The sequence below is a fragment of the Exiguobacterium sp. SH0S7 genome (genome assembly GCF_004337195.1).
GTDB classification, from domain to species: Bacteria; Bacillota; Bacilli; order Exiguobacteriales; family Exiguobacteriaceae; genus Exiguobacterium; species Exiguobacterium aurantiacum_A.
Window position 1 is genome coordinate 1 of the sequence record NZ_SJVA01000016.1, and the last position, 43,832, is coordinate 43,832.

The 43,832-nt window shown below is 52.0% G+C and carries 43 protein-coding genes, 2 tRNA genes and 2 rRNA genes; 1 reads left to right on the plus strand and 46 read right to left on the minus strand.

The features are described 5' to 3' along the window. From EVJ22_RS14035 to metG, 36 genes are all read right to left on the minus strand, one after another. Positions 1-87 (minus strand): 16S ribosomal RNA (locus tag EVJ22_RS14035); the annotation flags it as partial. A 321-nt stretch (positions 88-408) separates the two neighbouring features. Continuing rightward, positions 409-1,899, minus strand: coding sequence for a lysine--tRNA ligase (gene lysS / locus EVJ22_RS14040; protein ID WP_070329362.1), 1,491 nt, complete (start codon positions 1,897-1,899; stop codon positions 409-411). Between the two features lie 148 nt (positions 1,900-2,047). Further along, positions 2,048-3,043 (minus strand): tRNA dihydrouridine synthase DusB, encoded by a 996-nt coding sequence (gene dusB, locus EVJ22_RS14045; protein WP_016509635.1) that lies wholly within the window; start codon positions 3,041-3,043, stop codon positions 2,048-2,050. A gap of 22 nt (positions 3,044-3,065) precedes the next feature. Continuing rightward, complete coding sequence (gene folK, locus EVJ22_RS14050) at positions 3,066-3,569, minus strand: 2-amino-4-hydroxy-6-hydroxymethyldihydropteridine diphosphokinase (protein ID WP_070329364.1); 504 nt, start codon at positions 3,567-3,569, stop codon at positions 3,066-3,068. After that, positions 3,566-3,931 (minus strand): dihydroneopterin aldolase, encoded by a 366-nt coding sequence (folB, locus tag EVJ22_RS14055; RefSeq protein WP_070329365.1) that lies wholly within the window; start codon positions 3,929-3,931, stop codon positions 3,566-3,568. Before folB ends, folK begins: the two co-directional genes overlap by 4 nt. Next, positions 3,924-4,709 carry a dihydropteroate synthase gene (gene folP / locus EVJ22_RS14060; protein ID WP_071398647.1) on the minus strand — a complete coding sequence of 262 codons (786 nt, stop codon included), beginning with the start codon at positions 4,707-4,709 and terminating at the stop codon, positions 3,924-3,926. The genes folB and folP overlap by 8 nt, the downstream gene beginning before the upstream one ends. After that, positions 4,706-5,539 carry an aminotransferase class IV gene (locus EVJ22_RS14065; RefSeq protein ID WP_071398646.1) on the minus strand — a complete coding sequence of 278 codons (834 nt, stop codon included), beginning with the start codon at positions 5,537-5,539 and terminating at the stop codon, positions 4,706-4,708. The genes folP and EVJ22_RS14065 overlap by 4 nt, the downstream gene beginning before the upstream one ends. Next, entirely contained in the window at positions 5,523-6,107 is a 585-nt protein-coding gene (pabA, locus tag EVJ22_RS14070) for an aminodeoxychorismate/anthranilate synthase component II (protein ID WP_071398645.1), read from the minus strand. The genes EVJ22_RS14065 and pabA overlap by 17 nt, the downstream gene beginning before the upstream one ends. Beyond that, complete coding sequence (locus tag EVJ22_RS14075) at positions 6,104-7,459, minus strand: anthranilate synthase component I family protein (protein ID WP_071398650.1); 1,356 nt, start codon at positions 7,457-7,459, stop codon at positions 6,104-6,106. Before EVJ22_RS14075 ends, pabA begins: the two co-directional genes overlap by 4 nt. A 117-nt stretch (positions 7,460-7,576) precedes the next feature. After that, complete coding sequence (cysK, locus tag EVJ22_RS14080; protein ID WP_071398644.1) at positions 7,577-8,530, minus strand: cysteine synthase A; 954 nt, start codon at positions 8,528-8,530, stop codon at positions 7,577-7,579. A gap of 86 nt (positions 8,531-8,616) precedes the next feature. Further along, complete coding sequence (hslO, locus tag EVJ22_RS14085; RefSeq protein ID WP_071398643.1) at positions 8,617-9,543, minus strand: Hsp33 family molecular chaperone HslO; 927 nt, start codon at positions 9,541-9,543, stop codon at positions 8,617-8,619. A gap of 21 nt (positions 9,544-9,564) precedes the next feature. Continuing rightward, positions 9,565-10,329 (minus strand): type III pantothenate kinase, encoded by a 765-nt coding sequence (locus tag EVJ22_RS14090; protein ID WP_070329371.1) that lies wholly within the window; start codon positions 10,327-10,329, stop codon positions 9,565-9,567. Positions 10,330-10,423: 94 nt separating this feature from the next. After that, the gene (gene ftsH, locus EVJ22_RS14095) at positions 10,424-12,451 is read right to left on the minus strand and encodes an ATP-dependent zinc metalloprotease FtsH (RefSeq protein ID WP_071398642.1); all 2,028 of its coding nucleotides are present in this window, start codon (positions 12,449-12,451) and stop codon (positions 10,424-10,426) included. Between the two features lie 106 nt (positions 12,452-12,557). Beyond that, positions 12,558-13,103: a hypoxanthine phosphoribosyltransferase gene (gene hpt, locus EVJ22_RS14100; RefSeq protein ID WP_016509617.1), complete on the minus strand. Its 546-nt coding sequence runs from the start codon at positions 13,101-13,103 to the stop codon at positions 12,558-12,560. Positions 13,104-13,138: 35 nt separating this feature from the next. Continuing rightward, positions 13,139-14,374 (minus strand): tRNA lysidine(34) synthetase TilS, encoded by a 1,236-nt coding sequence (tilS, locus tag EVJ22_RS14105; protein ID WP_233589728.1) that lies wholly within the window; start codon positions 14,372-14,374, stop codon positions 13,139-13,141. Between the two features lie 69 nt (positions 14,375-14,443). Beyond that, positions 14,444-14,515 (minus strand) — tRNA-Glu (locus EVJ22_RS14110). A 9-nt stretch (positions 14,516-14,524) separates the two neighbouring features. Further along, a tRNA-Met gene (locus EVJ22_RS14115) sits at positions 14,525-14,601 on the minus strand. Positions 14,602-14,744: 143 nt separating this feature from the next. Further along, on the minus strand, positions 14,745-17,147 hold the full coding sequence (locus tag EVJ22_RS14120; RefSeq protein ID WP_233589729.1) for a YhgE/Pip domain-containing protein: 2,403 nt from the start codon (positions 17,145-17,147) through the stop codon (positions 14,745-14,747). Positions 17,148-17,346: 199 nt separating this feature from the next. Further along, positions 17,347-17,901: a S1 domain-containing RNA-binding protein gene (locus EVJ22_RS14125; RefSeq protein WP_070329375.1), complete on the minus strand. Its 555-nt coding sequence runs from the start codon at positions 17,899-17,901 to the stop codon at positions 17,347-17,349. Between the two features lie 75 nt (positions 17,902-17,976). Then, positions 17,977-18,351 (minus strand): FtsB family cell division protein, encoded by a 375-nt coding sequence (locus tag EVJ22_RS14130; protein ID WP_071398636.1) that lies wholly within the window; start codon positions 18,349-18,351, stop codon positions 17,977-17,979. A gap of 45 nt (positions 18,352-18,396) precedes the next feature. Then, positions 18,397-18,669, minus strand: a complete 273-nt coding sequence (locus tag EVJ22_RS14135) for an RNA-binding S4 domain-containing protein (protein WP_070329377.1) — start codon at positions 18,667-18,669, stop codon at positions 18,397-18,399. After that, positions 18,666-20,081 (minus strand): bifunctional methyltransferase/pyrophosphohydrolase YabN, encoded by a 1,416-nt coding sequence (gene yabN, locus EVJ22_RS14140; protein ID WP_131444162.1) that lies wholly within the window; start codon positions 20,079-20,081, stop codon positions 18,666-18,668. Before yabN ends, EVJ22_RS14135 begins: the two co-directional genes overlap by 4 nt. Before the next feature lies 1 nt (position 20,082). Beyond that, positions 20,083-21,630, minus strand: coding sequence for a polysaccharide biosynthesis protein (locus EVJ22_RS14145; RefSeq protein WP_131444163.1), 1,548 nt, complete (start codon positions 21,628-21,630; stop codon positions 20,083-20,085). After that, positions 21,614-25,141, minus strand: coding sequence for a transcription-repair coupling factor (gene mfd, locus EVJ22_RS14150; protein WP_071398633.1), 3,528 nt, complete (start codon positions 25,139-25,141; stop codon positions 21,614-21,616). Before mfd ends, EVJ22_RS14145 begins: the two co-directional genes overlap by 17 nt. 45 nt (positions 25,142-25,186) lie before the next feature. Beyond that, positions 25,187-25,744, minus strand: a complete 558-nt coding sequence (gene pth / locus EVJ22_RS14155) for an aminoacyl-tRNA hydrolase (protein ID WP_070329381.1) — start codon at positions 25,742-25,744, stop codon at positions 25,187-25,189. A gap of 55 nt (positions 25,745-25,799) precedes the next feature. Further along, positions 25,800-26,756, minus strand: a complete 957-nt coding sequence (locus EVJ22_RS14160; protein ID WP_016509622.1) for a ribose-phosphate diphosphokinase — start codon at positions 26,754-26,756, stop codon at positions 25,800-25,802. A gap of 45 nt (positions 26,757-26,801) precedes the next feature. Further along, positions 26,802-28,157, minus strand: a complete 1,356-nt coding sequence (glmU, locus tag EVJ22_RS14165) for a bifunctional UDP-N-acetylglucosamine diphosphorylase/glucosamine-1-phosphate N-acetyltransferase GlmU (RefSeq protein WP_071398632.1) — start codon at positions 28,155-28,157, stop codon at positions 26,802-26,804. A 182-nt stretch (positions 28,158-28,339) separates the two neighbouring features. Continuing rightward, positions 28,340-28,639, minus strand: a complete 300-nt coding sequence (spoVG, locus tag EVJ22_RS14170; RefSeq protein ID WP_071398631.1) for a septation regulator SpoVG — start codon at positions 28,637-28,639, stop codon at positions 28,340-28,342. A 137-nt stretch (positions 28,640-28,776) separates the two neighbouring features. Further along, entirely contained in the window at positions 28,777-29,601 is an 825-nt protein-coding gene (gene purR / locus EVJ22_RS14175; RefSeq protein WP_071398630.1) for a pur operon repressor, read from the minus strand. A gap of 73 nt (positions 29,602-29,674) precedes the next feature. Then, positions 29,675-30,538, minus strand: coding sequence for a 4-(cytidine 5'-diphospho)-2-C-methyl-D-erythritol kinase (gene ispE, locus EVJ22_RS14180; protein ID WP_071398629.1), 864 nt, complete (start codon positions 30,536-30,538; stop codon positions 29,675-29,677). Between the two features lie 101 nt (positions 30,539-30,639). Continuing rightward, a complete protein-coding gene (locus EVJ22_RS14185) occupies positions 30,640-30,876 on the minus strand; it encodes a Veg family protein (protein ID WP_070329386.1) in 237 nt (78 codons plus the stop codon). 83 nt (positions 30,877-30,959) lie between these two features. Continuing rightward, positions 30,960-31,838, minus strand: coding sequence for a 16S rRNA (adenine(1518)-N(6)/adenine(1519)-N(6))-dimethyltransferase RsmA (rsmA, locus tag EVJ22_RS14190; protein ID WP_071398628.1), 879 nt, complete (start codon positions 31,836-31,838; stop codon positions 30,960-30,962). Next, a complete protein-coding gene (gene rnmV / locus EVJ22_RS14195; RefSeq protein ID WP_016510695.1) occupies positions 31,835-32,395 on the minus strand; it encodes a ribonuclease M5 in 561 nt (186 codons plus the stop codon). The genes rsmA and rnmV overlap by 4 nt, the downstream gene beginning before the upstream one ends. Next, positions 32,388-33,695, minus strand: coding sequence for a 3D domain-containing protein (locus tag EVJ22_RS14200; protein ID WP_131444164.1), 1,308 nt, complete (start codon positions 33,693-33,695; stop codon positions 32,388-32,390). The genes rnmV and EVJ22_RS14200 overlap by 8 nt, the downstream gene beginning before the upstream one ends. Next, positions 33,692-34,459, minus strand: coding sequence for a TatD family hydrolase (locus tag EVJ22_RS14205; protein ID WP_131444165.1), 768 nt, complete (start codon positions 34,457-34,459; stop codon positions 33,692-33,694). Before EVJ22_RS14205 ends, EVJ22_RS14200 begins: the two co-directional genes overlap by 4 nt. Before the next feature lie 53 nt (positions 34,460-34,512). Continuing rightward, positions 34,513-36,471 (minus strand): methionine--tRNA ligase, encoded by a 1,959-nt coding sequence (gene metG, locus EVJ22_RS14210; protein WP_071398625.1) that lies wholly within the window; start codon positions 36,469-36,471, stop codon positions 34,513-34,515. Between the two features lie 330 nt (positions 36,472-36,801). Here metG and EVJ22_RS14215 point away from each other — a divergent pair, with 330 nt between their 5' ends. Continuing rightward, positions 36,802-37,095 carry a transition state genes transcriptional regulator AbrB gene (locus EVJ22_RS14215; RefSeq protein ID WP_070329391.1) on the plus strand — a complete coding sequence of 98 codons (294 nt, stop codon included), beginning with the start codon at positions 36,802-36,804 and terminating at the stop codon, positions 37,093-37,095. A 16-nt stretch (positions 37,096-37,111) separates the two neighbouring features. Here EVJ22_RS14215 and rsmI read toward each other — a convergent pair whose 3' ends face one another. The 10 genes from rsmI to rrf form a co-directional block, all read right to left on the minus strand. After that, positions 37,112-37,981, minus strand: coding sequence for a 16S rRNA (cytidine(1402)-2'-O)-methyltransferase (gene rsmI / locus EVJ22_RS14220; RefSeq protein WP_070329392.1), 870 nt, complete (start codon positions 37,979-37,981; stop codon positions 37,112-37,114). After that, the gene (locus EVJ22_RS14225) at positions 37,953-38,231 is read right to left on the minus strand and encodes a GIY-YIG nuclease family protein (RefSeq protein WP_016510809.1); all 279 of its coding nucleotides are present in this window, start codon (positions 38,229-38,231) and stop codon (positions 37,953-37,955) included. The genes rsmI and EVJ22_RS14225 overlap by 29 nt, the downstream gene beginning before the upstream one ends. Continuing rightward, complete coding sequence (locus EVJ22_RS14230) at positions 38,224-38,958, minus strand: tRNA1(Val) (adenine(37)-N6)-methyltransferase (RefSeq protein ID WP_071398624.1); 735 nt, start codon at positions 38,956-38,958, stop codon at positions 38,224-38,226. Before EVJ22_RS14230 ends, EVJ22_RS14225 begins: the two co-directional genes overlap by 8 nt. A gap of 65 nt (positions 38,959-39,023) precedes the next feature. Further along, the gene (gene yabA / locus EVJ22_RS14235) at positions 39,024-39,359 is read right to left on the minus strand and encodes a DNA replication initiation control protein YabA (RefSeq protein ID WP_016510808.1); all 336 of its coding nucleotides are present in this window, start codon (positions 39,357-39,359) and stop codon (positions 39,024-39,026) included. A 23-nt stretch (positions 39,360-39,382) separates the two neighbouring features. Next, complete coding sequence (locus EVJ22_RS14240; protein ID WP_070329394.1) at positions 39,383-40,213, minus strand: PSP1 domain-containing protein; 831 nt, start codon at positions 40,211-40,213, stop codon at positions 39,383-39,385. A gap of 6 nt (positions 40,214-40,219) precedes the next feature. Continuing rightward, the gene (locus tag EVJ22_RS14245) at positions 40,220-41,224 is read right to left on the minus strand and encodes a DNA polymerase III subunit delta' (protein ID WP_233589730.1); all 1,005 of its coding nucleotides are present in this window, start codon (positions 41,222-41,224) and stop codon (positions 40,220-40,222) included. Positions 41,225-41,229: 5 nt separating this feature from the next. Beyond that, positions 41,230-41,559, minus strand: coding sequence for a cyclic-di-AMP receptor (locus EVJ22_RS14250; protein ID WP_070329395.1), 330 nt, complete (start codon positions 41,557-41,559; stop codon positions 41,230-41,232). Next, positions 41,556-42,197, minus strand: coding sequence for a dTMP kinase (gene tmk / locus EVJ22_RS14255; protein ID WP_131444166.1), 642 nt, complete (start codon positions 42,195-42,197; stop codon positions 41,556-41,558). Before tmk ends, EVJ22_RS14250 begins: the two co-directional genes overlap by 4 nt. A 2-nt stretch (positions 42,198-42,199) precedes the next feature. After that, complete coding sequence (locus tag EVJ22_RS14260) at positions 42,200-43,654, minus strand: aminotransferase class I/II-fold pyridoxal phosphate-dependent enzyme (RefSeq protein ID WP_233589731.1); 1,455 nt, start codon at positions 43,652-43,654, stop codon at positions 42,200-42,202. A gap of 51 nt (positions 43,655-43,705) precedes the next feature. Next, positions 43,706-43,821: ribosomal RNA gene (gene rrf / locus EVJ22_RS14265) — 5S ribosomal RNA — on the minus strand. Positions 43,822-43,832 lie beyond the last annotated feature (11 nt).

Below are 43,832 nucleotides of genomic sequence, written 5' to 3' on the forward strand. Positions count from 1 at the left end.
GGGTTCCGCCGATTTCCTGCGCTCGACTTGCATGTATTAGGCACGCCGCCAGCGTTCGTCCTGAGCCAGGATCAAACTCTCCAAAGAATTTGATATAGCTCTTGAAAATGACGAAGCTTGCGCTTCAATCAAAACTTGTAAAACTTTTTTTGCCTCATCGTTCAGTTTTCAAAGTTCGTCTGTCGCTCTTAACGACTCTTACAATATTACAAGTCATCGACACAGTTGTCAACCACTTTTTTAATTCTTTTCCGCTGCCATCAGCGGCAACGTTTATTACTTTAACCCATCCTCAAATAGAATGCAATAGTTTCGGCAAAAGTTTTTCTGGAAAAGTTTCCTGCCACGTTATAGCTTGGCTGTAGAAACCAAAAACCTCTCACCGCAATGGTGAGAGGTCGTAACTTGTTACTGTTGGTGACGCATTGTCGGGAAGAGCAATACGTCGCGAATCGATGGTGCGTCTGTGAGCAACATGACAAGACGGTCAATCCCGATTCCGAGACCACCTGTTGGCGGCATCCCGTACTCGAGCGCTTCTAGGAAGTCGTTATCAAGTTCATGGGCCTCATCGTTCCCAGCTTCTTTTTCAAGTAGTTGGGCTTCGAAGCGCTCACGTTGATCGATTGGATCGTTCAACTCTGTGAACGCGTTCGCGTGTTCACGACGAACGATGAACAGCTCGAAGCGATCTGTGAAGCGCGGGTCTTGATCGTTCTTCTTCGCAAGCGGCGACACTTCGACCGGATGTCCCGTGACGAACGTAGGTTGAAGCAACGTCTCTTCGATTTTTTGTTCGAAGAACTCGTTGACGATATGACCGAACGTCATATGGTCTTGGACTTCTACTCCGTGCTCTTTCGCAAGTTCACGCGCCTGTTCATCAGACATCTGCTGCCAGAAGTCGACACCCATCTCTTCTTTAACCAAGTCAACCATATGGGCCCGCTTCCAACCGACACCAAGATGGATCGTATCTTCTCCATACTTCACGTCTGTCGTACCGAGTACTTCTTTAGCAACGTGCGCAACGAGTTCTTCTGTCAAATCCATGATGTCGTTGTAATCAGCGTACGCTTCATAGAGCTCGATCATTGTGAACTCTGGGTTGTGTCGTGTCGAGATCCCTTCGTTACGGAAGACACGGCCAATCTCATAAACACGCTCAAGGCCACCGACGATGAGGCGCTTCAAGTGAAGCTCGATCGCGATGCGCATATAAAGTTCCATATCGAGGGCGTTATGGTGCGTCAAGAACGGACGGGCAGCTGCTCCGCCTGCAATCGTATGGAGCATCGGTGTCTCAACTTCTAAGTAACCGCGATGGTTCAAGAAGTTACGGATCTCTGAAATGATTCGGCTACGCAAAATGAATGTTTGGCGCGAATCATTGTTCGTGATCAAATCGAGATAACGTTGACGATAACGTTGTTCGACATCTTTTAAGCCATGATATTTGTCTGGAAGCGGACGGAGCGCTTTCGTCAAAAGTTCAAACGTCTCGACGTGAATCGATAACTCGCCAACATTCGTTTTGAACAGCTTACCTTTCACGCCGACAATATCACCGAGGTCAGACGATTTGAACAAATCAAACGCCTCATCCCCTACGTCATTTTTGCGGACATAAATTTGAACCTGTCCCGTGACGTCTTGGATGTGGGCGAAGAAGACCTTCCCTTTTCCACGTTTCGTCATAATCCGTCCCGCGAGCGTGACTTCTACGTCTTGCTCAGCGAGCGCCTCTTTCTCAATCGCTTCATATTGCTCATGTAATTCACCGGCATGGGCTGAGCGTTCGAACCGATGTCCGAACGGGTCGAGCCCTTGCGCGCGCATCTCAGTCATCTTTTCAAATCGAACCTGCATTTGGTCGTTCATTTCCAACTCGTGACTCACTACTCCATTCACTCCTCTATACATATTGGGTTTGGTCCTAACAAAAAGCTGTCGACCTCACGGCCAACAGCACAGCCTAAGCTGTTCGCTCTTTGCGTATCACTTTTTCGCCAAACAAGCTTACCATAAATCACTTTTTTACACTAGTTCACACTTCTTGTGGCGCGTTCTCGATCTGTCCGACGAAATCGTAGAGCACACTCCCGACGGCATCCCGTGATTCCAACTCGAAGACTTGCTTACGGACCGGCCCGTTCCCTTTGAGACCTTTCAAGTACCAGGCCACGTGTTGACGCATTTCACGAACCGCCGCCACCTCGCCTTTCAAGTCGATCAAACGATCGAGATGTAGCATGCAAATGTCAATTTTCTCGCGTGCCTCCGGCTCGGCCGGAAGTTCACCCGTCTCGAGGTACTGCACCGTCTGATAGAGCATCCATGGATTTCCGAGGGCAGCCCGCCCGATCATGACCGCATCGACACCGTAATGGTCGAGGGCATGCTTCGCTTGTTGCGGCGTCGTAATATCACCGTTCCCGATGATCGGGATGCCCGCAATTTTCTTCGCCTCACCAATAAGCTCCCAGTTGGCTGTTCCTTCATACAATTGGGACCGCGTCCGTCCGTGAATCGCGATCGCCGCCGCGCCACCGGATTCGGCCGCTCTGACGTTATCTAGAAGGTAGATGTGCTGACTGTCCCAGCCGGTGCGCATCTTGACGGTCACCGGTTTGTCCACCGCCTTCGATACGGCGTTCACCATCTCATAAACCTTATCCGGATCGAGGAGCCACTTGGCACCCGCTTCACATTTCGTGACTTTCGGGACCGGGCACCCCATGTTGATGTCAATGATATCGGCGTTCGTGTTTTGATCCACGTATTGCGCCGCTTTCACGAGCGTGTCTTTCGAACCGCCAAAAATTTGCAGGCTGAGCGGCTTTTCGCGCTCATCGACGTACAACATGCGCAGCGTTCTCGCGTTTTCAAATAAAATCCCTTTGTCGCTGACCATCTCCGCACAAACGAGTCCGGCACCGAATTCCTTCGCAATCAAACGAAATGCCGGGTTCGTCACTCCGGCCATCGGGGCGAGGACCGCCCGATTTTTTATATCAACGTTACCAATTTTGAACCCTGACATTGCTTCACTTCCTTCAATAGCGTTAAACAGAACCGACTAATGACGTTAACGACTGTAGACGTACGACGTCGCGCCGCTCCGATTCCGGCAAGGCGTCGCATAATTGTCGTACCGTCTTCCCATTCACCTCGAGCGTCGGAGCAATCTCCGCGAGCGGGGCGAGGACAAAAGCACGTTCATGCATTCGCGGATGCGGAACAGTTAAGTGCTTCGATTGTATATATTCGCCGTTATAGAGCAAGATGTCAAGGTCGATCGTACGCGGCCCGTTCTTAAACAGACGCTCTCTCCCAAGACCGCGCTCAACCTGTTGGAGACGAACGAGCGCATCGTCCGCCCCGAGCGATGTCTCGACTTCGACGACCATGTTATAAAACGATGGTTGATCTGTATAGCCGACCGGTGCCGTCTCGTATACATTCGATTGCTTCGTCACATGAAGACCGGCCGCCTCCATCTCTTGAAGGGCACCGAACAAATAACGCTCCCGTTCACCGATATTCGAACCAAGCGCCACATACATCATCCGTTACGCCTCCGCGTCATCTCAATCGCGACTGAATCATAATGACCCGGAATCGGCGGGTCCGGTTTGATGACCTTGACCGTCACACTTTGAATCTTGTCACTGTGGGCGAGCACGGCCGTCGTGATCCGTTCACCGAGTGCTTCGAGTAAGTTGACCGCTTCGCCTGTGACGATGTCTTCTGTCAGTTGATAGAGTCCGGCATAGCTGACGCCGTCCTCCAAATTATCGGACTGGCCGGCAGGGGCCAGGTCTAACTCACACATCAAATCAATATTAAATCGCTGACCGAGCCGGTTCTCTTCTTCAAATACACCGTGGTAACCGTAAAAACGCATCCCGTTCACAAACATCTTATCCAACTTGTCCGCCTCCTAACATCGCATCCATCATCCGTGACGCCCGTTTGTTCTCTAACACATCATGCACCCTTACCCAGGCGCATCCTTTCGCGATTCCGAGACATGTCGTCGCGACCGTCCCTTCGACCCGCTCCTCGGTCGGTAAATCAAGTGTCTGGCCGATGAACGATTTTCGCGATGTCCCGAGCAGAACGGGGAACCCGAGATTCGTGATGACGTCGAGCCGATTCATGAGCTCTAAGTTTTGGTTGTAGTCCTTGGCGAAGCCGATGCCGGGGTCTAACCAAATCTGGTCATCACGAACACCGGCGGCACGGGCGATCGCGATTGATTCTTGTATGTCGCCGACGACTTCTTCGATGAAGTGTCCATAGTTTCGGTTGTCTCGATTATGCATCAAAATGATCGGGACGTTAAACTCTTTGGCCACTTCTGCCATCGATTGATCGTCCCACTTCGACCCCCACACATCATTGATCATGTCAGCGCCTGCTTCAAGTGCCGCTCGCGCAACGATAGGTTTGTACGTATCGATCGAGATCAGGACGTCAAGCTCCTCTTTCAGGCGGCGAATGACTGGGACGACGCGGGCGATCTCTTGATCCGCCGTGACGAACTGTGCGCCCGGCCTTGTCGACTCGCCTCCGACGTCGATCGCATCGGCCCCGTCCTGAACGAGCCGTTTAGCGTGTTCGAGCGCTTGCTCGACTGCGTTATAACGTCCACCGTCTGAAAATGAATCTGGCGTCACGTTTAAAATGCCCATAATTTTTGTCATGCTGTTCCCTCGCTTTCAATCGCTCGTCGTAACTCGGACCAACACGCTTTAAATCGAGCCCCCTGCTTGCCTGGATACGTCCGGTCGGCATAAGCGGTGACCGGTGCGATTTGTTGCACCGAGTTCGTGAGCCAAATTTCGGACGCTTGCTCGAGTTCTTTAAACGTCACATCACGCTCGAGCACGTCAAACGTCTCCATCAGCCAGTGCCGGGTCACGCCGGCAAGCGCCCCGGTCTCAAGCGGCGTCGTCCATAGCCGCCCATCCTGTTCCACCCAAAAGATGTTTGAGACGAGTCCCTCGACGACACGTCCCGCCTCGTCCGCGAACAAACCTTCCGCTTCCCGGTCGACCAAGGCCCGTTTTCCAAGGATGTTGTTCATATAGTGATGCGACTTCAAACGGAACGCCGCTTCCGGTCGACTTCTCGGAAACGGGATTGCCTCGAGCCGTTTCTCGGTCGGTTCGAACGTGTCCGGTAACGGTTTGACGAGCAGCGTCACGTTCGGACGTGAGTAACGCCCGTCGTGCAGACCGAGCGGAGCGACACCGGCGGAGACGTTCAGTCGGATATATAAGTTCGGCGCCTCGTTTTGACGCACGACGTCTTGAATCGCCTGCACGATCTCCTGCTTCGTATAAGGTAGATCGATCCAAAGAGCGTCCATGCTTTTCTCAAGCCTGCACCAATGGAGGTCGAACAAGAACGGGACCCCGTCAAACGTCCGGAACGTCTCGAACAATCCCATCCCGTACAAAAAACCGTGGTCCTGAACCGGCACCGTCACTTCTGAACTGCCGCGCAGTTCGCCGTTATGCCAAAGCCACATGACGATACGCCTCGATAAAATTTTTAATCATGTCTTTCCCATGTTCCGTCAAGATGGCTTCAGGATGAAATTGGACGCCCTCGATCGGCAATTCTTTATGGCGTAGCGCCATGATCTCTCCCGTGCTCGTCTCAGCCGTCACTTCTAAACAGGACGGCAATGAAGCTCGCTCGACGGCAAGCGAATGATAACGCGTCACGATCGTCTGCTGTGGGATGTCTTTAAATAACGTCTTGCCGTCATGTTCGATCGGTGACGTCTTCCCGTGCATGAGGCGGTCCGCATGGACGACTTTCCCGCCGAACGCCTGACCGATCGCTTGGTGACCGAGACACACCCCGAAAATCGGGATCTTCCCAGCAAACGTCCGAATCGCGTCGACGCTGATTCCCGCTTCGTTCGGCGTCCGCGGACCTGGCGAGATGACGAGATAACTCGGACCCATCTGTTTAATTTCTTCGATCGTAACGTCGTCATTACGACGCACGATCAAGTCCTCTCCGAGCTCACCAAAGTATTGAACCAAGTTGTACGTGAATGAGTCGTAGTTATCGATGAGTAAAATCATACCGTCGCCTCCGTCATTTCTTTCGCGGCCCATAGCGCCTTCGCTTTCGACAACGATTCTTCATATTCAGCGACCGGGTCGGAGTCGATGACGATCCCCGCCCCGGCCTGGACGTGGGCCATCCCGCCTTTGACGACCATCGTCCGGATCGTGATGTTAAAGACGAGGTCGTCGTCCCAACTGATCCAGCCGAACGAACCCGTGTAAATCCCACGTCGAACCGGTTCAAGTTCCTCGATGATTTCCATCGTCCGAATTTTCGGGGCACCGGTAATCGTTCCGCCCGGGAACATCGCCCCGAGCGCCTCTGACCCGGACACACCGTCTCGCATCGTGCCCCGCACGTTCGAAACGATGTGCTGGACGTGTGAGTACTTCTCGATGACCATCAATTCGTCGACGTGCACCGTCCCATAAGCGGCCACTTTCCCGAGGTCGTTCCGCTCCAAATCAACGAGCATGACGTGCTCGGCCCGCTCTTTCTCGTTATCGAGCAACGTCCGCGCTAGTTCCATATCTTCTGCCTCGTCCCGTCCGCGCGGCCGTGTCCCGGCGATTGGGCGTGTCGAGATCGACGTCCCATGTTTCTCAATCAACAGTTCTGGCGAAGCCGACACCATCGTCAAAAAATCGTCGACGAAGTACCCCATGTATGGTGAAGGATTCATTTGGCGCAACGTGTCATAGACGTGGCGCGGGTCCGCGAGCAGCGCTTCCGATTGGCGGACGCTCAGATTCACTTGGAACACGTCGCCTTCGACGATGTAGTCTTGAATTTTCTGCACAGCTTCGACGAATTCATCTTGCGATAGAGAACGCGCTCGCTCGAGCGGCGCTTGCGCGACCGGTCCGAACGCGTAATGCGTCTCCGTCTGCCATAGGGCAGCCCAGCGCTCGAGCTTCGCTTCTACTTCTTCATCGGCGGTGACCAGCAAATAGAGGAGCGACGTCGCTTCGTCGAATACCGCCACTTCGTCAAACAGCAAGAAGGAGACGTCGGGCGTCCCTAGATCATCTTCCGCTTGACGCGGCAAGCGTTCAAGTGTCCGGGCGACATCGTAACTGACATAACCGATCATCCCGCCGAAGAATGGCGGTGCCCCTTCTGGTCTTGCGGCAACGTAACGGGCCCGTACTTGCTCAACGATGTCGAGCGGTTGGCCATAAAACGTCTCGGTCTTATCTGAAATGACGAGCGTTCCAGTCCCGTCTTTCACGTGAAGCGCACCGAACGGCTCGATCCCGGCCATCGTGTAACGTCCAGCCCTCCCGCTCTCGAGCCACGCATAGCGCTCGCCAGCTTCCGTCAACGTCATATACGTCTCATACATTCTTTCTATTGTCGTTTGCATCGTTTTGAACGCTGTCGTTCTCACGTCAAATCCCCCCGTTCCACTCATTCATGCCTCTAATTGTACACAAGAAAAGGCAGTTACCGAAAGAAGATGTCTTCTGGTAACTGCCGTTTGTTATGCGCGAACGCTGTCTGATTCTTCGTCGAACTGATAGAGCGGCGTGCTAAGGTAGCGTTCTCCGTTTGACGGGATGATCGCGAGCACGTTTTTGCCTTTTCCAAGGCGCTTCGCCGTATCGACCGCGGCCGCGATGGCTGCACCTGATGAGATGCCACCGAGCACACCGTTCGTCCGAGCCGCGAGACGCGCGTATTCGAACGCCTGCTCTGTCGTGATTTGAAGGACACCTTCGTAAATCTCAGTGTCTAAAATCGACGGGATAAAGCCGGCCCCGATGCCTTGAATTTTATGAGGTCCTGGCTTCCCTCCAGATAAGACTGGAGAATCGACCGGTTCGACCGCTAAAATTTGCACGTCTGGATAGTGGGCTTTCAATACTTTGCCCGCTCCTGTGATCGTTCCGCCTGTACCGACACCAGCGATAAAAGCATCGACTTGAAGACCTGACGCGTCGAACGCATCAACGATCTCAGGGCCGGTCGTCATTTCATGGACGTTCGGGTTGGCCGCATTATTGAATTGTTGCGGGAGGAAGTAGCCGTTTTTCTCAGCTTCTTCTGTCGCCCGACGAATCGCTCCGCCCATCCCCTCAGGACCAGGCGTCAAAATCAGCTCGGCACCGTATCCGCGAAGCAGATTGCGTCGTTCCATACTCATCGTTTCCGGCATGACGAGAATTGCCTTATAGCCTTTAGCAGAACTGACCATCGCGAGTCCGATGCCCGTGTTCCCACTCGTCGGCTCGATGATTGTGTCACCCGGCTTTAAGACGCCTTCTTCCTCAGCGGCCTCGATCATCGCTAAGGCAATCCGGTCTTTTACACTCGAACCAGGGTTCATATATTCCAACTTCATGTAAACCGTCGCGTCATCCGGGCCAGTCAGCCCGTTTAACTTCACGATTGGAGTCTTGCCAATTAAGTCTGTCACTGAATCTACGATACGCATTTCATTTCCTCCTTCATAATTCCGACTATTCCGATATTGTAATAATACCCTATCGGATTGAAAATATGCAATTTGGAACGACAGCCTCAGCGTGCTTGCTGTTTCATCACTTCGAGCTGTTCAGCCGAGAAGTGATACTTTTCGCCGCAGAAGTGACAAACTGCTTCAGCGCCGCCATCTTCTTCAATCATTTGACGGATCTCTTCGGTGCCGAGCCCGATGATCGCACTCTCCATCCGATCTCGGCTGCACGTACAGTTGAATTGTACCGGTTTGTGATCGAGCACTTCTAAGCTATCTCCGAGGAGCATATGCAGCATCTCTTCCGGTGTCTTCTCTTCTCCGATGAGGACCGACACTGGCGGGAACGTCTTCAATGCGTCTTCTAACGCTTGAATCGTTTGTTCTGAAGCGTCTGGCATCAACTGGACGATAATCCCGCCGGCAGCTAAAATCGATTCATCTTCCGGAAGCACGAGCACGCCTGCTCCGACGACTGAAGGCACTTGTTCCGACGTCGCGAAGTAGTACGTGAAGTCTTCGCTGATCTCACCTGTTTGAATTTCGGACGAACCGCCAACGAAGTCTTTTAGACCGAGGTCTTTGATGACCGAGACTGTACCGCGGCCGACGACTTCGCCAACTTTCAACTTCGTCAATCCGTGGTCGTTGACGAACGTACCGCCCTCGACACGCGGGTGTGACACGTATCCGCGAACGTCTCCTGCCGTGTCCGCATCGACGATAATTTTCCCGATCGGTCCATCGCCTTCGACTTTAAGGGTGACGCGCGCGGCTCCTTTTTGCATTGAACCGATCATCGTCCCGATCGTCATCGTCCGACCGAGCGCGGCTGAGGCGACCGGTGTCGTCTGATGGCGAAGTTGCGTTTCGAAAATCGTTTTCGTCGTCCGTACGGCGAACGCCCGGACTTCTCCACCGAACCCGAGGGCACGGACGAGATAGTCGTCTTTCATTTGGTCAAGTAACGCTTGTTGTTCTGGTTGAATCATATTGAGTAACTCCTTTAAAGTTTATTTCTGGTTGCGCTCATAGATGAGACGAAGTCCATCGAGCGTCAAGAACGAGTCGACGACGTCAATCGTTTCGGCATGTTCACTGATCAAACGGGCCAGCCCACCTGTCGCGATGACGGTCGCTTCCCCGACTTCACGCTTGACGCGACTGACGATGCCATCGACTTGGGCGACATACCCGTAATACGTGCCCGATTGCATCGCTTGGATCGTATTTTTCCCGACGACGGTCGGCGGGGTCGCGAGCTCGATGCGCGGTAATTTCGCGGCCCGTTGATAGAGCGCCTCGACCGAGATCATAATCCCTGGGGAGATGATCCCGCCGTGATAACGGCGTTTGTCATCGATGTAGCAATACGTCGTCGCCGTACCGAAGTCGACGATGATCAATGGACCGTCGTACTTGGCAATACCTGCGACCGCGTTGACGATGCGGTCCGCCCCGACTTCACGCGGATTGTCGACGTGGATGTCGAGACCTGTTTTCACGCCGGGACCGACGACGATCGGCCGGACGTTGAAGTAGCGCTGTGACATCTGTTCGAGCGGGAAGATGACCGGTGGAACAACCGAAGACAAAATGACGCCGTCGATTTGGTCAAACGAGACGTTCGAGTGGTCAAACAACGACTTGACGAGCATACCGTACTCGTCGGTCGTTTTCGTGCGATCCGTCGAGATACGCCAATGATGGACGAGCGTCTCACCATCGTACATCCCGAGGACAATATTTGTATTCCCAACATCGATCACTAAAATCATGATATGGTTCCTCACTTTGTTGTCAATTACAGTTCGCTCGAATTATAACACGAAAAAAGACGAATGCCTTATTTAGGGCATTCGTCTCTTACACTTACCGTGATTCGTTGTTCGGGCGTTCCGTCGGTGTCGCTTCCGGCTTATCGCCTTCAGGGACAACGTCCGGCTTCGCTTCTTGAACGACTCCAGGCTGATCGATGACTTGCCCGTGCTTAACGGCCGCCTCATCTTTCTTCGCCTCATCGCTTGCATCATCTTTCGATGGTTCAGACGGCTCTTCCGGTTCGTTCGGAAGGAATTCGCGCGTCTTGATCAAGTGACGAATCTGTTTCGAATCGAGCGTCTCGACTTCGAGCAACGTCTTCGCGACGAGCTCGAGATCGTCTTTACGGTCCGTCAAAATCTGTTTCGCCTTCGCGTAACAACGGTTGATGATGTCCCGAATCTCGAGATCGATATCTTGTGCAATCGCATCCGAGTAGTTTTGTTCCGTTTGGAAATCGCGACCTAAGAAGACTTGTCCTCCATGATTTGATCCAAGTTGGAGCGGTCCGAGCTTATCGCTCATCCCGTAATCCATGACCATCTTCCGAGCGATACCAGTCGCGCGTTGGAAGTCATTGCTTGCTCCTGTCGACACTTCACCGAAGATGACGTCTTCCGCCACGCGGCCCCCGAGGAGACCAACGATTTTATCTTCGAGTTCAGGTTTCGTCATGAAGTAACGATCTTCTTTCGGAAGCATGACGACGTATCCGCCAGCGTTTCCACGTGGAACGATTGTCACTTTGTGCACTTCGTCTGCGTTCTCGAGTTCAATCCCGATAATCGTATGACCCGCCTCATGATAGGCGACGATTTGGCGTTCTTTCTCCGAGATGACGCGGCTCTTCTTAGAAGGACCAGCAATGACACGGTCAATCGCTTCCTCGACATCCACGACCGAGACCGCTGAACGGTCAGACCGTGCTGCGACGAGCGCTGCTTCGTTCAACAAGTTTTCAAGATCAGCACCTGAGAATCCAGGCGTCCGCTGAGCGATCGACTTCAAGTCAACTGTCGAATCGAGCGGTTTGTTGCGGGCATGAACTTTGAGTACTGCTTCACGGCCTTTAACATCCGGACGATCGACCGTGATTTGACGGTCGAATCGACCTGGACGAAGAAGGGCCGGGTCAAGAATGTCCGGACGGTTCGTCGCAGCAATCATGATGATTCCTTCGTTGTCACTGAATCCATCCATCTCGACGAGAAGTTGGTTGAGCGTTTGCTCACGCTCATCATGGCCGCCACCAAGACCGGCACCACGTTGACGTCCGACCGCATCGATCTCATCGATGAAGATGATACACGGTGCGTTCTTTTTCGCATTCTCGAACAAGTCGCGGACACGCGACGCCCCGACACCGACGAACATTTCGACGAAGTCAGAACCTGAGATCGAGAAGAACGGTACACCGGCTTCTCCCGCAGCTGCACGAGCGAGTAACGTCTTACCTGTTCCCGGAGGACCGACGAGCAAGACACCTTTTGGAATCCGTGCTCCAAGTTTCGAGAACTTGCGAGGGTCTTTCAAGAATTCGACGACTTCGATAAGTTCTTGTTTCTCCTCATCCGCCCCGGCAACGTCATCAAACGTTACACGACGTTTTTCTTGGTCGTAGAGTTTCGCCTTCGATTTCCCGAAGTTCATCACACGACCGCCACCACCGCCGCCTTGGGCTTGGTTGAGCAAGAAGAAGAACAAGATGAAGATGATGATAAACGGTAAGATCGCGAATACGATGCTAAACCAGCTACCACTCGACTCTGACTCTTCGATTTGAATGTCGGTATTCGCACGAAGTTGCGAGAGCACTTCGGCGTATTCGGCCTCGTTAGCCGGGATATTCGTTTCGTAACGCTGGTCTTCGTCTCCTGTAAGGTCACCTGTAATTGAGATGGCTCCCGGGATTTCCTGTACGGTTGCCGTTTCGATCCGATCATCTTCCACATATTCCAAGAACTTCGAATAAGAGAGCGTTTCGCTCTGGCTACTCGGGTTCTGTAAATATTGAAGGAACAAGATCAAGGCCAGGAAAATCACACCGAACACTAAGGTGTTTTTCACTGCACGATTCATTCTCTGCCTCCTATTCCGAGAAACGATGTTCTCGCCCATTCAGTATATGTGTATACTTTGGGGTATTTCTTTTATCTTAACACGTCACATTTTCAAAAGAAAAACGTTAGCCCCCGTAAACACTCGGCTTGAGCACACCGACGTAAGGAAGGTTACGATATTTCTCTTCGTAATCGAGACCGTAGCCGACGACAAACTCGTGCGGAATCACGAAACCGCTATAGTCTGCCGATAGACCGTTCTTGCGACCCGTCGGTTTATCGAGCAACGTAACGATCTTCACCGACTTGGCTTTCCGATATTTGAGGAGATCGACGAGATAGCCGAGCGTGAGCCCGCTATCAATGATATCTTCTACAATCAAGATGTCTCGTCCTTCTACAGACGTGTTTAAATCTTTCTCGATTTTCACTTCACCTGTCGATGACGTTCCACCGTGATACGTCGATACGTCCATGAAGTCCATCTCTAAATGGATGTCCATTTCTTTGACAAGGTCTGACATGAACGGCATCGCGCCTTTCAATACGCAAACGAGAAGCGGAAACTCTTCTTTATATTCTTCGCTGAGCGTTGTCGCGAGTTCTTTCACCTTTACTTGAATCTCTTCACTTGAAATAAGCACCTTTTCCATATCGTTCATTAATGACATCTTGAAATCCTCCTCTTTCTAATCCGACACAATCATCATTTTACCATTAATCGTGGGCAAATCGCATCTGACTTATCCGGAAAATCCGAAACTCTTACTCCTACTATAGCGACAATCCTCCCTGTCGCGTCAACTACTAAGGGGACAAACGGACGATTTTCACGCCGGATTTTCGCATCGACCAAGATTCGGGCGACTTTTTTCGTCCCAATCGAGAGTTTCATCACATCCCCTGGCCGGACGGAGCGGACGGTCAACGGGAATGTGAGCGCCTCGAGGGGGATCCCGTCCTTGCCTGTGATGACTTCAAGTGAGAGCTCGCGGTCGCCAAAAGACGTCTGGACCGGGAGGCTCGAGATCACTCGGTCACCCGGTGCTTCAGTCAGCACTATATCGGTATGGGGGACGAGGCTGATCACCCCATCATACTTTTGCAGGCGCGCGCCGCCTTCGAGATCGTATCGTCCTGTTCCTTTTGGACTACCGAGGAGACGACGGATGGCTTCGCCCATCTCGACACCATATCTAGCCGATAAGAGTCGGCCGAGTACGTATCGTTCAGGTTCGTTCAAACCGGCCACGTCTTCAAGTTTCACATGAAACGTTTTCATATTACAACGGACGTGGCGCACCATCCACTTCCCGACGCCGTCGTAGCGTTTATGCCAGAGCTCACGCTGCCGACGGGCCGCGCTACCGACGTCTTGAACCACGTTCGGCCAACCATCGAGCAGTTGCGGGACGATTTGGTGTCTGATCTTGTTGCGCAAATAATCCGTCTGCTCATTCGACGCGTCTTCTCGCCAAACGAGTCCGTTCGCTGACGCGTACGCCAAGAGCTGTTGTTTTGTTTCCATCAGCAACGGACGAACGATTGTCCCTCCGGCGAACGGACGACGTTCCGGGATCCCCGTCACTTCGACGACGTTTCGATGAAGCTGGATGAGTACCGTTTCGAGCTCGTCATCGGCGTGATGAGCCGTCATCAGTTCGGTATATCCGCCTTCACGCATGACCGTTTCAAAAAATGCATACCGTGCCGCCCGGTAAACGGCTTGCGATCCCCCGTCCGGAAACGCAAGACGCTTCCCATGAAACGGCACACCGTACGCTTTCGCCAACTGTCTCACGAACTCGAACTCTTCATCGGACTCAGCCCTAAGTCCATGATGGACATGGGCGACCCCGACGTCAGCACCGCTTCTCACGACGCGGTCTAACAAGACGATCGAATCCATCCCACCCGATACGGCCACCAGCACTTTCGTCATCGTCGCTCCTCCTTGATATAACAAAAGAAGCCATCTCAATTTGAGATGGCTTCTTTTAGCTTAGGTAAGTGACCCGTACGGGATTCGAACCCGTGTTACCGCCGTGAAAGGGCGGTGTCTTAACCGCTTGACCAACGGGCCTAAATAAAATGGTAGCGGCGGAGGGAGTCGAACCCACGACCTCACGGGTATGAACCGTACGCTCTAGCCAGCTGAGCTACACCGCCATGTTATTGTGTTGTGTCCTAAGCACATTTTCTATAATAACCAGTAGCCACGTCCGTGTCAATTCTTTTTTAAAACTTTTTTCCACAAAAAACGTGTATAGTGCCATCTCATACACTATACACGATTTTCGGTTGATTGTGCATCACGCTTCCGACGGAGCCGGACGATATTTTTTCTTCCAAGCGATGCGGAAATATCCCCAGAGTAAGAAGAAGCAACCGACCGACACGAGCGCCAAGTATAGAATCGCCCCTTGTAAATAACTGAGCCCGTCCGCCGACAAAATCTCTTTATAGCCGGCCACCGTATACGTCATTGGAAGTAACGCGTTGAACGGCTGCAAGGCACGTGGAATCAATTCAAGCGGGAACGTCCCGGCCGACGTCGTCAATTGAAGAATCAATAAGACGATGGCAACGAACCGCCCCGGGTTTCCGAGCGTCGTGACTAGCAACTGAACAATCAATAAGAACGTAATACTGACGAGCCAGCTGAAACCGAAGAAACGAAGCGGTGACTCGACCTCGAGTCCGAGCAACGTCATCATCGCCACGTTTAAGACGAACGCCTGAACGAAACCGATGACGATTAATACGCCCGATTTCGATAACAACCAAGATAAACTCCGCTTCGGTTTGCCAGCCGGATCATAGAGCGGATAGACGATTGACAACAAGAGTGCCCCGACGAAGAGACCGAGCGACATGAAGTATGGTGCAAATCCTGTCCCGTAGTTCGGTACGTGATGAATCGAGTCGTTCACGATTTGAATCGGTCCCGCCATCATTTCAACGTTCTCATCGCTAATGTCGACGTCAGCCGCTTCCGCACCCGAGAGTAAGGCGTCACGAAGTTTTCCGTTCCCGGACTCTAGTTCAGTCAGACCTTCCGCCAGGTCCGAACTTCCAGAACCGAGTGTTTGGCCCCCTTCAGCCAGACGCGATGCCCCTTCAGCGAGGGTACCCGTTCCTTGACCGGCCGTTTTGACCCCGTTGGCGAGTTTCGTACTTCCTTCAGACAAGGCGAGCGTGGCGTCAGCCAATTGATCACTCCCCGACGCCAGTTCCGTCGTCCCGTCATGAAGCGTCGCCACCCCTTCGTTCAATTGAACGCTTGCCGATGCAAGTTCACCTGAACGATCCATCGCGGTTTTGGCACCTTGCTCGATTTGGCTTGACCCCTCGCTCAGCGCCGCGGCCCCGTTGACGAGCTGAGTCTGTCCGTCATTCAACGCAACCAATCCGGCCGCGAGTTCAGTGGCACCGGCTTCTGCTTGTCCCAACCCGTCTCCGAGTGCCGTTTGGCCTTCCGTGACACGAGACGCGCCCTCTGAAAGCGATGTGAATCCTGCTTCCGTTGCCTGCATACCTGTAGACAACTCAGCGACGATTGCTTGCAACATGTCTGGCGTTGCGGGCGTGCCTGATTCGGCGAGCGCAGACAACTTGGCGATCAGTTGCTCTTGCTGGCCTAACAACTCCGTTTTCATTTGGTCAATGCCAGCGGTGACACCTACCGTTCCCGCTACAAGTGCTTCGTTTCCGGCACTAGCCGCACTAAGCGCTTCTGCGAGTGTGCTCGAGCCGTTGACGAGTTGGCCGCTTCCGGCCTGTGCGTCCTCGAGTCCGGCCGCTAGTTCTTGAATCCCAGCGTCAAGCTGTTGCGTCCCGCTATGCAACTCGCCTAACTTCGAAGAGAACGCGCTCGTTCCGTCGACGAGCTGAGTCGTACCGTCTTTTAGCACGGCGGCCCCAGCGTCGACACGATGGACACCGTCTGACAGCGTGGAACTCCCGGTTTGGATACGCTGGCTCCCGTCGACGAGATCAGCCGTCCCAGACTCAAGCGCACCGAGTCCGTCATCGAGCTTGGCTGCGCCGTCCGCTAGTTCCTGCTGTTTTGAAGCGAGCAGTCGCGAGCCGTCCGCTAGCTTAACGGCACCTTCTTTAGCGGTCGTTGATCCGTCAGCAAGCTCCGTCGCACCGGTTGCGGCTTCATCTAATCCGTCAGCGACGGTTTTCAATCCGTCCCGCATGGCGTTGACATACTGTTTCGTCACTTCAGTCGACAGTTCGCCTTTCACTTGTTCCATCGCCGAACCTCCGATTTGAGCGGCGAGGAAGTTATACGACTCGTTCGCGATGTATCGAAGTTCCAATTGCTCCGGATCAGCAGACAGTGCGCTCGTCGCTTTCTCTGAAAAGTCATCCGGGATTTCGATTGCCATGTAAAAGGCGTGATCTTGTAACCCGGCGTCGGCTTCCGCTTTCGACACTTCGACGAATCGGAACGCTTCCGAGGTCGTCAACTTATCGACGAGTTCGTCACCGACAGCGAGTTCCTCCCCTTCAAACGTGGCCCCTGCGTCTTCATTGACGATCGCGACGGGCAAATCTTTCATTTGGCCGTAAGGGTCCCAAAATGCCCATAAGAACATGCCCGCATACATGAGCGGCACGAGCGCGACCGCTAGAATCGGAATCCATACCCGCGGATTTTTACCGATGCTCTGCCATTCTGCTTTCCACAACTTCCATCCATTCATTTGTTTCTCCACCTTTACTTATAAAACATAACTATTTTTCATGTTCCCTATTGTGCTCGCTCCGTCGAAAAATTGCAACCTTTTTTAGTTATTTTTAATAACAAAAAAAGCGCCGACAATTGTCGCGCCATGAAAAAAAGCCACGGACCTTTGTCCGTGGCGTTATCGTTACGAGTAGAAGCTGATGGTTTACGAAGGGTTACCCGCGCTTGGCTCCACGTCCACCGCGTTTTGAATCAGTTTGACGCTTCAACGTTGTAAGGCGTTCGTCGCTATCTTTCAAGAACTTGGTCATCAACGTATCAAACGTTTCTGGCTCACGACGTACTTCACGACGTGCGCCGCCACCGCCACGGGGACCGCCGCCACCGCGTGGGCCACCGCCGCCGCGTGGACCTTGACCAGGACCACCTGGACGTGGACCGCCCGGACGTGGGCCACCTTGACCAGGGCCTCCTGAACTAGGGCCTCGTGAGAAGCGTTCGCCGGCTGGACGTTCTGGGCGTTCGCTAACAGGACGATCGACAGTTTTTTTGATAGACAACCCGATTTTGCCATCACTTTCGATGTTCAAGATTTTGACTGTGACTTCTTGACCGACCGTTAGGACTTCATTGATGTCTTTGACATAAGAATCTGCCACTTCACTGATGTGCACCAAACCCGTTTTTCCATTAGGGAGCTCTACGAACGCTCCGAAATGCGTAATCCCTGTAACCTTACCTTGTACCTTGCTTCCTACTTCAATTGACATAAAATAATGTACTCCTTTTTTTGAATGATTCCCTACAATTATACGAGTCGATTCGTCAACGGTCAACGAACCTACTTATTCCTCTGGTGAGAAGTAAAAAATAATCTCGCCATCTTTCGAGAACAACAGCTCGTTGCGTGCAAGATTGGCGATGTATTCTTCGTCTTGTAAACGTTCAACCTGCTCTTTTAGCTCCGCTTGTTCTTCCTTCGTTTCACGAAGCTCGACACGAGCCTCGTCTTGCTTTAGCTCTTGATCCGCTACATATCCGATCTTTGAGAAATAGCTCTGGCCGATGAAGACAATCAACAACAAAAAGACAAGTGAGGCCACGGCTAGGCGGCGTCGAAGATGGATACGTCGCCGGCTCTGTTCTTTTTCCAGCTGTTCTCTCCGTTCGTCGAGAGCCCGAATCCGCTGTTTGCGTTCCATCGGGTTACGTCCATTCATCGAATCACCTTCCTCTTGACCTATTATGTTCAGTATACCTTTTTTTTATGCTTCCGTACCACTGTTCACCTTTTCTTCTTTGATCAACCGGTACATTTCCTTCGCATCCTCTTTCCGGGCATGCTCGGCAATTGAATCGATAATGACCGTCACCAGCTTATTCCCGAATCGGATTTGGAGCTCATCACCGGCCTTGACGTCCGTACTGGCCTTGGCGACTTGGCCATTCAAGCGGATACGGCCTTGATCGGCCACTTCCTTCGCTAACGTCCGTCGTTTGATCAAGCGCGACACTTTCAAAAATTTATCTAGTCTCATAATCCCTTCTCCTTCGCTTCATCCCAAAGCCGATCCATCTGTTCGAGCGTCATGTCGCTGAGCGATCCGTTCGCTTCGATATATTCAAATCGTCTCTTGAATTTTTGATTGGTCCGTTCAAGTGCTTGTTCCGCGTTCAATCCGAAATAACGGGCTACGTTGACGACTGAGAACAGTACGTCCCCTAGTTCTTGTTCGTCTTCGGGACGGTCTCGCCACTCTTGTAACTCTTCTTCGAGCTTCTCGAACGCTCCGGTTACGTCATCCCACTCGAACCCGACTTGAGCCGCTTTCTTTTGGAGTTGCTCGGCACGCATTAACCCCGGTTGGGTCACGAGCACACCATCGAGCTGCGAATGTTTATTTTCCCCTTTTTCGTCTTGCTTAATCGCATTCCAGTTCGAAACCACGTCGTCGGCGTCTGCGACCGTCACGTCACCGAAGACGTGCGGATGGCGACGGACCATTTTCGTACTGATCGCGCCGATCACGTCACGAATGTTAAAGTACCCTTCGTCGGCCCCGATTTGCGCATGAAGCATGACTTGGAGCAATACGTCTCCGAGTTCTTCGATCATCGCATCATCGTCCTCTTCGTCGATCGCCTCGATCAACTCATACGCCTCTTCGAGTAAATATTTCCGCAGTGATGCGTGCGTCTGTTTTCGGTCCCATGGGCAGCCGTTCGGACCGCGGAGTGTCGCGATGATATCTGTCAACGTCGCAAACTCCCGCGCGAGGTGCGTCTCGTCAGTGAGTGGCGGGACATAGAGCGTCGTCAAATTGTCGACTTCAGCGACCCGGTCCATCTCGTAGAGCGGAACTTCGGAAATTCGCTCTCGTTTTGTTCCGGCCGCCGTGACGAGCTTGACAAGATGTTCGTCCGGATAACGTTCCATCAATTGTACTTTCACATCCCCGGCCACAAACCCGTCGTACACTTGACCGATTAACACGTGCTGCGTGACTTGGAGCCGTTCAACGTCGAGTGCGGTCGCATCGAGCAGTTGAAACCCATTGATCGGATCAATCTGGAGCGCCTGAAACATGGCGTCCAAAAAGCTCTGTCCGCCGAGGAACGTCACGTCCGCCCCTTGTTCGACGAGCAGTTCGACCGTCCGCTCGGCGACGAACGGATGGCCCGGGACCGCATATGTGATCGCCAGTTCGTCGCTCTTGTCGAGCAACGTCTCAACGATTTGTTTATAGACGGCCTCAAACGTATCGTTTGATTCGTAAATGTGGTCGAACGATTCAAAATGAACTCCTTCCGCCTCGAGCTCTTTGACGACCGGATGTTCTTTCGTGCGCAACCAGACGAGCGGTTGCTGTTTCAAATGACGATATACCCCGAGCGGAAGTTGCTCGAGTTCGCCGGAGCCGAGTCCGACGACGGTAATTCCATAACTCATATTAGGTCTCCTTTTTATCAATCAAATTGATGAGTCGATTTCCAAACGGGATCATCTCCCATTCTTCGATCGTCAGCACCTGTTCCCTGACCGCTCGCCAGACGTACAATACGCCGCCGCACACGACCATCAAACCGAGCCAACCGAGTGCGTTGACGCGGTTATATAGTGACTCAGACGCTAACGCGTTCAAACCGAGCAAGACGATCCCCATAGGTAGGACGGTCTTTAAGAGCAGTCCGTAATGGTGCAACCGAAACGTACCGAGCGGAATGTTCTGGTCGAGCCGATTAAAATTAAAGGCCGCCATCGCTAAAAATGCGAGCGATGTACCGACTGCCGCCCCGTCAATCCCATAACGCGGAACGAGCAGCAAATTGATCGCAAACTTTACAATCATGGCAAACAGCATACCAAAGGCGGCTGTCCGCTCTTTGTCGATCGCTTGAAGGCACGTCATACTCGCCACCGCGAGCGAGGCCGCAAACGTACTCGTCGACAACAATACAAGCGCTCTTGTACCGTCAGCGTTTTCAAACAACGCGACGTTCAAAGGCCACATGACGCCCATCAGCCCGATCGTTGCAGCCGCTGCGACCGTGGTCGTCACTCGAATCATCGAACTGAGGCCCGTTGCCGTCGCCGTGAGTCGCCCGGCCCGGTAATGGCGGACTAAGTTCGGCACGTTCGCCATCCCGAGTGCCGTCGTGAAGAGAATCGCAAACTGCACGAGCGGATAGCCACGGTCGAACACGCCTTTACTCACTTTGGCCGAGTAATCGCCGCCCATCAAATTGACGATTGTGAATGAATCGACGAGTTGCATCCAAAGAATACCGAGCGACGCAAATCCGACAGCAAGCCCGCTCGTCAAGAGAACACGCAGTACAGCACGCAGTGTTGTGGCACGGACTGCGACGATTCGGAACCCTTTCGCCCAAATCGACAAGACGACGACGGCGACACTCCCGCCGACTAACGTCGCCGCATAGGCATAGCGACTGAGTTCATATGCGTCACGCCCGAAGTGGACACCGACGAGCAGTGAGACGAGCAACACCGCGACCCGAATCAAGTTTTCAAGTACCTGCGACAGCGCGCTCGGTCGCAAGTCATCGATTGACTGAAACGACCCGCGTAGCACCGCAAGCGCAGGCATCAACAAGTAGCTGAGACTGATGACCCGGAGCGTCGTCGCCAGTTCGGGGTCACCGAGCAAGCGCGCGATAAAAGGTGCAAGCGCGAACATCGAGACCACGAGGCCGACAGCGAGGCCGAGGAGCGCATAAAAACTGCCCCATAGGACTTCTAACTTCTGTCTTGGACCTTGTGCCCCGACCCCGATTTTGGCAATCACGACCGGCATCGCGTAAATTCCGAGCGAGGCGACGATCGCCGCAAACGGATATACCGTCTGGTAAGCGTATAACCCAAAATCACCGGCAATGTTCTGATACGGGACCCGATAGGCAAAACTAATAAATTTTGAAATGTATCCTGCGAGCGCAAATAAGACAACGCCTGTCGCGAACTTACTTGGCGTCCGCATGGACCACCAACCGCTTCACGAGTTCCTCAAGAACCGTGTCGGCATCGTTCAACAGCTCGACAACCGGCATACGTCCGCTGAGTGACAGTTTGAGCGCCCCGTTGTCTTGCCCGACTCCGAGTTTTCGTCCGAGCGGCATCGTCCATTCCATGAACGACGGTACATCGAGTGCCGTCGTCGATTCCATCGATAACACGATGTCGATCCGCTCTGGTGACTGTTTGATCCGTGTCACTTTCGCCAGCTCTCCGTAAATGCGCAGACGCGTCAGTTGGATGAGCAACGCGACTGGTTCCGGGAATTCTCCGAACCGTTCGATCAGCTCGTCTTGAAGCGCGAACAATGCTTCTGGTGTATCGACATATTTGAAACGCTTATACATCTCGATCTTCAGTTCACTGTCCGACAAGTAATTGTCCGGAATGTAGGCATCCGCTTGGAACGTGACTTCCGGTTTGAAGACGACTTGTTTCGCTTGACCGCGCATGCGGTCTTTCCGCTCTTCGATTGCTTCTGACAGCATCTGTGAATACAGATCGAACCCGACCGAGTCGATGAACCCGGATTGTTGGGCACCGAGCAGGTTGCCGGCCCCGCGAATCGATAAGTCACGCATCGCGATCTTAAACCCGCTGCCGAGCTCGGTGAACTCTTTGATCGCTTGGAGGCGGCTCTCCGCAACTTCGGTCAAGCGCTTGTCTTTCCGATACGTGAAGTACGCATACGCGATCCGGTTCGATCGGCCGACACGTCCTCGAAGCTGATACAGCTGCGACAGCCCCATCTTATCAGCGTCGTGCACGATGAGCGTGTTCACGTTCGGAATGTCGATGCCGGTCTCGATAATCGTCGTCGAGACGAGGACGTCGGCTTCTCCTTCAAGAAAACTGATGAGCTGACTTTCAAGCTCGGTCTCGGTCATCCGGCCGTGCGCCGTCGCGATACGGGCATCCGGCAACAGCGCCCGAATCTCTTCGGCTTTCCGCTCGATCCCTTCGACTCGGTTATATAAGAAGAACGCTTGGCCGCCACGGGCGAGCTCGCGCTCGAGCGCTTCTCGCAACACGATGCCGTCGTATTCCATGACGTACGTCTGAACCGGATAACGGTTCTCCGGCGGTGTCTCGAGGACAGATAAATCACGGATTCCGATCATCGACATATGAAGCGTCCGCGGAATCGGTGTCGCCGTAAGCGTCAAAACGTCGATGTTCGTCTTCAGCTGTTTCAGGCGCTCTTTATGCTTGACCCCGAACCGCTGTTCTTCATCGATGATGACGAGGCCGAGATCGGCGAACGTCACATCTTTCGACAGCACGCGGTGCGTCCCGACGACGACGTCGATCGTTCCCTCTTTCAGTCCTTTTTTCGTCGCCGCCAGCTCACTCTTCGAGCGGAAACGGCTCATGACCGAGACGTTGATCGGGAATTCACTGAACCGTTCGAGCATCGTCTCATAATGTTGCTGCGCGAGCACCGTTGTCGGCACGAGGAACGCGACTTGTTTGCCGGCGAGCACCGACTTGAACGCCGCCCGGATCGCGACTTCGGTCTTGCCATATCCGACGTCGCCGCAAAGCAGGCGATCCATCGGGCGTGACCGTTCCATATCCGCCTTGATCTCGGCAATCGATCGAACTTGGTCTTCCGTCTCGGCGTACGGGAAGGTCGATTCGAACTGGCTCATCTCGTCATCGTCCGCCGGGAAGGCGAAGCCGACCGATGCCTCTCGGGCTGCATAAAGTTTGATCAACTCGTCGGCAATGTCTTCGACCGACTTGGCGACTTTTGATTTGACCTTCTTCCATTCCGTCCCACCGAGTTTATAAATCTTCGGCTCTTTCCCTTCGGCCCCGACGTACTTTTGGACGAGGTCGATTTGATCGACCGGCACGTAAAGCGCGTCATCCCCGGCGTACACGAGATGGAGGTAGTCTTGATGGATCCCGCCGACTTCAATCGTTTTGATCCCTAAGTATTTTCCGATCCCGTGATGGATATGAACGACATGATCATTCGGCTTCAGCTCTTGATAACTCTTGATCCGTTCGGCGTTCGTCAAATTCTTCGTCTGCCGTTTCCGTTTCGTGACCCGCTTGAACAGCTCCGTTTCCGAGACGACGACGAGGCGGCTCGTCGATAACTCGAATCCGCCTTCGACCTGTCCGATCATGACGTGGACATGGCGTGGCAACAGCTCCCCGTCAACGTTCGTGAACGTGGACGGGATCCCGTAGTCTTCCAGGAGCGCCACGACTTTGTCTGCCCGCATTTGATCCCCGGCGAGGAAAACGATCCGGTGATCACTTTGTTGCCACCGCTCGACCTCTTGCTTTAACAAGTGCATCTGTCCGTGGAAGGCAGGGAGCGGGCGGCAACTGAGATGGACCGTATTCGTCTCCGGGATCCCCGAACGCCGTGATGGTAGCAGCGAGAACGCGACTTGTTTCAAGTTTCGGAACACTTTGTGCATCGGCACGGCGAGGGTATAGTTGCTGACCGACTCCCCGCGTTCGATCAGTGACGAGAACCATTCGGCCTCTTCACGGTCTTGCACGTCCGCCGCGTCCTCGATACGTGCGACTTCGTCCAACATGAGGACCGAATCGGCACCCACATAGTCAAGTAGCGTCGACGTATAAAGTAGCGGCGTATACTTCCCGAGCTTCTCCGGTACATCACCGCGCCCGAACTGTTCGATGTCGCGGGCGATACCTGATTCAAGCGCTTGTCGAATCGTCTCGGTTTCAATCAGCTCGAGCGTCCGGTCGTATTGCCGTTCGAGCGCTTGTCCGGCTTTCTTCAACTGTTCGACCGATGCGACGAACTCGGTCGCCGGCGTGATGACCGCTTCCGAAACGACACCTAACGACCGTTGCGTCTCCGCATCGAACGTGAAGACGGAATCGACTTCCGTGTCGAACAAATCAATTCGATACGGTCTCGCTTCCGTGAGCGGATAGACGTCAAGAATGCTGCCGCGAACCGAAAACTCACCCGGTGCCGTCACCGTGGCCGTCCGCTCGTAACCAAGTTCAATCAGTGTTGAGGCAAACGGCTTTAAATCAAGCTCTTGCCCGGGTTTGATCGTCCGGTGACTCGCCAGCCAATCGGTCGGACTCGGCACGAAACGACGCAAGCCGCCGAGCGGTACGACAAGGACGCCTCCCTCTTCGGTCAGGAGACGTGTTCTGGCTTCGATTCGCGCGGCGAGGAGCTCGGGACTAGATGTGAGCGACAGTTCCCCGGCGAGCGTCTCGTCAATCGGATAGAGCAACGTCTTGCTCGGTCCAACAAGCGGCTCAAGCTGGTCGAACATCTTTTGGGCTTGGTACATGTTATGGGTGACGACAACGAGACGGCGTGTCGACTGTTTCGCCAATCCGGCCAAAACGAGCGCTTTGGCACTTGTCGTCAATCCCGTGACGAGTTGACGGTCGACTTTAGGCAACCGGTCTCGAATCACGTTCGTCTCCGGCAGTGTCACCATAAATCTCTCTAAAGCGTTCATTTGTTTTCCTCCACCTTATACGACAAAAAAGGGTGCTGTGACCCTTTAGTTATATCGATTCATGAGCGCGACCCAGTCCGTGTCCACAAAATCTGTTGCGGCGGCCACGGCTTGGTCGAGCGTATCGTTCAATTCGGACATATCTTCTTTTCGATAACTCATCAGTACCCAATCAACAACTTTGATAGGGTGCGGCGGACGTCCAACGCCAAGCTTAAGCCGTTTAAAATCCATCGTCCCGAGGTGCTGAATCAATGACTTGATGCCATTATGTCCACCGGCACTCCCTTTCGGACGCAGGCGGAGTTTGCCTGGGACCATGTCTAAATCATCATAGATGACGAGTAAATCGTCGATATCGATTTTATAGTAATCGAGAATCGGACGGACCGCTTCACCTGATAGATTCATGTACGTGAGCGGTTTGACGAGGACGACCCGCTCTCCATTGATTCTTCCCGTTCCAATGACTGCTTTAAACTTGGCTTCGTCAAGCGTGATCCCGTGCTTGTCCGCTAACCGATCAATTGCTAAAAACCCGATATTATGACGGGTCATTCCATATTTCTTGCCCGGATTCCCGAGACCGACGATACATTTCATCATGTTCCTCCTGAACAAAAAAGCCCAAAGGCGAACGCCTTCGGGCCTCGTTTTTTTAATCGAACAGCGTGCTCACCGATTTGTGCTCGTGGACACGCATGATCGCTTCCCCAAGCAAACGGGCAACCGACATCTGCTTGATTTTGCTCGAGTACTCGCGACCAGTCAAATCGATCGTGTTGAGGACGACGAGTTCTTTGATTGACGAGTTGTCGATTCGCTCCATTGCCGGGCCAGACAGAACCGGGTGAGTACATGAAGCGTATACTTCTTTTGCTCCCGCTTGGACGATTGCGTCTGCTGCGAGTGTGATCGTACCGGCCGTATCGATGATATCATCGATCAAGATGGCTGTTTTGCCTTCAACGCTGCCAACGATGTTCATGACTTCGGCCACGTTCGCTTCCGGGCGTCGTTTGTCGATGATGGCGATTGGTGCTTTCAAACGTTCTGCGAGCTTCCGCGCGCGCGTGACACCGCCGTGATCTGGTGAGACGACGACGATATCTTTTGCTTTGAACTCATCTGTCTCGAAATACGTCGAGATGAGCGGGACACCTAACAATTGGTCTACTGGAATATTGAAGAAACCTTGGATTTGAGCGGCGTGCAAGTCCATTGTGATGACGCGTGTCGCTCCGGCTACCGTAAGCAGATCGGCAACGAGTTTCGCTGTGATCGGCTCACGCGACCGTGCTTTACGGTCTTGGCGTGCGTAACCATAGTATGGGATGACGACGTTGATCGTGCGTACCGAGGCCCGTTTCAGCGCATCGATCATCACGAGCAATTCCATGAGCGTTTCATTCACTGGTGAGCTCGTCGATTGGATGATGTACACATCGTCGCCTCGGACGCTCTCCTCGATATTGATGTAAAGTTCTCCGTCGCTAAACCGCTTCACTTGGCAGTCGCTGAGTGGGACACCGATTTCTTTGGCAATTTCTTCAGCTAACGGGCGGTTCGAGTTTAAGCTAAATAGGCGAATTTCACGTTCATATACAGTAGACATGTTTAGGATTCTCCTCCATCGTTTTCCATAGTAATAGGCAGCAACTTAGCGTTTCGTGTAACCTTCTTTGTTCGTTTGACGCTCGCGCGCAATCGCGAGAGCTTCTTCAGGGACATCGTTTGTAATCGTTGAACCGGCAGCGACGATCGCACCTTTCCCGACTGTTACCGGGGCAATCAAGTTGACGTTACATCCGACAAACGCGTCTGCTTCAACGACCGTCTCAAACTTATTCTTACCATCATAGTTGACCGTGATCGATCCACATCCGAGATTGACACGTTCACCGATCGAGGCATCTCCGATATAGCTGAGATGCGATGCTTTCGCACCGTCCCCGAACGTTGATTTTTTGATTTCCACGAAATTGCCGACGCGCGTATTGGCGCCAAGGACTGCTTGTTGACGAAGATGGGCGAACGGCCCAACTTGCGCATGATTTCCGACACGGCTATCACTGAGTACCGATTGACGAACGGTCGCACCGTCTTCAATCACACTGTTGCGGATATCCGAGTTCGGTCCGATCACGCACTCTGAACCGATGACCGTCTTGCCAAGAATGACTGTACCTGGGTAGATGATCGTATCTGATCCGATGACGGCGTCCGGCGAAATGTATGTCGAGGCAGGGTCCATGAAGGTCACACCTTCACGCATAAGGCGTTCATTCGTCCGTTTGCGCATGATCGTTTCAGCCTGCGCGAGAGCGACGCGATCATTGACACCGATCGTCTCACCGAACGTCGGCGCGGTATGGGCCGCGACAACTTCGCCTGCTTCTTTCGCAATCGCGATGACGTCTGGCAAGTAATACTCACCTTGGACGTTATCGTTACCGACTTGTTTGAGGGCATCAAACAATAATTCGTTGTCAAACACGTAAGTTCCCGTATTGATTTCAAGAATCGCTTGCTCTGCGGCAGAGGCGTCTTTATGTTCGACGACTTTCGTCACGTTACCGTCTTCTCCACGGATGACGCGACCATAACCGGTCGCATCGTCAGCGATCGCCGTCAGTACCGTTACTTTCGCTTGCTGCGCCTCATGATGGGCAAGGAGCGCCTCCAACGTTTCCGCTGTGAGAAGTGGTGTGTCACCACAGACGACAAGCGTCGCACCTGATTTACCAGCGAGCTCAGCTTCTGCCATTTGAACCGCATGGCCCGTTCCAAGTTGCTGTTCTTGGACCGCGTACTCGACGCGTGAGCCTAGCGTCTCTTGTACCGCTTCAGCCCCGTGACCGACGATGACGATTTGACGACTGACCCCGATTTTGTCGAGTTGGTCGACGACATGTTCGACCATCGGTTTTCCAAGGACCGGATGAAGCACTTTATAGAGCTTAGACTTCATACGCGTCCCTTTACCTGCTGCCAAAATGACTGCAAAACGATCCATTCTTGATTCGCCCCTATCTTAATCGACTGTTTTTATTCAAACGTTCGGTTTTTCTATATTTAAATCCTGAATACACCGTTTCTACTATATCGAAACCGTGACGCGGTTTCAACCGTTGTAACCATTCGTAACCAATCAAACGCAAAAAGGCAGCGGAAGGGTCCCCATCCGCTGTCGAGTCATTATTCGTTTATACCGTTGTATGATTCCTGTGCTTCGTAAGTGGAAACATCGACCGTGCCGTAGGCTTCGAGCACAGCCGCCTCGACTTTTTGGCGCATATCTCCATTGATCGGGTGAGCGATGTCTCGGAAGATGCCTTCCGGCGTTCGTTTACTCGGCATCGCGACGAAGAGACCAGCGCTTCCTTCGATGATTCGAAGGTCATGCACGACAAACTCTTGGTCGAGCGTGATTGAAGCGAGTGCCTTCATCCTACCTTCCGTCGTCACTTTGCGAATTTTTACGTCTGTGATCTGCATGTTTCGCATCCCCTTTTCTTCGTTGTCTATCCCATGGTGTACCTTCACTAAAAGGTTGAGGTGATTCAAGCGAATCGTTTTTGACTTCTATGACTGATATACCCTCTCATCATAAAACGAAATCAAATTTTTGCCAATCACTTTAAGAACTGTTCGACGTTACCGCGTGAAATTGTGACGAGTCCTTCATCTGCATCAACGTTCGTCAACTTCATCAAGCTGACGTACTCACTCACCATTTTCTTCTCGGCACCTTCGGCCTCCATCAAGACACCGACACCCGCGAGGTTTGCCTCGAACTCATTCAACAGGCTCATCATCCCACGGATCGTCCCGCCTGCTTTCATAAAGTCATCGATGAGCAAGACGTTTGCGCCTCGTGGCAAGCTTCGACGGGCGAGTGCCATCGTACGGATCGCTTTTGACGAGCCGGAAACGTAATTGATACTGACGGTCGATCCTTCCGTGACACGGCTGTCGGACCGGACGATGACGAACGGAACACCTAATTGCTCAGCGACCGCGTAGGCGAGCGGGATCCCTTTTGTCGCAATCGTCATGACGACGTCGACTTTACGGTCCGCAAACACCGAGGCGAAGATTTGTCCCATCGGTTTCACTTGACGCGGATTACCAAGCACGTCGGTTAAGTATAAATAGCCTCCCGGAAGCAGACGCTCCGGTTTCGACAGTTGATCGCACAAGCTATCGATCATCGATAGCGACTTGTCTTTGCTCCACCCTGGAATGAACATGACTCCCCCGGCCGCACCTGGGACGGTAATCAATTTCCCGGTACCGTCGTGGGCGAGCATTTCACTGACGATGACTAAATCTTCACTGATCGATGATTTAGCAGACTGATAGCGGCTCGAAAACATCGATAACGAGACGAGCTGATGTGGATGGTCAAGCATATAACGGGTCATATCGACGAGACGACCACTTCTACGAATTTTCATACGGATTCCCCTTCACTTTGTCAATAATAGACGAATGTTCTAAACAGAATATATCACTTTCATTCGTCTTTGTTCAATGTTTTTTGCCGAGAATCCGAACGACGAACACTTCCGGACAAAATCCTTTCAGTCCGTTATAGACGCGGTGCGCTTTTTGCTCGTGCTCTATGAGCGCGAATACGGTCGGGCCGCTGCCGCTCATCAACACGCCATCAGCACCACAATGCAGCATCGTCTCTTTGATTTGACGGACTTCGGGATGCAGTTCAAGCGTGACACCTTCAAGCGCGTTACCGAGGTTCGCACAAATTCCGTCAAAGTCCCGTTCACGAATCGCTTTAACCATCGCCGCAGTATCTGGATGGACGATTTTCTCCATCTGAACGGCTCGATACACGTCAGCCGTCGATACACCGAGCTTCGGCTTCGCCAACACGACATAGCACGGCGGCGGTGACGGAATCGTCTCTAATATCTCACCGCGGCCCCGGGCGATCGCGGTTCCACCCATCACACAAAACGAGACGTCTGAACCGACCGCGGCTCCGAGCTCTGCTAACTCCTCGAGCGTCAAACCGAGCTCGAACAGTTCGTTCATTCCCCGAAGCGTCGCCGCCGCATCACTCGATCCTCCGGCGAGCCCTGCTGCGACCGGGATTTGTTTATCGAGGACGATTTCGACTCCTTCTGCGATGTCGAACCGCTTCCGCAACAAATCGGCCGCACGGTAAGCTAAGTTCCGATGATCGCTCGGGACATAGGCGTGCTCAGACTGGATTCGAATCTCATCCGTATCGAGTACGGTCAATTCGAGCCGGTCGGACAAGTCCACTGTCGTCATCACCATTTCTACTTCATGATAGCCGTCCGTCCGCTTCCCGAGGACGTCTAGTGTCAAATTGATTTTTGCCGGCGCTTTCACACTGATCGTACGCATATCGTTCACCCTTCCCAATGTATCTCCTGTTCGCCATTGTACCGTAAACGGACGCACAAAAAAAGAAGCAGCTGCCAATGCATCCGCCCCTCATTTATCGATCAATTACTGAATTCAATTTTAACTGTATCCGTTAGGACATCAGCGTAGCTATAAGAGACACGTTCCACGTTGTGATGCTCTTCATCCAACTTGACAACGAACACCGCGGGATACGTCTCAACGAGCGTTCCAAACCGAGTAACGACTTTCTTACGACCGCCGTTTGCTTTCAACGTCAATCGTTCTCCAACATGTGATTCGAGTTTTTGTCTGATTTCTTGCAACGTCTTTGGCATACGCTTCACCTCACTGTTACAAGTATAGCATATTCTAAAACAGAAATAAAGAATAAATATTATAGCGACTCGCTATCCAGTCGTCAACTATTTTTAAGTGGTAAAATTGTGTCTGCTAAGCGTGCAAACTCTTGAAGCGAAAGCGTTTCGCCTCGCCGTTTCGGGTCGATTCCCGCTTCATTCAAGAGACGTTCAAGGTCTACTTTTTTATCTTTGCCGAGATGATTCGTCAAGTTGTTCAAAATCGTTTTTCGACGTTGCGCGAAACTAGCGCGGGCGATTTCAAAGAAAAAGGCTTCGTCTTCGACATCGACAGCCGGGCGCGGACGCATCTTGAGCGTGATCACGGCCGAGTCGACGTTTGGAGCCGGCATGAACACGCTTTTCGGTACGATAAAGCTTACACTCGCTTCCGCATAATACTGGATCGCGATTGATAAAGAACCGTACGCTTTCGTGCCAGGTTTCGCCCCGATGCGCTCAGCCACTTCTTTTTGAATCATCATGACGAGCGAACGGAATTTGATCCGGCTCTCGAGCAAACGCATGATAATCGGCGTCGTCACATAATATGGCAAGTTGGCGACGACCGCGATATCGTCAATCCCCTCACTCAAGAACTCACGTTCCACGATGCTGCGAATGTCGAGCTCGAGCGCGTCCCCATGAATGACGTGAACGTTCGGGTAAGGCGCCATCGTGTCTTCAAGGATCGGTAGAAGGCGTTGATCGATTTCAAGCGCGACTACTTTTTGCGCCCGCTTGGCCGATTGTTCCGTCAACGAGCCGATTCCCGGACCGATTTCGAGCACACCGCTCGCTTCACCTAGTTCTGCGGCGTCGACGATTTTATTTAATATATTCAAGTCGATTAAAAAGTTTTGTCCGAGCGACTTTTTGAATGAGAAGCCGTGACGTTGTAAAATCGCTTTCGTGCGATGAATCGTTGCAATATCTTTCAATGATTTTCCTCCTCTAACTGAGCGAGTGCCCGCTCCCATTCCTCGATGGTCACGCGCAACGCTTCGACTCGTTTCACAAATTGTTTGGCGTTAGGTTCCCCGATGCGGAGCAAGACGCCAAGACGCTTGCGACGAGTTGCGGCATCCGCCCCACCGATCAAATCGGCCTCGAGCACCATTTGTCGCGTGACGAGCGGCTCGTCCGTCTCAACTCGCGTTTCATAAACCGCCTCGAGCACACGACGAATTGTCGCAGGTGTCGCGTGTTCGACGCCGATTTTCCCTCGTTTGTCTTTCGCCTCGGCCCGAGGGAGGTAGGCGTGTTTACAGCCCTTCACTTGCTCTTCGACGATGGCCCGGATCCGATCGCCAGGATAGTCCGGGTCGGTCAAGATGATGACACCACGAGTCTCCTGGGCACGTTTGATCCGTTCGATTGTCTGTTTTGACACGGCCGAACCGTTCGTCTCAATCGTGTCGACGTCGTACACTTCTTGAAGCCGGGTCGTATCATCGCGTCCTTCGACGACGATCACTTCTTGTATTTTCTCACGCATTGTCAGTTCCTTCTTTCTCTTCTTGCTTCGGGATCACCCAAATCGTCAGTGGCTTACGACCAAACGTGACCGCTTCCTCTTTCGTATCCATCATGATATCGATAATATTGCCTTTGATCGCGCTGCCTGTATCGAGAGCAATCGCCATGCCAAACCCTTCGATATAGACGCGGGTTCCGAGCGGGATGACGGCCGGGTCGACCGCAATGATTCGCATTCCTTCATACAGGATCGTATCCGTCACGTCATAGCCGCTGCGCGTCAGTACTCTGCCGTCATACGTCACGGTGTCTTCTGCATTGTTCGTATAGGCGGTGGCCTCGACGAGGAGTTGTTTGGCTGATGTGAAGTCAAGGACATCGTCGGCCCGAGGCGTTTCCTCGATTTTGATTTCCGCTTCCTCGCGGAATGGACTTGTCGAGTCAACGGTCTCAGTCGGCGCTTCGGCTGCTTCAAACTCGGCTTCGCGCTCGGTTGCGACTTTCGTACCGACCTTAATGATTTGCGGTCGCACTGTCTGCACCATTTCGACGTCTGTCTCGGTCCGATTTGTAATTGTACCATTTTCAACTGTCAGTGCATACCGCGTCCGCTCTAGACCAGGGACGCCGACTTGTGACACTTCGGTCGTTCCGGCTGCAAGTGTCGCATCCTCTTCTTCAATGATCTCGAACGGGATTAAGCGGTTCTCATATTGAACGACGTCTCGGCTCATGTTGACGGTGATCGTCATCCCATCACGCACTTCGGCCGTGAGCGCCGGAACGACCGTATCTTTATCTGAAATCTCAATTCGGGCTTCTCGTAACGCCTCTTCCACGGTCGATGCCATCGTATAAACTTTTGACGCATCATCGCCTATGATCAAATCAAGCGCCACGACCGGCTGATAGCGAATCGTCATGCCTGACGTGATCGGCGTTCTGACCGACGGATAGACATCATCACCTTCTCGCACGCTCACACCGTATCGGAGCAGGACATCACCAACGGTCCGCTCACGGGTATCGATCGTCTCCATTTGACCGTAACCGATCTGGAGCGACACCGTTTGGGCCCGTTCGATATGAATGACACGCTCCGGCGGGACGTCTGCACTGAGTGCCGGCGTCACATAGTCAGCCTCATCGATCGTGATCCCGGCCTCGGTGAGCACTTCGATGACCGAATCAGCCTGTGTATCGTGCTCAATCTTGACACCGTTATCGATAATCGTAATCTTCTCCGGCTGCATCATCACGTAGGCGGAGACGGCAACGACAATGACGCCTACACTTAAGACGAAACGTCTAATCATCATGGAAGTCGGAACAGCCGTTTCGCGTTGGCGGTCGTCGCCTCGGCGAGTGCTTCGTAAGGAATGCCGCGGAGCGCTGCAATCTCTTCAGCGACGTAAGTGACGTATGCCGGTTCGTTCCGTTTACCGCGGAACGGTGTCGGCGTCAAATAGGGGCAATCTGTCTCGACAAGAAGACGGTCGAGCGGTACCTGCTGCGCCACTTGCTTCGGCACTTTGGCGTTTTTGAACGTCACCGGTCCGCCGAGCGAGATATAAAAATTCAACTTCAAACAGCGTTCGAGCAGTTCGACAGACATGCTGTAACTATGAAACACGCCGCCGACATCTTCCGCGTGCTCTTCTTCTAGCAGATCGAGCACGTCCGCCGTCGCTTCGCGGTTGTGGATGACGATCGGCATGTTCGTCCGCTTCGCGATCGCGATTTGCTGACGGAACACAAGCTGCTGTACATCTTTCGGTGACTTGTCCCAATGGTAATCGAGGCCGATTTCCCCGAGTGCCATCACTTTAGGATGTGCCATAAGCGCTTCAATTCGGGCGAGTTCAGCTTCGGTGCAGTCAATCGCGTCGACCGGATGCCAGCCGACGATGGCGTAGACGTCCTCATACGCCTCAGCCAACTCAATGGCACGGTCAATCGTAGGTGTATCGAATCCGACGACGAGCATCGGCGAGACGCCGGCAGTGCGAGCACGCTCGATTGTCGCCTCGACATCTTCATTGAACTGCTCAGCGTTAATATGGGTGTGCGTATCAATCAACATGATGAATCCTCCTTCTTTAGACAAAGAGAGGGAGACCGAAGTCTCCCTCAAAATTATTTGACGATGGCCCCGTTCGGCATATTCTCTGAGACGGTGGCGAGTTCTAACTTACCATCTTTATCGGCTGCTAAAATCATTCCTTGAGACAGTTCACCGCGGAGTTTGACCGGTTTCAAGTTGGCGACGACGATCACTTTTTTACCGACTAAGTCTTCCGGCGCATACCATTCGGCGATACCCGAGACGATTTGTCGCGTTTCGCCGCCAAGGTCGACTTGAAGCTTCAATAGTTTTTTCGCTTTCTTGATCTTATCTGCTTCGACGATTTGCCCGACCCGAAACTCAACTTGGTCGAACACATCGATCGTGATTTCTGGACGGACGTCCTCATCTTCAGTTTCAGCCGGCGTTGCTTCCGCTTCGATGCGCGCTTGCGAAGCTTGACGCATCATCTCTTGAATCGCATCGACTTCTTCTTTCACGTCTCGACGTGGGAAAATCGGCGTTCCGTCCGTCACGACCGCCCCATCAAAGGCAGCGAACGTATCGAGCGCTTCCCATGACATGTCTTCGTCAACGAGTCCGAGCTGACGGAACATTTCTTTCGGCGCCCGTGTCATGAACGGTTGAATCATGATCGCGACATGGCGGAGTACGCCGGCGAGGTGCGTCATCACAGATGCAAGCTCATCACGCTTCGACTCATCTTTTACGAGCACCCATGGTTGTGTCTCATCGATATATTTATTGGCTCGGCTGACGAGTTGCCAAATGCTTGCGAGGGCGACCGAGAATTCCATATGCTCCATCGCTTCTTCTGTCTTATTCGTCGTTTCGTTTACCATACGGAGAAGTTCCGCATCGAACGCCGTCACATTCCCCGCATAAGCCGGTACGTTGCCATCGAAATACTTCTTGATCATGGCAACGGTCCGGTTGAGAAGATTCCCGAGGTCGTTCGCGAGATCAAAGTTCAAGCGATCGACGAACGCTTCCGGTGTGAACGTGCCGTCTGCACCGAATGGGACTTCACGGAGCAAGTAGTAGCGAAGCGAATCAAGACCGTAGCGGTCGATGAGTGGAATCGGATCGACGACGTTCCCTTTTGACTTCGACATCTTACCGTCTTTCATGAGCAACCAGCCGTGCGCGAACACTTGCTTCGGTAGCGGTAGGTCAAGCGCCATGAGCAGCGCCGGCCAAATGATCGTATGGAAACGAACGATTTCTTTCCCGACCAAATGTACGTCTGCCGGCCAGTAACGATTGAACAATTCATCGTTATCTGTCCCGTAGCCGAGCGCGGAGATATAGTTCGTGAGCGCGTCGACCCAGACGTATACGACGTGTTTCGGATTCGACGGGACTTGTACACCCCAGTCGAACGTCGTCCGCGAGACTGCCAAATCCTGCAGTCCCGGTTTCAAGAAGTTGTTGATCATTTCAGTTTTACGCGATTCCGGTAAAATGAAATCCGGATGTGACTCGAAGTACTCGATCAACCGGTCCGCATACTTGCTGAGGCGGAAGAAATAGCACTCTTCGCGCACGAGTTCCACCGGATGGCCGCTGTCAGGACTTTTCCCATCAACGAGTTGTGATTCTGTATAGTACGTCTCGTCCGGGATTGAGTACCACCCTTCGTACTCACCGAGGTAAATATCATCATTTTTGAGCAGTGTCTCAAATACGTGCTCGACGACCGCTTTATGACGGGCGTCAGTTGTCCGGATGTAATCGTCATATGAGATCTCAAGCTTGTCCCAAAGCACACGGATGTCTTTGACGACTTCATCGACAAACGCTTGTGGCGTCACGCCAGCTTCTTGGGCCTTTTCTTGAATCTTCTGTCCATGCTCGTCGGTCCCAGTCAAGTAACGGACGTCAAATCCTTTTAAACGCTTATAGCGAGCGATCGCATCGCCGGCCACCGTCGTATAGGCATGACCAATGTGTAGTTTCGCACTCGGATAGTAAATCGGAGTCGTGATATAAAAAGTTGGCTTCGCCATAGTATGTTCTCCATCCTTTCGACATTTGCAATTTCCATTATACACGGTTCGATAAAAGAAATTCCAAACCAATTGTTTGGAATTATTTTGTCACTAGCTTATAAAAAATGTTCCAAAAAAACCCTTTCTTTGTTTCAGGTGCAAACTTTCGGGGAATTTTAGGTGTATATCGTTCCCTTATCGTCATTTTTCGAAAAATGTGTATTTCCAATAGTAAGCAGTTGACTGCAATTGGAAAGTTTAGTATGCTTTTTGCTGAAGCTACATTGTCGAATTTTGACGATTCATGTCACCATGAGATTTCGACATCATTGGAGGAGGAAACATAAAATGAAATCTACAGGTATCGTACGGAAAGTTGACGAGCTCGGCCGCGTCGTTATTCCAATTGAATTGCGCCGGACACTCGGTATCGCTGAAAAAGACGCACTCGAAATTTACGTCGACAACGAACAAATCATCTTAAAAAAATACAAACCGAACATGACATGCCAAGTGACAGGCGAAGTATCTGACGACAACTTCAAGTTGGCTGATGGAAAACTCATCCTTTCACCTGAAGGCGCACAGCGCGTTCTCGTCGAGTTGAAAAACATGCTCGAGAACTACTACAGCGAAGAGTAAGCGAGGGAATCCTTGCTTACTCTTTTTTGTCGACTTGATGATACGCATCGTAGACTTCGCTTCGTGCCAAGCCACGCTCTTTCGCGACTTGCTTAATGGCCGCGTTCGGTTTGAGTCCGTCTTCGATGTACCGGTCGACATGCTCTAAAGGCGACAGCGCTTCCCACCAGTCGCTCGTCGGTGCCGACTCTGTAGAGCCGCTCACCATGACGACGAATTCGCCACGCACCTCGCCCTCGCACCATGCGAGCGCCTCTTCAACCGTGCCTCTTAAAAACTCTTCGAACGTTTTCGTCAACTCTCGACCGAGCACGATTTCGCGATTACCGAGTACGTCCTTCACCCCGGTCAACATCTCTTTTAACCGATGCGGCGCCTCATAAAAGATGAGTGTACCCGGTTCATATTGAAGGGAAGCCAACACTTCGGTCCGCTCTTTCTTTTTACGAGGTAAAAACCCGTAGTATAAGAACCGTTCTGTCGCAAGGCCAGATGCGACGAGTGCCGTGAGTGCCGCGTTCGCACCCGGCAAGACGACGACTGGCAGCTTCGCCTCGATTGCGAGTCGGACGAGGTCACTCCCCGGATCTGAAATACCAGGCATGCCCGCATCCGATACGACGGCGACAGACTTACCGTTTTGAATGTCTTCAATTAAACGGGGTCCGCTCACTTGCTTATTGTGCTCATGATAGCTGACCAATTTCGTCTCGATCTCGAAATGACGACATAGTTTCATCGTTTGCCGTGTGTCTTCGGCCGCAATCAAATCGACTTCACGCATGATGCGGACGGCCCGGTACGTCATGTCCTCTAAGTTGCCGATCGGTGTCGGTACGACATAAAGCGTCGGCCCCTCAGTTTGATAACTTTTCTGTGAATTCATTGGTCGTCCCCTCCATCAGCTGCTGTTTTTGAGCGCGGGTCAATTGTTTGATCGACCATTCATACCGCATCGCTTCCTGTTTCGTCTCGAACGACTTGACGTATCGAAGACTGACCGGAAGACGCGCCCTTGTATATTTCGCACCTTTACCGGCGTTGTGCACAGTGACCCGTTTTTCGATATCGGTCGTGTAACCGGTATAGTAGGTTTGGTCACTGCATTCGAGAATATACGCATAATAGTTACGCATCGAGGATGTCTCGCATCGTTTTCGTATACGTATCATCTTCCTCATAAACGATAAACGGAGGTAAGATCGTGAGTCCTGGTTTTCCATCTTTAGACCCCTCTATAAGTAATGTGTTCGCATCTCGTCCCGCCTTCGGGTAGACGAGCTGCATCCGCTTCGGCTCAATGCGGTATGCCCGCATGAGCGTGACGATATCGAGCAACCGTTCCGGCCGATGGACGAACGCGACTTTCCCGCCTGGCTTCACAAGCTGACTTGCCGAACGAATGCAATCTTCGAGCGTACAGAGAACTTCATGACGAGCAATCGTATGGTGCTCATTTTGATTGCGAAGCGACGTCTCATTGGCCAGAAAGTAAGGCGGGTTACACGTCACAACATCATAACGGGCATGGCCGAGAATGGAGGCGGCCGTTTTCACGTCTCCTTCGATGATGTGAAGCCGCTCTTCGAGACCGTTCACCTCAATGCTGCGATTCGCCATGTCGACGAGCCGGGGCTGAATCTCGACGCCCGTCACCGTCCCTTTCGTCCGATAAGATAAAAAGAGCGGGATTGCGCCGGTGCCAGCGCATAAATCGACCAACTTTCCTTGTTGAATCGGTACCCAAACGAATTCGGCGAGTAGCACCGCATCCAATGAGAATGAAAAGACATCATCACTTTGGATGATTTTACCGGGGCGTCCAAGCAAATCGTCAAGGCGCTCCCCTTGTTTTACAGTCACGCTGTTTCCCTCCTATATAACAACAGAGGCGACGGACAGAGATTTCCTCCGTCTATCGCCCCCGATTAATGCTTATTTAACATCGACATACAAAAGAGGCAATCGCCATCTTTTCTGACTTGTCCGTAGTGCAAGTTGCAAATATGGAACCCTTCCTGATAGAGCGCCGCCAAGTTGTTCTGTCCTTTTCCGGACAAAGCGATTTGCGGATCGCCATCAGGGGTTTCGACTTCTGCAAGTTGCTCAACCTTTTCACGCAGGTGATGGTTCTCGAGATACATATGTTGGTTTTCTTCAAGCAAATAGGCGAGTTGTTCTTTGAGCACGCTTAAATGCTCCGTCAACACGTACATCTGTTGCTCAATGGCATCGACCCGCATCATAACTTCTTTTTTATCCATTCTCTCCACTGCTCAGCACCCCATCACTGTTTCAACGGTTTTCGTTTGACCGCACCGACTTCGACGAGTTCATCGATCGTATACGTCACAACACGAGTCCGGTCATTCAATTCGACTTGAATCAACTGATCCAAGATGTTGAGACCGACGACACGTCCATCACCTTCTGGAATTTTGATTCGCTTCCCGACGTCTGGCAAGTCTCGTTTCAATTCTTCATACGTATCGTTCTCATATTTGAGACAACACATGAGACGACCGCATACTCCGGAGATCTTGTTAGGGTTCAAGGAAAGGTTTTGATCCTTGGCCATCTTGATGGACACCGGTTCAAACTCGCCTAAGAACGAGGAACAACACAGCACTCGACCACAAGGACCGATTCCACTGAGTAGCTTCGCTTCATCCCGCACCCCGATTTGTCGGAGTTCGATCCGTGTCCGGAACACGCTCGCTAAGTCTTTAACAAGCTCGCGAAAATCAACGCGCCCCTCAGCCGTGAAATAAAAAATAACTTTATTACGATCAAATGTATACTCAACATCTACTAATTTCATCTCAAGTCGATGTTCGCGAATTTTTTCTTCACAGACGGCGTGAGCGTCAACAGCTGCCAATCGGTTGTCTTGAACGATTTCGGCATCTTTTTGATCGGCGACACGAAGGATCGTTTTCAACGGCAAGACGACTTCGTCTTCACCTAGTTGTTTACCAACTTGGACGATTTCACCGTATTCGATTCCCCGCACCGTCTCGACGATGACATGGTCTCCACGTTCAAGCGTTGCTTCGCCTGGTGAAAAGTAATAGATTTTTCCCGCTTCTTTAAAACGGACTCCAACTACTTCAAGCACGCTCTCCTATCCCTTCTGCAAATCGAACGTTAACCGTTCGAACGTTAATTGAGGATTGACGTTTGCCTCGAGCCGTCGAATCGCTTCATGAACGAATTCGATGGCATGGACGATTTTGTGTACCGGACGATCATTTACGAAAGCCGTATATAACGGCTGCTCTTTCGTGAACAGTTCCGGGACATAATCGGTTCGAACTTTGAAGTGGAGAGCTTCCTCCAACCAACTTTCGAACAGTTCGAGGCCGACTCGGAGTTCATTGCGCCCTTTGAAGTGACCGAGCCACTTTTCTTGGGCGAACAAAAGCAACTCTTGCGGCCGTTTTGTCAATACTTCAACTAATTGTACCACTAGCCCGTACGCCTGTACAAACCAGTCGTTGTGAAGTGCCTCGCGCGCATCGTCCCATTTCGGATAGACGGTCAGGGCAAGACGTGCCAAATCGTTCGTGCATTGCATCTCTTCTGCCAGTTTTTCAGCAAGGCGAACCCGATCAATCGGGCGAAATACTAAGTGTTGTGCCCGTGAACGAATCGTCGGTAGAAGCAGTTGAGGTTGCGTCGTCACCAAAATAGCGAGTTTGCCGACACCGGGTTCCTCAAAAAACTTTAATAAACTGTTCGCTGCTTGCGTCGTCATCTTATGCGCTTGGTGGATCACATATACTTGACGATCGCCCTCGGCTCCCCGTAATGACAGGTCGCTCAATAGCTGCTGGATTTGTTCTTTTTTGATACTGGCCCCGTCCGGTTCGACTTCCATGTAGTCGACGATATTGCCAGAATCCATCCGTTTACAGTTTCGGCAAACACCACAAGGTTCAGCCCCGCTCGGCATTTCACAAAAAAGTGCCTTGGCAAATAATTGGGCCGTTTCAATCAGATAAGGTTCATAGTCACCCGAAAAAATGTAGGCGTGTCCGATTTTTTGAGCGGCAATCGAATTCTCAATCACTTTTGCTACGACTTTCTGTGATTCAGTCAACTCTTGGAATCGCATATGTGTGACCATTCCCATTAAAACTGATGAAATCCTTCAATCGGCAAGACGAAAATAGTCGCTCCGCCAACTTGGACTTCAACAGGATACGGAATGTATGAATCGGCATGTCCACCCATAGGCGAGATTGGCGTAATCATTTGATCGCGGCTTGAGCAGTTCGATTTGATCAAACCTAGCAAATCGTCAAGGCGTTCTTTCGGGACACCGATCATGAACGTCGTATTGCCTTCCTTCAAAAAGCCTCCGGTCGTAGCCAATTTCGTCGCTCGAAAATCCTCTTCAATTAAAGCGTCTGACAAACGCGCGCTGTCTTTATCGTGTACGATTGCGATTACCATTTTCATAATTCGTTCACTCCTCTTTCGTGTAGTCGTTCTATCGTGATATCGAACACTTCATCTTGGATGAGTTCAATCGTCTGGCTTGCGTCGATTCGGACCATTCGGCCAGGATTTTGTTGAAGTAACGTCAAGAAGCCTTCATAGACGCGTTGATGAAACGCCTCGTCCCGACTCTCGATTCGATCTAACTGCCCGCGTTCTTTCATGCGATGACTCGACTGCTCTAGACTTAAGTCGAATAAGAAAGTCAAATCGGGTGTGACTCCAGCTGTCGCCCACTTATTGAGCGACACGACTTGCTCTAAGTCATACTGAAGACCATACCCTTGGTACGCGATGGATGCATCGACAAACCGGTCACAAACAACGATGGCACCCCGGTCGATGGCCGGACGAATCACCTGATCCACGTTTTGTGCACGAGACGCTGCATACAGCATCATTTCGGTGCGTGGTGTCATTTCGTCATGCTCTGGAGACAATAGCACTTCCCGGATGCTATTCCCGACTTTCGTTCCTCCTGGCTCTCGTGTCATAACAACCTCATACCCTTTTTTAGTCAAGGCGTTAGCCAGCAATTGCAACTGCGTCGTCTTTCCAGACCCGTCTGGACCTTCGACAGTGATGAACATACCTTTCACGTTTAAAACTCCTCTACGATAACATCAATTTGTTTTATCATAACATGTCTGTTCGCCTGGAGGTTCCGTCCCAACGAAATCCACTCTTTTAACACACGAATTTTCTCATCCGTCACGGTCTCACCTTTTAAAATCCAAGGGATCCCTGGCGGATAAGGGATAATCGTCTCAGCTGCAACGCGTCCGATCGCTTCATCGAACGGAAGGCGCACGACGTGTGTATCTTCTTTTATAAGATGAAGGCGCGAAACAGGCTCCGTCATCGGAAACGGATAAATTGTTTCATCCTCGTCAATGAACGGGACATGCTGAGAAGCATTTTTAATCAGCTTCACCCAATGATGGATCTCTTGCGTTTTTAATTCCCGGAACGGCAGACAGAATAACACATGGTCCTCGGCCGCAAGCTCAATATCAATTCCAATCGAAGATAGATGTCTACTAAAAATCAAACCGTTCTTCGGATAAGTCAGTACCGTCATTTTTGTGAAATCGTCGCCCACTTTTATCGTGAAACCGGCACGTCTCATTTCCATAATAAAAGCTAAATGACTCGTTTGAATCAGTGACCAATCTCGGTCACTCAAATTTTCGAGATAAGCTCGAGCGTGATCAAGAGACGCCATAATCAAGTAAGACGGACTAGACGTTTGGAAGGAAGAAAGCGCATGAAACAAACGCGATTCATTAATATCTTCCTTATAGTGAATCCAGGCCCCCATCGTGAATGCCGGGAGTGTCTTATGGGCGGACTGGACGACAGCGCTCGCACCTTCAAAAATCGCTGAGCGGTTTGGAAGATTCGGATGAATCAAGTGTGCCCCATGCGCCTCGTCTACAAGTAAGGGAATCGTTAACGTCTGCAGAAAACGACTGATTGCCCGTACATCTGCCATATCCCCATAGTAAGTCGGGGACGTAAGCAGTAACGCTTTTCCTCCGGGATATTGCGTAACTGCCGCTTCGACAGTACGAAGGGAAACGACCGTCGGCAGACCGCTGCCCCGTTCTAGTTCAGGAGTTAATAAAATCGGCTCTAAGCCCAACCATTCAATTGCGTTCCAAACTGATTTATGTGAGTTTCGCTGGACGTATACCCGCTCACCTCGTTTGACTGTCGCAGCTAACATGCTCCAGTTGCCAACGGTCGATCCGTTGACTAACCACTTACTCTTACTTTGATACAGGGTCCCAAGAGCCTCTTCACCTTGCTGGATAATCCCTTCAGCGTGATGAAGGTCATCCAGATGTGCAAGTTCGGTTAAATCATACGGCATGATTTTATTAAATGCTGTCGGGAGGCTATCATCTGTCACGGTCCCGTTATGATGACCTGGCACATGAAACGACACACGTCCTTCCCGAACGTGCTGTTCAAGCATTTCCATAAACGTGAATGGATTATTTTTAGGCTTTCGAGTCATGTGAAAATCCTCCTTATCCGACACCGTACGCATAAATTATACAAAAAGAGACGACCAAGCATGTGCTTGGTCGTCCTTCATATGGCCTGGCAACGTCCTATCCTCACAGGGGGAGACCCCCAACTACTTTCGGCGCTGAAGCGCTTAACTTCCGTGTTCGGCATGGGAACGGGTGTGGCCGCTTCGCTATCGCCACCAGACAAGGGAATTG

Bases quoted from the DNA above. Each gene is read 5' to 3' on its own strand.
- dusB (WP_016509635.1), bottom strand. From the start codon at position 3,043: ATGTCAGGGTTCAAAATTGGTAACGTTGATATAAAAAATCGGGCGGTC.
- folK (WP_070329364.1), bottom strand. From the start codon at position 3,569: ATGATGTATGTGGCGCTTGGTTCGAATATCGGTGAACGGGAGCGTTAT.
- folP (WP_071398647.1), bottom strand. From the start codon at position 4,709: ATGACAAAAATTATGGGCATTTTAAACGTGACGCCAGATTCATTTTCA.
- EVJ22_RS14065 (WP_071398646.1), bottom strand. From the start codon at position 5,539: ATGTGGCTTTGGCATAACGGCGAACTGCGCGGCAGTTCAGAAGTGACG.
- pabA (WP_071398645.1), bottom strand. From the start codon at position 6,107: ATGATTTTACTCATCGATAACTACGACTCATTCACGTACAACTTGGTT.
- EVJ22_RS14075 (WP_071398650.1), bottom strand. From the start codon at position 7,459: ATGCAAACGACAATAGAAAGAATGTATGAGACGTATATGACGTTGACG.
- cysK (WP_071398644.1), bottom strand. From the start codon at position 8,530: ATGCGTATCGTAGATTCAGTGACAGACTTAATTGGCAAGACTCCAATC.
- hslO (WP_071398643.1), bottom strand. From the start codon at position 9,543: ATGATTCAACCAGAACAACAAGCGTTACTTGACCAAATGAAAGACGAC.
- EVJ22_RS14090 (WP_070329371.1), bottom strand. From the start codon at position 10,329: ATGATTTTAGTGATCGATGTTGGGAATACAAATATTGTCCTCGGGATG.
- ftsH (WP_071398642.1), bottom strand. From the start codon at position 12,451: ATGAATCGTGCAGTGAAAAACACCTTAGTGTTCGGTGTGATTTTCCTG.
- hpt (WP_016509617.1), bottom strand. From the start codon at position 13,103: ATGTCATTAATGAACGATATGGAAAAGGTGCTTATTTCAAGTGAAGAG.
- tilS (WP_233589728.1), bottom strand. From the start codon at position 14,374: ATGACGAAAGTGCTGGTGGCCGTATCGGGTGGGATGGATTCGATCGTC.
- EVJ22_RS14120 (WP_233589729.1), bottom strand. From the start codon at position 17,147: ATGAATGGATGGAAGTTGTGGAAAGCAGAATGGCAGAGCATCGGTAAA.
- EVJ22_RS14125 (WP_070329375.1), bottom strand. From the start codon at position 17,901: ATGTCAATTGAAGTAGGAAGCAAGGTACAAGGTAAGGTTACAGGGATT.
- EVJ22_RS14130 (WP_071398636.1), bottom strand. From the start codon at position 18,351: ATGAATGGACGTAACCCGATGGAACGCAAACAGCGGATTCGGGCTCTC.
- EVJ22_RS14135 (WP_070329377.1), bottom strand. From the start codon at position 18,669: ATGAGACTAGATAAATTTTTGAAAGTGTCGCGCTTGATCAAACGACGG.
- yabN (WP_131444162.1), bottom strand. From the start codon at position 20,081: ATGAGTTATGGAATTACCGTCGTCGGACTCGGCTCCGGCGAACTCGAG.
- EVJ22_RS14145 (WP_131444163.1), bottom strand. From the start codon at position 21,630: ATGCGGACGCCAAGTAAGTTCGCGACAGGCGTTGTCTTATTTGCGCTC.
- mfd (WP_071398633.1), bottom strand. From the start codon at position 25,141: ATGAACGCTTTAGAGAGATTTATGGTGACACTGCCGGAGACGAACGTG.
- pth (WP_070329381.1), bottom strand. From the start codon at position 25,744: ATGAAATGTATCGTCGGTCTCGGGAATCCGGGCAAGAAATATGGAATG.
- EVJ22_RS14160 (WP_016509622.1), bottom strand. From the start codon at position 26,756: ATGTCTACTGTATATGAACGTGAAATTCGCCTATTTAGCTTAAACTCG.
- glmU (WP_071398632.1), bottom strand. From the start codon at position 28,157: ATGGATCGTTTTGCAGTCATTTTGGCAGCAGGTAAAGGGACGCGTATG.
- spoVG (WP_071398631.1), bottom strand. From the start codon at position 28,639: ATGCAGATCACAGACGTAAAAATTCGCAAAGTGACGACGGAAGGTAGG.
- purR (WP_071398630.1), bottom strand. From the start codon at position 29,601: ATGAAAATTCGTAGAAGTGGTCGTCTCGTCGATATGACCCGTTATATG.
- ispE (WP_071398629.1), bottom strand. From the start codon at position 30,538: ATGCGTACGATCAGTGTGAAAGCGCCGGCAAAAATCAATTTGACACTA.
- EVJ22_RS14185 (WP_070329386.1), bottom strand. From the start codon at position 30,876: ATGCCAAAGACGTTGCAAGAAATCAGACAAAAACTCGAATCACATGTT.
- rnmV (WP_016510695.1), bottom strand. From the start codon at position 32,395: ATGCGTGAGAAAATACAAGAAGTGATCGTCGTCGAAGGACGCGATGAT.
- EVJ22_RS14200 (WP_131444164.1), bottom strand. From the start codon at position 33,695: ATGATGATTAGACGTTTCGTCTTAAGTGTAGGCGTCATTGTCGTTGCC.
- EVJ22_RS14205 (WP_131444165.1), bottom strand. From the start codon at position 34,459: ATGTTGATTGATACGCACACCCATATTAACGCTGAGCAGTTCAATGAA.
- metG (WP_071398625.1), bottom strand. From the start codon at position 36,471: ATGGCGAAGCCAACTTTTTATATCACGACTCCGATTTACTATCCGAGT.
- EVJ22_RS14215 (WP_070329391.1), top strand. From the start codon at position 36,802: ATGAAATCTACAGGTATCGTACGGAAAGTTGACGAGCTCGGCCGCGTC.
- rsmI (WP_070329392.1), bottom strand. From the start codon at position 37,981: ATGAATTCACAGAAAAGTTATCAAACTGAGGGGCCGACGCTTTATGTC.
- EVJ22_RS14225 (WP_016510809.1), bottom strand. From the start codon at position 38,231: ATGCGTAACTATTATGCGTATATTCTCGAATGCAGTGACCAAACCTAC.
- yabA (WP_016510808.1), bottom strand. From the start codon at position 39,359: ATGGATAAAAAAGAAGTTATGATGCGGGTCGATGCCATTGAGCAACAG.
- EVJ22_RS14245 (WP_233589730.1), bottom strand. From the start codon at position 41,224: ATGGTCACACATATGCGATTCCAAGAGTTGACTGAATCACAGAAAGTC.
- EVJ22_RS14250 (WP_070329395.1), bottom strand. From the start codon at position 41,559: ATGAAAATGGTAATCGCAATCGTACACGATAAAGACAGCGCGCGTTTG.
- EVJ22_RS14260 (WP_233589731.1), bottom strand. From the start codon at position 43,654: ATGCGTACGGTGTCGGATAAGGAGGATTTTCACATGACTCGAAAGCCT.